Consider the following 42,697-nt stretch of genomic DNA (forward strand, 5'->3'; position numbering starts at 1 on the left):
CCCAGGCCGCGGCCAGTGCCGGGGTCAAGGCCGTGACCGAAGCCGCGGCCGACGCCGCGGCCGAGGCTGCTGCCCAAGCCGCTGCGCAGGCCAAAGCCGAAGCCGAGCAGCAGGCCAAGCAACGTGCCGACGCCGAGAAGCAGGCCGAAGCCGAGCGCGCCCGCGAGCTGGATGAACGCCGCCGCAAGGCCCTGGCCGAAGCCGAGGCCATCCGCGCCATGATGGCCGCCCCGAAGAAGGTGATGGTGGCCAAGAAGCCCGAAGAAACCAAGCCGGCGGCCGATGCCAAGGCGGGGCTCAAGGGCACGCTGCACAAGCCGGCGGGCGCGCCCGCCAAACCGGGTCAGGCCCCTGCGGCCCCTGCCGGCGGCAAGAAAGAGGTCAAGTCCGAAGCCCTCTCGTCCACCTGGAAAGACGACGCCGCCAAGAAGAAAGAACTCAAGACCCGCGGCGACACCGGCGGTGCGCGTCCCGGCGGCAACAACTGGCGCGCAGGCCCCAAAGGCGGCGGCCGCCGCGGTGGGCGCGACGACCGCAACCAGGGCGCTTCGTCGTTTGCCCCGGCGGTGGAAGCCAAGGTCATCGAGGTGCACGTGCCCGAGACCATCACCGTGGCCGAGCTGGCGCACAAGATGTCGCTCAAGTCGTCCGAGGTGATCAAGCAGCTGATGAAATTGGGCCAGATGGCGACCATCAACCAGCCGCTGGACCAGGACACCGCCATGATCGTGGTGGAAGAGCTGGGCCACAAGGCCGTGGTGGCCGCGCTGGACGACCCGGAAGCCTTCGCCGACGAAGAAGTGGCGAGCCAGGCCGAGGCGCTGCCGCGCGCTCCGGTGGTGACGGTGATGGGCCACGTGGACCACGGCAAGACCTCGCTGCTGGACTACATCCGTCGCTCCAAGGTGGCCGCTGGCGAAGCCGGTGGCATCACCCAGCACATCGGTGCTTACCACGTGGACACGCCGCGCGGCATGGTGTCTTTCCTCGACACCCCGGGTCACGAGGCGTTCACCGCCATGCGGGCCCGTGGCGCCCAGGCGACCGACATCGTGATTCTGGTGTGTGCCGCCGACGACGGCGTGATGCCGCAGACCAAGGAGGCCATCAAGCACGCGAAAGCGGCCGGTGTGCCCATGGTCGTGGCTCTGACCAAGATCGACAAACCCGGCATCAACCTGGAGCGCGTGCGTTCCGAGCTGGTGGCCGAAGAAGTGGTGCCCGAAGAGTTCGGCGGTGACGTGCCCTTCGTGGGCGTGTCGGCCAAGACCGGTGAGGGCGTGGATTCGCTGCTGGAACAGGTGCTGCTGCAGGCCGAAATCCTGGAACTGAAGGCGCCGGTGGAAGCCAACGCCAAGGGCCTGGTGATCGAAGCCCGCCTGGACAAGGGCAAGGGCGCGGTCGCGACCGTGCTGGTGCAGTCTGGCACGCTGAAAGTGGGCGACGTGGTGCTGGCGGGCCAGACCTCGGGCCGCGTGCGCGCCATGCTGGACGAAAACGGCAAACCTGCCAAGGAAGCCGGTCCCTCCATTCCGGTGGAAATCCAGGGTCTGGCCGAGGTGCCGCAGGCCGGCGACGACTTCATGGTCATGCTCGACGAGCGCCGTGCCCGTGAAATCGCCACCTACCGCGCCGGCAAGTTCCGCAACACCAAGCTGGCCCGGCAACAGGCCGCCAAGATGGAGAACATCTTCTCCGACATGGCCGCCGGCGAGGTGCAGACCCTGCCCATCATCATCAAGTCGGATGTGCAGGGTTCGCAGGAAGCGCTGGCCGCATCGCTGCTCAAGCTGTCCACCGACGAGATCCGTGTGCAACTGGTGTACGCCGGTGTGGGCGGCATCAGCGAATCGGACATCAACCTGGCGATTGCGTCCAAGGCGATGGTGATCGGCTTCAACGTGCGCGCCGACGTGGGCGCGCGCAAGCTGGCCGAAGGCAACGACGTCCAGATCCACTACTACAACATCATTTACGACGCGGTGGACGAGCTCAAGGCCGCCATGTCGGGCATGTTGGCACCGGAGAAGCGCGAAGAAGTCATCGGTACCGCCGAGATCCGCAACGTCATCGTGGCGACCAAGATCGGCACCATCGCGGGCTGTATGGTCACGCACGGCCAGGTCACCCGCACGGCGCATTTCCGCCTGCTGCGCGACAACGTGGTGGTCTACACCGGCGAACTGGAGTCGTTGAAGCGCATGAAGGACGATGTCAAGGAAGTCAAAGAAGGCTTCGAGTGCGGCATCAAGCTCAAGAACTACAACGACATCAAGGAAGGCGATATCCTCGAATTGTTCGAGATCAAGGAAATCGCCCGGACGCTGTAAGCCATGCCCGCGAAAAAGTCTTCTGCGGCCAACCGCAGTTTCAAAGTGGCCGATCAGATCCAACGCGATCTGACCGAACTGATCGCGCGCGAGTTGAAAGACCCGCGCGTGGGCATGGTCACCTTGCAAGCGGTGGAGGTCACGCCCGACTACGCGCACGCCAAGGTGTTTTTCAGCGTGCTGATCGGGGACCCGCAGGAAACCCAGGATGCGCTGAACCAGGCCGCCGGTTTCCTGCGCAACGGCCTGTTCAAGCGCCTGCACATCCACACCGTGCCGACGCTGCATTTCGTCTTCGACCGCACCACCGAACGTGCCGCCGACATGAACGCCCTGATCGCCAAGGCGGTGGCGTCGCGCGCCCAGGACGACTGAGCATGAACGCGCCACGCACGAGGGTGCAGCGGCGCCCCGTGCATGGGGTGTTGCTGCTCGACAAACCGCTGGGGCTGTCCAGCAACCAGGCCTTGCAAAAGGTCAAGTGGTTGCTGCGCGCCGAAAAAGCCGGCCACACCGGCACGCTCGATCCACTGGCCACCGGCGTGTTGCCGCTGTGCTTTGGCGCGGCCACCAAGTTCAGCCAGTTGCACCTGGAAGCGGACAAAACCTACGAAACCACCTTGCGTCTGGGCGTGAGCACCACCACCAGCGACGCCGAAGGCGAGGTGCTGGACACCCGTCCGGTGACTTGCAGCGTCGGACAGGTGGTGGAGGTGTTGGACCGCTTCATGGGCCCGATCAGCCAGATCCCGCCCATGCACAGCGCCTTGAAGAAAGACGGCAAGGCCCTGTACGAATACGCCCGCGCCGGGGTGGCGGTGGAACGCGAGCCGCGCGCCGTCACCATCCACGACCTGGAGCTGCTCGACATGCAGTTGCAGGGGCCAGAGCCGCATCTGCGCCTGCGCGTGCATTGCAGCAAAGGCACTTACATCCGCACCCTGGGCGAAGACATCGGCCAGGCCCTGGGCTGTGGCGCCCACCTGTCGGCCTTGCGCCGGGTGCAGACCGGCGACTTCGACCTGTCGGTCTGCATCACGCTGGAGCAGATCGAGGCCACGCCGGAAAGCCTGCGCCAGGCCCTGCTGCGCCCGGTGGATGTGCTGCTGGGCGGACACGGGCGTGTCACGCTCGACGCCGATCATGCGGCACGCTTTTTGAGCGGCCTGCGCCGCCGTGGCACGTGGCCGGACGCGCCGCGCGTGGCCGTGTACGGCGAATCACCCGCGGCCATGCTGGGCACGGCCCACGTCAAGGCCGGCGAACTCATTCCGGGGCGCTTGTTGAGCCCCATCGAAATTCAACAAATCCTGGAAAGCCAACCATGAGCACTCCCATTCGCAACATCGCCATCATCGCCCACGTTGACCACGGCAAGACCACCATGGTCGACCAGCTGCTGCGCCAGTCGGGCACCTTCGCCGAACACGAAAAAGTCGTGGACACGGTGATGGACAACAACGCCATCGAACGCGAGCGCGGCATCACCATCCTGGCCAAGAACTGCGCCGTGAGCTGGGAAGGCACCCACATCAACATCGTGGACACCCCGGGCCACGCCGACTTCGGCGGTGAGGTGGAGCGCGCCCTGTCCATGGTGGACGGCGTGTTGCTGCTGATCGACGCCCAGGAAGGCCCGATGCCGCAGACCCGCTTCGTGACCAAGAAGGCGCTGGCCCTGGGCCTCAAGCCCATCGTGGTGGTGAACAAGGTGGACAAGCCCGGCGCCAACTGCGACAAGGTGATCAACGCCGCTTTCGACCTGTTCGACAAACTCGGCGCAACCGACGAGCAGCTCGACTTCCCGGTGGTCTACGCCTCGGGCATCAACGGCTGGTCCAGCCTGGAAGAGGGCGAGCCCGGTGCCCAGTGGGGCCCGGACATGTCGGCCCTGTTCAACACCATCCTGAAGCACGTGCCCGCCAACGAAGGCGATGCCAACGCGCCCTTGCAATTGCAAATTTCCGCGCTGGACTATTCCTCGTTTGTGGGCCGCATCGGCGTCGGTCGCGTGAGCCAGGGCACCATCAAGCCCAACATGGACGTGCTGGTGTGCGAAGGCCCGGACGGCAAGCGCATCAAGGGCCGCATCAACCAGGTGCTGACCTTCCAGGGCCTGGACCGCATGCAGACCACGGCCGCCGGCCCCGGCCACATCGTGCTGATCAACGGCATCGAAGACCTGGGCATCGGCGTGACCGTGACCAGCGTGGACGCGCCCGCACCCCTGCCCATGCTGAAGGTGGACGAGCCCACCCTGGTCATGAACTTCTGCGTGAACACCAGCCCGTTGGCCGGCCGCGAAGGCAAGTTCGTGACCAGCCGCCAGATTTGGGACCGCCTGCAGAAGGAACTGCAGCACAACGTGGCCCTGCGCGTGAAGGAAACCGACGAAGACGGCATTTTTGAAGTGGCCGGCCGTGGAGAACTGCACCTGACCATCCTGCTGGAAAACATGCGCCGCGAAGGCTACGAGCTGGCCGTGTCCAAGCCGCGCGTGGTGTTCCAGGACATCAACGGCGAGAAGCACGAGCCGATGGAGCTGGTGACCGCCGACGTGGAAGAAGAGCACCAGGGTGGCGTGATGCAGGCGCTGGGTCTGCGCAAGGGTGAAATGGTCAACATGGAGCCGGACGGCAAGGGCCGTGTGCGCCTGGAATACCGCATCCCGGCGCGTGGCCTGATCGGTTTCAGCAACGAATTCCTGAACCTGACCCGTGGCTCGGGCCTGATCGCCTCCATCTTTGACGGCTACGAGCCGCACAAAGGCGACATCGGTGGCCGCAAGAACGGCGTGTTGATTTCCATGGACGACGGTGAAATCTTCACCTACGCCCTGGGCAAGCTGGACGACCGTGGCCGCATGTTTGTCAAGCCGAACGACCCGGTGTACGAAGGCATGATCGTCGGCATCCACAGCCGCGACAACGACCTGATCGTCAACGCCACCCGCACCAAGCAGCTGACCAACTTCCGCGTCAGCGGCAAGGAAGACGCGATCAAAATCACCCCCCCGATCGAGCTGACGCTGGAATACGGCGTGGACTTCATCGACGACGACGAGCTGGTCGAGATCACGCCCAAGAGCATCCGCCTGCGCAAGCGTCACCTGAAGGAACACGAGCGCAAACGCGCCCAACGCGAAGGCGCATGAGCGTTCGCCACGGTCAGGCCGTGGGCCTGATGGTGCTGGTCACCTTCCTGTGGGGCACCGCGGGGGTGGTGACCCGGCACCTGGAGCAGGCCCAGGCCTTTGAAATCACCTTCTGGCGCAGCTTCTTCACCCTGCTGTCGCTGTTGGTGATCTTGCCGCTGTGGCAGGGCCGCGGCGTGTGGCGCCGCATGCGCCAGGAGGGCTGGGTGCTTTGGGCCTCCGGGGCCTGCTGGGCGGTGATGTTCACCGCTTTCATGCTCGGGCTGGCGCTGACCTCGGTGGCCAATGTGCTGATCACGCTGGCGGCCGGCCCGCTGTTCACCGCCCTGGTGTCGCGCCTGCTGTTCCGCCAGCACCTGAACCGGCGCACCTGGGGCGCCATCGCGGTGGCGGGCCTGGGCATCGCGTGGATGTTCGGGCAGCAGCTGGACGGCGGCCAGTGGCTGGGCAGCCTGGTGGCCTTGGGGGCGCCCATCGGCGGTGCCATCAACTGGAACCTGGTGCAGCGCAGCCAGCGCGCGGGCCAGCACGTGGACCTGGTGCCGGCGGTGCTCATCGGCGCCTTGCTGTCGGCCCTGTGCGCCTTGCCCATGGCTTGGCCTTTGAACGCCAGTGTCCACGATGTGACCCTGCTCGCGGGCCTGGGGCTGGGACAATTGGCCATCCCCTGCGTGCTGGCCGTGGTGTGTGCCCGTTCGCTCAGCCCGACCGAAATGTCGCTGCTGGCCTTGCTGGAGGTGCTGTTCGGCATTGCCCTGGCCTGGCTGGGGGCGGACGAGGTGCCCCAGTCACATGTGCTGCAAGGCGGGGCCTTGGTGCTGGGCGCACTGGTGGTCAACGAATGGCTGGGCCGGCGCGAGCGCGAGGGGCACTACCGCATCCAAACCCTGGAAGTTGAAGACATTGGAGACACGCATGCATTGGAACACCCCGGAGGTCGGCGCTGAAGTCAGCGCCAACGGCGTCGGTCTGCTGACCCTGAACCGTCCCAAGGCGCTCAACGCCTTGAGTCTGCCCATGGTGCGCGCCCTGGCCGCGGTGCTCACCGCCTGGCGCGACGACCCGGCGGTGCAGGCGGTGGCCATCCGTGGCACGGGCAAACAGGGGCCGTTCGGGGCCTTCTGTGCGGGGGGCGACATCCGCTTCTTCCACCAGGCGGCCTTGCAGGGCGACCCGGCGCTGGAGGATTTCTTCACCGAGGAATACGCCCTCAACCACCTGATCTTCAGCTACCCCAAACCCTACATCGCCTTCATGGACGGCATCGTCATGGGCGGGGGCATGGGCATCAGCCAGGGCGCGTCGGTGCGGGTAGTGACCGAACACACCAAGATGGCCATGCCCGAAACCCACATCGGCCTGTTCCCGGATGTGGGCGGCGGTTACTTCCTGAGCCGCTGCCCGGGGCATGTGGGCGAATACCTGGCGCTGACCGGTCACGTCATCGGCGCGGCCGAGGCGGTGGCCTACGGCCTGGCCGACGTGGTGGCGCCGGCCGAGGCCCTGCCCCAGGCCTGGACCGCCTTGCAGCAGATCGAGGCGCCCAACCCGCAGGCGTTTGCCGCCGCCTGGCAGCGCTGGATGGACGGCGCGGACTGGAACCGCGTGGTGTCGGCCGAGGCCTGCCTGCTGACCGCCGAGGTGGAGGCCGCCTTTGGCCAGCCCACCGTGCCGGCGATCGTGGCCGCCCTGGAGCACACCCCCACCGAAGGGGCTGCCAAGACCCTGGAGGTGCTGCGCACCCGCAGCCCCCTGATGCTGCACGTGGTGCTGGAACAGATCCGCCGGGCGCGCCGCATGAACCTGGCCGACGACCTGCGCATGGAGCGCGACCTGGTGCGCCACTGCTTCCAGACCGGCCACCTGCAGCGCAGCGGCGCCGACAGCGAAACGGTGGAAGGCATCCGCGCCCTGGCCGTGGACAAGGACCACAGCCCGCGCTGGAACCCGCCGCGCATCGAAGACGTGACGCCCGAGATGGTGGCGCCGTTTTTTGCCAGCCCTTGGCCGGCCCATTCACACCCTTTGCGGGCCCTGGCCTGAATCGCAGCTCGGGGCAGCAGCCGGCCCGCTGAGCGGCCCTGGCGGCCGGTTCAGCGCTGGCGCTGCTTCATGGCGCGTTCCACCTCGCGCTTGCCTTCGCGTTCCTTGATGGTGTCGCGCTTGTCGTGCTCGCCCTTGCCCTTGGCCAGGGCGATCTCGCACTTCACCCGGCCGTTCTTCCAGTGCAGGTTCAGCGGCACCAGGGTGTAGCCCTTTTGCTCCACCTTGCCGATCAGGCGGCGGATTTCCTCGCGGTGCATCAGCAGCTTGCGCGTGCGTGCGCTGTCGGCGCTGACGTGGGTGGAGGCGGTCCGCAGCGGGTTGATCAGGCAGCCGATCAGGAACAGCTCGCCCTCGCGGATGACCACATAGCCCTCGGTCAGCTGCACCTTGCCGGCGCGCAGGGCCTTGACTTCCCAGCCCTCCAGCACCAGGCCGCACTCATGGCGTTCCTCAAAGGAGTAGTTGAAGGCGGCCTTCTTGTTCTCGGCGATGCGCCCGTCGCGGTCCGCGGTTTTGGTTTTGGGTTTGACTGACATGGTGTGGATATGGGGTGCCCCGCGACCTCTACAATCCAGGCACGGCCGATGATTGTATGAAAAGCGTTCACAAGACAGTGTTGATCTGGCACAGCGCCCACGAAATGTTTGCGCTGGTGACCGATGTGGCCCGTTATCCGGAGTTTCTGCCCTGGTGCAGTTCCGGCCAGGTGCTGGAATCCACCCCGCAGGGCATGGTGGCTTCGATCGGCATGTCCATTGGCGGCCTGAAAAAAAGCTTCACCACCCGCAACACCCACGAAGCCGACCGCCGCATCCACCTCGAACTGGTGGACGGGCCGTTTTCTCACATGGAGGGCACCTGGGAATTCCGGCCCGTGGGCGACGGCACCCAGAAGGCCTGCAAGATCGAATTCACCATGAGCTACGGTTTTTCCAGCAGCACCCTGGCGGCCCTGGTGGGCCCTGTTTTCGACAAGATCGCGGGCAATCTGGTCGATGCCTTCGTCAAGCGCGCCGACCAGGTGTACGGCGCCTGAGCCGCATGGTCACCATGCAGATCACCGTGGTGTTCGCGGCCGGCCCGCAAGACGTGCGCGAACGCGTGCTGGACCTGCCAGACGGCAACTGCGTGGCGCAGGCCCTGGATGCGACGGGCTGGGCGGTGCAGCAGCGCCTGGGGGCCGCCGGCGCAGAGGGGCTGGCCTTGGGCATCTGGGGCCGCAAGGCCACCCTCGACACCGTCTTGCGCGACCGCGACCGGGTCGAACTCTACCGCCCTTTGCAGGTGGACCCGAAACGGGCGCGGCGCGAACGCTTCCAGCGCCAGGGGGCGAAAAAATCGGGCTTGTTCTCGGCCCGGCGCCCTGGGGCCAAACCCGGTTATTGAAGGCGCCGCAGCCCAGCGGCGGGCCCTCCCTCAGCGGCAGTTGTCCGCGATGATCTGGTCCAGCCGGGCCTGTTCGGCGTTGCGCATGGCCTCGTCCATGAGCACGCGTTGCCCGTTCTCGTCCACCGTGGCCAGGCGCCCACCGCCTTGCAGGGTGGCGCGCGAGGCCTGGGCCCGCTTGCAGTTGTCGGCGCGGATCTCGGCGTTGCGCCGTTCGGTGGCACGCTGGGCTTCGTCGGCCTTGCGTTTGTCCTCGGCCTGGCGGGTGGCTGGTACCGGGTCGCTGCTGGCATCCGGGGCCGCGGTTTTGGCGGCAGCGTTGGCGGGGCGGGGCGTTTCCGGTGCGGTCCTGGCGGGCTGGGCGGGCGCCTCGGGCAGGGACAGGGCGCCGTTGCGCGGCTGTTGGGCGATGCGCGAATTCGGCACACTGGCGGGTGGCGGCAGGTCGCTGAACACCTTGCGGCCGCTGTCGTCCTGCCACACCCACAGGCCGGCGGCCTGGGCGGGCACGCTGGCACCGGTCCAGGCGGCCAGCCCAAGGGCAACCAGCAGGCGCGCGGTGGAGCCCCAGGTTCGAGCGCTCAGGGGGTGTACAGGGGCAGAGGCGGTGGTCATACGGGTTCGTTCCGGTGTGCGACAGGCCATGTACCGCATGGTACGGGGTTTGGCCCCAGTACAATAGTGTTTTTGGAGCTTCTCACATGCGCCTACTCGGAAAAGCGCTCACCTTCGACGATGTGTTGCTGGTGCCCGCGTACTCCCAGGTCCTGCCCAAGGACACCTCCCTCGCGACGAAATTCACGCGCGACATCACCCTGAACCTGCCGCTGGTGTCCGCCGCCATGGACACCGTGACCGAAGCGCGCCTGGCCATCGCCATCGCGCAGGAGGGGGGCATCGGCATCGTGCACAAGAACCTGACGGCGCAGGAACAGGCCGCGCACGTGGCCAAGGTCAAGCGCTACGAATCCGGCGTGCTGCGCGATCCGGTGGTCATCACACCCGACACCACGGTGTACCAGGTGCACCAGCTGTCCGAAGAACTCGGCATTTCCGGCTTCCCGGTGATCGAGGGCGGCAAGGTGGTCGGTATCGTCACCGGCCGCGACCTGCGTTTCGAGACCCGGGTGGACCTGCCGGCCCGCGAGATCATGACGCCGCGCGAGCGCCTGATCACCGTGCCCGAAGGCACCACCCCAGCCGAGGCCAAGGCGCTGCTCAACAAGCACAAGCTGGAGCGCCTGCTGGTGGTCAACGACGCCTTTGAACTCAAGGGCCTGATCACCGTCAAGGACATCACCAAGCAGCTGACCTTCCCCAATGCCGCGCGCGACGACGCCGGCCGCCTGCGCGTGGGCGCGGCGGTGGGCGTGGGCGCCGGCACCGAGGAACGGGTGGAGCTGCTGGTCAAGGCCGGTGTGGACGCCATCGTGGTGGACACCGCCCACGGCCACAGCAAGGGTGTGATCGACCGCGTGCGCTGGGTCAAGCAAAACTACCCGCAGGTGCAGGTCATCGGCGGCAACATCGCCACCGGCGCGGCCGCCCTGGCGCTGGTCGAAGCCGGCGCCGACGGCGTCAAGGTCGGCATCGGCCCCGGCTCCATCTGCACCACCCGCATCGTCGCTGGCGTAGGCGTCCCCCAGATCACCGCCATCGACAACGTGGCCACGGCCCTGCAGGGCACCGGCGTGCCGCTGATCGCCGACGGCGGCATCCGTTACAGCGGTGACATCGCCAAGGCCATCGCCGCCGGTGCCAGCACCGTGATGATGGGCGGCATGTTCGCCGGCACCGAAGAGGCGCCGGGCGAGGTCATCCTCTACCAGGGCCGCAGCTACAAGAGCTACCGCGGCATGGGCTCCATCGGAGCCATGCAGCAGGGCAGCGCCGACCGCTATTTCCAGGAAAGCAGCACCGGCAACCCCAACGCCGACAAGCTGGTGCCCGAGGGCATCGAAGGCCGCGTGCCTTACAAGGGCTCGATGGTCTCCATCGTCTTCCAGATGGCCGGTGGCATCCGCGCTTCCATGGGTTACTGCGGTTGCGGCACCATCGAAGAGATGCGCAGCACCGCCGAGTTCGTTCAGATCACGGCCGCCGGCATCCGCGAAAGCCATGTGCACGACGTGCAGATCACCAAGGAAGCGCCGAACTACCGCGCCGACTGACCGGGCCTGACCCTGGGCCCACAAGGGCCGTCCCCCGTGGACGGCCTTTCGCATTTCTAGCCGCGCTGCCCGCGCCCCACCCCGAGACGCCATGCAACACCAGAAAATCCTCATCCTCGACTTCGGTTCCCAGGTCACCCAGCTCATCGCCCGCCGTGTGCGCGAAGCCCATGTGTACTGCGAGGTGCACCCCTGCGACGTGTCCAGCGACTGGGTGCGCGCGTACGCGGCCGATGGCCAGCTCAAGGGCGTGATCCTGTCGGGCAGCCACGCCAGCGTCTACGAAGTGGACGACAAGGCGCCGGACGCGGTGTTCGAACTGGGCGTGCCGGTGCTGGGCATTTGCTACGGCATGCAGACCATGGCGCAGCAATTGGGCGGCAAGGTCGAGGCCGGCCACACCCGCGAATTCGGTTATGCCGAGGTGCGCGCGCGCGGCCACACGAACCTGTTGAAAGACATCGTGGACTTCACCACCCCCGAAGGCCACGGCATGCTCAAGGTCTGGATGAGCCACGGCGACAAGGTGACCGAGCTGCCGCCGGGCTTCAAGCTCATGGCCAGCACGGATTCTTGCCCGATCGCCGGCATGGCCGATGAGGCGCGCCGCTTCTACGCGGTGCAGTTTCATCCCGAAGTCACGCACACCGTGCAGGGCCGGGCGATGCTGGAGCGCTTCGTGCTGGACATCTGCGGCACCCGGGCCGACTGGGTCATGCGCGACCACATCGAAGAAGCGGTGCAAAAAATCCGCGAGCAGGTGGGTGACGAAGAGGTGATCCTGGGCCTGTCCGGCGGCGTCGATTCGTCGGTGGCGGCCGCGCTGATCCACCGTGCGATTGGCGACCAGTTGACCTGCGTGTTCGTGGACCACGGCCTGCTGCGTCTGCACGAAGGCGACATGGTGATGGACATGTTCGAAGGCAAGCTGCACGCGAAGGTGATTCGCGTGGACGCGAGCGAGCTGTTCCTGGGCCAGCTGGCCGGCGTGAGCGACCCGGAAAAGAAGCGCAAGATCATTGGCGGCCTGTTCGTGGATGTGTTCAAGGCCGAGGCGGCCAAACTCAAGGGCGACGGTGCCAAGGGCGCCAAATGGCTGGCGCAAGGCACCATCTACCCGGACGTGATCGAGTCCGGTGGCGCCAAGAGCAAAAAGGCCGTGACCATCAAGAGCCATCACAACGTGGGCGGCCTGCCCGAGCAGTTGGGCCTGAAGCTGTTGGAGCCGCTGCGCGACCTGTTCAAGGACGAGGTGCGCGAACTGGGCGTGGCGCTGGGCCTGCCACACGACATGGTGTACCGCCACCCCTTCCCGGGGCCGGGCCTGGGCGTGCGCATTCTGGGCGAGGTGAAGAAGGAATACGCCGACCTGCTGCGTCGGGCGGACGCCATCTTCATCGAAGAGCTGCGTTCCACCATCGACCCCATCAGCGGCAAGAGCTGGTACGACCTCACCAGCCAGGCTTTCACCGTGTTTCTGCCGGTGAAGAGCGTGGGCGTGATGGGCGATGGCCGCACCTACGACTACGTGGTGGCACTGCGCGCGGTGCAGACCAGCGACTTCATGACCGCCGATTGGGCGGAGCTGCCTTACAGCCTGCTCAAACGCGTGTCGGGCCGCATCATCAACGAGGTGCGTGGCATCAACCGCGTGACCTACGACGTCAGCTCCAAGCCGCCAGCCACGATCGAGTGGGAGTGACTTTTGACATGTAAGTCGTTGATTTTAAAAGATATTTAACTTACACAAAAGTTTCACGCAGCCAGCTAGGTCATTGATTTAGCTGGCTGTTTGACTTTATAGTTGCACAAAAACCTGCACAATTTTGTGGTCACTCAAAATCGTAGTCACTCAAGCAACTATGGCTCTTAAAAAACAAACGTTCAAAGACGGCGAAATAGCAATATACGACGAAGCTGTGATTTACAAGCGCGGCGAGTATTGGCAGATGCGTATGTGGTTACAGAAGGAAGGTAAGTACGCACGCTTCAGCTTACGCACGCGCAGCGAAAGCACAGCTATAGACAAGGCAAAGCAGCACTATCACGAAATAAAAGCGATGGAGCTTGCAGGAAAAACGTACCACTCTAAAACTACTAAGCAAGGTGCAGAAGAATATCTTAAGCAGCGGTGGAAGGATCACGAAGCTGGCTTAATAGTGATAAATCGCTACAGGACGGTTGCAACACATTTGAACCACTGGCTTAACTTCATAAACAGAGATACAAAGCTCAAAGAACTGGAGCGTACTGACTGCGAAAATTATTATCACGAACGTACTAAACGCAAGATCAGTCAAAAGACAATTGAAAATGAGCAGAGCACGATCAATGCAATGATGAATTGGCTGTACAAGGCCAAGGAAACGTACATTGATGGGTTTGACTTTAAAAAACTACCGCGGCTTGATACAAGAGCTGAAGATAAAGGGCGGTACTGCTTTAGTGATGACGAAAGCAAGCGTATAAGAACATTGCTTGAAGAGTATGCAAAAAGTGCAGCATCACAGCTTGATGAAGGAAAATCCATAGAGAAGTTCGTAACAGCCTACTATCTACTCATTTCTATGATAACTGGCCTAAGAAGAGGAGAGCAGCAACAGCTACGCTGGCAAGACATGAAATGGTATGAGCACGATTTAAAGAATGAATCTGGTGATAGCTACAGCTTGGTGGAAATTTTAGTTCGCGGCGAAACTTCAAAAACAGGAAAAACACGTAGGTTTATGATTAAAGATTGGGAATATTTTGAATCATTCTTCAAAGTAATGAACCCAAGGTACCGCAAAGCAAACAAAGGAAAAACTGACGCAAAGAACTTTGGAGAGACGTTGATTTTTAGTGTGGATGGAAACAAGGAGCTAACTCCAAGAGCGATTTATTATCACTTTAACAAAATAATGGAGTTGGCAGAGATTGGCGATACTGGAGGCAAAGAGCTTGTTCCATACTGCTTTAGACATACATTTATTACGCAGCGAGTAAATGCTGGCCTTTCGCCAACAGAGGTTTCTGAAATTGCAGGTAACTCAGCAACGGAAATTGAAAAAACTTATTATCATACGACACGCGATAAGATGATTAGCAATGCACTTGCAACATATACTCGCAAAGATGGTATGTTGATTCCAAAGTAAAATCACTCGTTAAGCTTTTTAGCAATCTCTGTCACTGTTTGGCCAATCTGTTTGTATAGCTCAAGTATCTCCAAGGTTTTGCCCATTTTTGAGTCGTATTCTTGAAAATATGGATCGTGCTCTGCGGCTTGCTTAGCTGCAAGCAGCTTGAGAATGAGCACCTGTTCTCTTGGTGTTAAAAATTCTGAATCACGCATTGACTGCTCCTTTCGTGTATTTATGAGAGCAGTGCGTGACGTATTACGAAGCTGATGACGCTTCGCTAGTTAGCTAGGACAGGATAGCTAACAAGATTACCCTGACCATATAAAGCGAGCAATAGAGTATGGGCATGGTGTGCGCTGTCAGCTTGAACGCATGTCATGACTAACGACAAGCATCCAAACTGATTGCGTAGTTTTACAGTGGCTTGGTATGTTTGCATAGCAGGCGCTTGTTACGCTGCTTTGTCTTTAGCTGCTTTGCTGGCGTTTTCCAGTGCAGCGTCAAATTCTCCATCATGCACAGCTTTGGTGATCGTCTCAAGCAACTTGATAACATCACCATCAGCGCATTCAATCGCGTTTGCACCTTTGTTGTTCAAGGTCAGGACACGCGATCCATAACGGACGTTCATTTGCAGCTTTCCGTTATCGCCAGTCCACCACCAGCACTTAACACGCTTGGGGACAGTCAGCGTGACTTGTTCACCAGTCTCTGAATCTTTGGATTTCCTCTGCTTGGTTGGTGCATAGGGCTGGCCGCTTTCCATCGCGCTAGCAAGTTCAATCTGTTCAAAGATAGCTTTAAGCAGCTTGTTACGACGCTGTGCTACGGGCGATAAGGCGGTGTTGCGTTGTGCAGTAACGAGCTTCAATGATGCAAGGTGTGTCATGTAATTTCCAATAAAATTTAAACAGTGACTTAACTTTAAATTCAGCCTGTACACATGAGCAACCGGAAAAATTATCTCCTTTCCTTTGGTTCTGCTAAATACTCACATGAGTACAGCAGAACTAAACTACCAATACGAGAAATTTTCATCTGAGCTTGCAAGATTTGGCACGCATGGACTGACCTTGCAGACCAAGCTTTATACATGCAACAGTTCAGGTTCTGGAATGGAACGTAAGGTTGATAACGCGAAGCAGGCATTCAGAGAGTTTAGGCCAAAGCTAAACCGTCTATTGACTGGCAACGGTTGGGTACGTTCAGCACAGAAATTGCCACTTGTACTCGTGTCACTTGAAGGCTCAAAAGATAACTACGACAGGAACAAGTCGTTACATTTCCATCTCACGCTTGGCAACTTTGACGTTAAGCGGCTAGATGTGGATTTTCTGGAAAAGCTGGTCAAGCATTGGTGTGACACAGGTATTGGTACAGACGACATAAAACTTACATCTCTCTATGATGCAAGCGGCTTTGGTGGCTATTGCAGCAAGGAAGTATGGAAGTCAAACAACGAATGTATAGACCTAATGCTGTCACAGATACCTGCACATTTAACTGGCATCTGACGTAGCGTCGTTGTCTTAAGGTGGTGTGCATGTGCTAGCGGGAGGCTAGTTGTATAAACACGTCTATACAAAACAGCTCAAGCTAGAATGGTATAAAGAACACAGACACACAGATACAAAATCACCAGTACCAGAGAAAAATACCCAGGTGTTAAATTTTTCGTGACGCAGAAAAATTAGAGAGCAGGACGAAATTTACAGCGTGCTAACGCTGCACAAACGTCGCGTAGTGCGTTTTCGATAGCGTCTTAACGCTAGGGTAGCTGGGCTGGATTTTGTAAGCACACAGGGCTAAATACGTCACACAAAGAATCAAAGCTAATACGCAAAAGCTTTGATTCTTCCTGTGATGTCGCGTAAGTCGTTGTGCTATATGAAGAAATTTATCTGTCTGCTTGCTGCGTCTTTCAGGTAGGAAAACAGAAGCAAAGAAAACACAATTATCCATGTGTATTTATTTGATTTGGAGGAACACATGGCACAAGCAAAGACACTGACTGCGACGGAGTTACGTCGCGTACTGGATTACATCGCGACACGACCACATGCAGCACGCAATCGTGCAATGTTGCTGGTCACGCACTACGCAGGACTACGCGTTGGCGAGACGGCCAGCTTGCGTTACAAGGATGTGCTGGATGAAGCAGGGCAGGTACGCAGCGAGATCCGTTTGGACGCTGAGCAGACCAAAGGACGTTATGGGCGTGTGGTATTCGTAGCGGAAAAGCTACGGAAGGAACTACAGCGTTACGTCGCAACAACCCCAGAGCAAGGCCCCGCTGCTAAGCTCTTTCAAACTCAGAAGCGCGGCGCGGATGGATTTACTGCAAACACTCTTGCACAGCATTTTCATCATTTGTACAAGGGCGCAGGGATTGATGGAGCAAGCTCGCACTCAGGGCGTCGCAGCTTCATAACGAACTTGGCTGCAAAGGGCGTACCTGTTCGCGTGCTGATGAGTTTATCTGGCCACCGTTCCCTGTCTTCAGTTCAGGTCTACATTGATGTGCACGACGACATGAAGCGCAAAGCAGTAGAACTGATCTAAGCTCAGGCGGCGGCTCGTGCAGCGGCCATTTCCGCTTTTGTACGGCGCTTGCGCTTGACCTTGGTATCACTCAGTTCGTCAGTGGTGAACTGGAATCTGGCAATGGTGCGCTTGACCTCTTCCAGTGCTTGCTTGCGTTCAGCGGCCAGAAGTTGCTCACGTTCAGCTTGGAGTTTGGCAATCTGATCGTCCAGTTCGTCAATACGTTTCATGTTTAAGCTTCCTGCATATAGTCCCTGCTTACTATAGCTGCTATAGTGGCACCATACAAGACAAACAAATACTTCACGAGTAGGAAGGATGACTAGCTGTGGCTACTGAGAGCAAAAACAGCAGTTTTGCGAAGGCAAGGGATGCTAAGCAAGACGAGTTCTACACTCAACTTACGGACATTGAAAAGGAACTCAAGCACTACAAGAAGCACTTTAAGGGAAAGGTTGTTTATTGCAACTGTGATGATCCACGTGTAAGTGGATTCTTTCACTATTTCTCTTATAACTTTGAGAAGCTTGGACTTAAGAAACTAATTACAACTTGTTATAAAAACTCAAGCAGAGACTTATTCAGCGAAAACGATGCTGAAGAAGCTGTCATGCTCGTGTACGAAGGTGACAAGGATGGTAATAATGTTCCTGGTGTTGATGAGATAGGAGTGGTTAAGCTAAAGGGTGATGGCGACTTTAGAAGTGACGAAAGTATAGAGCTACTGAAACAAGCTGATATCGTAGTTACCAATCCGCCATTTTCCTTGTTTCGCGAATACATCAATCAACTTGTTTCACACGACAAGAAATTTCTGATTGTTGGCAATCAGAATGCGATTACATATAAAGATGTTTTTCCGTACATCCAAGAAAATAAGATTTGGCTTGGTTACAACAACGGAGATATGTCCTTTAAAGTCCCCAGTCACTATGAAAGTAGGGCTACAAGATTTTGGATTGACGAAACTGGTCAGAAGTGGCGTAGCTTGGGTAACGCTTGCTGGTTCACAAACTTGGATATATCTAAGAGGCATGAAGACTTGGTTTTGTACAAAACATACAATGAAAAAGACTATCCTGAGTATGTCAACTACGATGCGATAGAGGTTGGGACTACCAAAGATATACCTTGCGACTACAACGGCAAGATGGGTGTCCCAATAACGTTTTTAGATAAGTACAATCCAGATCAGTTTGAGATCTTGGGGTCTAGTAGAAATCTAAGTAATCCCATGTCTGGTTACGCAGAAAAAGGCAGTTACGCTCAAGGTGGGCCTCGTTTTTATTTGAATAATGGTGACGGCACATATCGCCGTATGTATGATCGCATTGTCATAAGAAGGCGGCAGTGATGGACATTCAACTTAAACAAGTCACTGTAAGAGAACTTGTAGATGACTATGAAGACAATAGCGAAGGTGGCGTTAAAGGCTACGGTGGTAAGCTGAACATTCGCCCACCATATCAACGCGAGTTCATCTACAAGGATAAGCAAAGAGATGCTGTTATCAATACTTTAACGAGAGATTTCCCGTTAAATGTTATGTATTGGGCGGTATGTGACGATGGTACATATGAAGTGATAGATGGTCAGCAACGCACTATCTCAATCAGTCAGTACGTTGAAGGTGACTTTGCTTTTAACGAACGATATTTTCACAACTTACAGAAGGATGAACAAGAGCAGATACTTGACTACAAGCTCATGATATATCTTTGCAGTGGCACTGATAGTCAAAAGCTAGAATGGTTCAGGACTATTAACATCGCTGGAGAAAAGCTCACTGAGCAAGAGCTGCGAAATGCTGTTTACGCTGGTACGTGGCTTTCAGATGCTAAGCGCTATTTTAGCAAAACAGACTGTCCTGCTTACAATATTGGTAGTGATTATTTATTGGGTACACCAATTCGTCAAGACTATCTTGAGACTGTCATAAGCTGGATTAGTGGTGGGCAGATTGAAGCTTACATGGCTAAGCAGCAACATAAGCCTAATGCAAACGAGCTATGGCTTTACTTTCAGTCTGTTATAAGCTGGGTTAAGACGACCTTTATCAAGTATCGTAAAGAGATGAAGGGTGTGGATTGGGGCTCGCTCTATGCTGAATTTAAGGGCGGTGAGTTTGACTCTGCTAAGCTTGAGGCAGAGATTGCTAAGCTTATGGAAGATGAAGATGTCACTAAGAAGAAGGGCATCTATCATTTCGTTCTTACGCGAAAAGAAAAGCATCTCAGCATCAGAGCATTTAGCGACAATCAAAAACGTGAAGCTTATGAGCGTCAAAAAGGCGTATGTACAGTTTGCAACGATCACTTTGAGCTTAACGAGATGGAAGCAGACCACATAACACCATGGCATGATGGTGGTAAGACTATTGCATCTAACTGTCAAATGCTATGCAAGGAAGACAACAGAAGAAAATCAGGCATCTGACGTTATGTTTTAAACTTGCAGACAGTTTCGTGACTTTGGGTGAAGTAGCAGGCTGTGGTAAAAATGCACCCTGAAGCTTGTCGTGTGTATCTGCACTCTGTGCAACAAGCTTTCCAGCAGATCGTTGACTTTGAAGAGAATTTTCGCGGCGCTACTGGGTGCTGATAGTTACCTGGAAGTTGCACAAAAGTTACACTTAGGAATTTACATGATGCAAGCTGTTGATTTTGAACGAGTATTTTTCAACGTCACTACTGAGTGGGAATGACGCGCCCGCGCTGACCCAGCCGCGCCATGGCCACCGACCGCGACGCCCATTACATGGGGCTGGCCCTGGCCCAGGCCCGGCTGGCGGCCCGTCGCGGGGAGGTGCCGGTGGGGGCGGTGCTGGTGCGTTCGGGGCCCGGCGGTGACGAAGTGCTCGCCGAGGCCCACAACCAGCCCATCGCCCGTTGCGACCCGACCGCCCATGCCGAAATGCTGGCCCTGCGCCAGGCGGCCGAACGCCTGGGCAACTACCGACTGGACGGCTGCGAACTGTACGTGACCCTGGAGCCCTGCGCCATGTGCGCGCAGGCCCTGCTGCACGCCCGTGTGGCCCGGGTCGTGTACGGAGCGGCCGAGCCCAAGACCGGGGCCGCAGGCTCGGTGCTGGACCTGTTCGCCATGCCGCAACTCAACCACCAGACGGCGGTGCAAGCGGGGGTGATGGCCGAGGCCGCCACCGAGGTGCTGCAAGCATTTTTTGCGCAGCGCCGGGCCGCCGCCAAAGCCGCGGCCACCCCGGTGCGGCAGGACGCCTTGCGCACACCGGACCCGGCCTTTGCCCCTTTGTGGCAGGCGCTGCCCCACCTGCAGCCGCACAGCCAGCGTTGGCAGGCCTGGCCCCACTTGGAGGGCTTGCAACTGCACGCGCTCGACCTGCCTGCCTCAGCGCCACAGCGGGGCGTGGTGCTGGCCCTGCACAGCCCCACGGCCTGGTGCGCGCAGTGGGCGGCCTGGGCCATTGACGGCGCCGCCCGCGGTGAGCGCGTCTTTGTGCCCGATCTGATCGGCTTCGGTCTCAGCGACAAACCCAAAAGGGCGGCCTGGCACACCTTGGACCGGCACGCCCGCTGCCTGATCGACACCCTGACTGCGCTGGGGGTGCCGGCTTGGCGTGTGGTGGCGACACCCGACCAGGTCCGGCTGGCCGAGCGCCTGCAAGCCCTGGCACCGCAAGCGGTGCAGGGCCTGAGCTACTTGGACCCCATCGCGCCGGATTTGCCCGCGGACTGGTGCGACTGGCCTTACCCCGATGCCGGCCACCGCGCCGGCCCACGGGCCTGGCCCCGCTTGTCCGATTGAGGCGAGTGCTGCTGGGCATAATCCCCCCATGGCCCACATCTACCTCTATTCGCCCAGCGGCGCCGTTCGCAACAAAACCGGTTTCAAGCGCGCGCTGCGGCGCTTGCAGGCCCAGGGGCATGAGGTGGAGGTGGACCCGGCGGCCCTGCTCAGCCACCAGCGCTTTGCCGGTGACGACGCCACCCGCCTGGCCGCCATCGGGCGTGCCGCGGCCAGTGGCGCCGACGTGGTCCTGACCACCCGCGGCGGCTATGGCCTGACCCGTTTGCTGCCGCAACTGCCTTACGCCGACATCCAGCGCTCGGTGGAGCGGGGCAGCGCCTGGGTCGGCCTGAGCGATTTCACCGCCCTGCAACTGGCCGCCCTGGCCCAGGCCCAGACCCCGACCTGGGCCGGCCCCGCCTTGCTCGAAGACTGGGCCAGCGAAGACGAGCCCGACGACATCATGCAAGCCTGTTTCGACGACCTCGTCAGCGGCGTGGGGGAGGGGGCCGGCTGGCGCCTGCCCGCGGCCGACTTCAAGGCCCATGCGGCCTTGTCGGCCCCCGAGGACTGGGGGCTGGAGCAAGCCACCTTGTGGGGCGGCAACCTCACCGTGTTGTGTGCCTTGCTGGGCACGCCCTTCTTCCCGCAGGTGGAGCAGGGCGTGCTGTTTCTGGAGGACGTGGGCGAACACCCCTACCGCATCGAACGCATGCTGACGCAACTGTTGCACGCCGGAGTGCTGGCCCGCCAGCAGGCGGTGGTGCTGGGCGCGTTCAACCGTTACGAGCTGACCCCGCACGACAAAGGCTTCAAGCTGGCCACGGTGGTGGACTGGCTGCGTGCACAACTGCGCGTGCCGGTGCTGACCGGCCTGCCTTTTGGCCACGTGCCGACCAAGGTGGTGCTGCCGGTGGGCCGGCAGGTCGAGATGGTGGTGCAGGGCCGCGAAGCCCTGCTGTTCTGGGACTGATCAGCCCGGGGTGACTTGGCTGGCCGCCACCCGCTGGGCGATGTGGTCCAGCGCCTCCTGCACCTGGTCGATGAGGATCAGACACAGATCGCCGGGTTGCAGGCCCTCCAGGGCGGCGTCGATGGCGTTGAACTCGCCCCGGATCTCGCTGACGCGCTGCGTCTGTGGCGCCCCCACCAGGCCTTCGCGCAGCAGGCCCAGCACTTCGCCGTCGGCGCGGCCGCGCTGGCAGGCGTCCTGGTACAGAATCACCTCGTCGAACACCCGGCCGAGGATGCGGGTCTGCTCGCGAATGTCTTCGTCGCGCCGGTCGCCGGCCCCGCTGATGACCACCGAACGCTGCCGCGCCGGCATCTGCTGCACCGCCGTGCTCAAGGCCTGGATCGCGTCCGGGTTGTGGCCGTAGTCGGCGATGACGGTCGCGCCCTTGTAGTCGAACAGGTTGAAGCGGCCCGGCACAGCGTGGGCGTCGCTCACGAAGGTGAAAACCCCTTGCAGGATGGTGTTCCAGGGCACGTTCAAGGCCCAGGCGGCCCCGATGGCGGCCATGGCGTTGTCCACCTGGAAACCGATGGCGCCGTTGCGGGTGATCGGGATCTGGGCCAGGGGAATGCGCACCTGGCTGCTGCCTTCGACCGCGACGATGTGCCCGTCGGCCACGAACAGCACGCGCTGGCCCAGGGCCCGGTGCGTGGCGATGACCGGGTGGTTCTCGTCCGGTCCAAAGAAGGTGACGCGGCCCGGGCAATGCTCGGCCATGCGCACCACCTGCGGGTCGGCGGCGTTGAGCACGGCCATGCCTTGCGGTTCCACGTTCAGCACGATGACGCGCTTGAGCACGCTCAGGTCTTCCACCGTGGTGATGTAGTTCAGGCCCAGGTGATCGCCACTGCCGATGTTGGTGACCACCGCCACGCGGCAGCGGTCGTAGGCCAGGCCTTCGCGCAGCAGGCCGCCGCGCGCGGTCTCGAACACGGCCGCGTCCACGTCCGGGTGGGCCAGCACGTTGCGCGCGCTGCGCGGGCCGCTGCAGTCGCCGCTGTCGGTCTGGCGGCCGTTGACGTAGACGCCATCGGTGTTGGTCATGCCCACGCGCAGGCCGTGGCCGCGCAGCAGGTGGCTGGTCAGGCGCACGGTGGTGGTCTTGCCGTTGGTGCCGGTCACCGCGACGATGGGGATGCGCCCGTCCTCGCCGTTGGGGAACATGTGCTGGATGACGGCCTCGCCGACCGGGCGCCCCTTGCCGAAAGACGGGCTGACGTGCATGCGCAGGCCCGGTGCGGCGTTGACTTCGACGATGCCGCCGTGCTGCTGCTCCAGCGGCTCGATGACGTTCTCGCAGACCACGTCCACACCGCAGATGTCCAGCCCCACGGTCAGGGCCGCGGCCACGGCCCTGGCCGCCACCTGGGGGTGGACCTCTTCGGTCACGTCGGTGGCGGTGCCGCCGGTGGACAGGTTGGCGTTGTTGCGCAAGACCACGCGGCGGCCGCGCGCGGGCACCGCATCGGGCGTCAGGCCCTGTTCGTTCAGCCGGTCCACGGCGATCTCGTCCAGGCGGATCTTGGTCAGCGGGGTGGCATGGCCGTCGCCGCGCCGCGGGTCGCTGTTGACCACGTCCACCAGTTGGCGCACGGTGTGCTCGCCGTCGCCGATGACCAGCGGCGGGTCGCGGCGGGCGGCGGCGACCAGCTGCTTGCCAACCACCAGCAGGCGGTAGTCGATGCCCGGCAGGTAGCGCTCGACCATCACGTCGTCGCGGAACTGCACGGCGTTCAGGTAGGCGGCTTCCACCTGCTCGCGGGTGCTGATGTTGACCGTCACACCCTTGCCCTGGTTGCCGTCGCGGGGTTTGATGACGACGGCACCGCCCAGGGCCTGGGCTGCGGCCCAGGCGTCTTCGGGGCTGTGCACCGGGCGCCCCAGCGGTACCGGCACGCCGGCGGCGTGCAGCAGTTTTTTGGTGAGTTCCTTGTCCTGCGCGATGCCTTCGGCGATGGCGCTGGTGGTGTCGCATTCCGCGGCCTGGATGCGGCGCTGCTGGCTGCCCCAGCCGAACTGCACCAGGCTGCCTTGGGTCAGGCGCCGGTAGGGGATGCCGCGGGCCACGGCCGCGTCCACGATGGCGCCGGTGGACGGACCCAGGCGCACGTCTTCGTCCAGTTCTTTCAGGCGGGCGATGGCGGCGGCCGTGTCGTAGGGGGTGTCCTGTGCGGCGGAGGCGATCAACTCAATCGCCAGGTCCATGGCCAGGCGGCCCACTTCTTCCTCTGAATACTGCACCACCACCTGGAACACGCCGGCTTCGGGTGCCTGTGCCGTGCGGCTGAAGCTGACCGGGCAGCCGGCCTGGGCCTGCAGCGCCAGGGTGGTCAGCTCCAGGGCGTGGGCCAGCGACACCAGGCCTTGCGAGGTGGGCTGGGGCAGTGCGCCGATTTCGGGAAAACGCTGGCGCAAGCGGGCCTTGAAGTCGACCCACTTGAGCAAATCGGTTTCTTCGGGCGTGCAGCGCACGATGGCTTCGATGGCCGTGGCACGGGTCCACAGGTTGGGGCCCCGCAGGGCACGGATGCGAGAGACGTCCACGCGACGGTTCCTTCAAACAGATCAAGCGCTGGCAAACAGGGGCTCGGCGGTTTCGACGCCGGCGCGCACCAGGGCGGGGGACATGTCCAGGGCCAGGGCCGCGGCCACAGCCGCCAGCAAGGCCGGCAGCGGCAGGTGCCGGGTCAGCAGGCGGGCCACCACCGGCTGGGTCAGGTCGAGCAGGGGGGTAGCGGTCTGGTTGCGCCACAGCACCACCTGACCGTTCTGCACCAGCAGGAAACGCCGGCCTGCCTCGCAATGGGCGGCTTGCAGGGCGTGTTCGCTGGCCTGGCTGTAATAGACCACGTCGCCGTCGGACAGCTCGCCCAAGCCGGCGCAAACCTCGTCGTCGGCGTTGAGCACCGCACACCCCTGGGGCAGCACCACGTCAACCTGTGTGCGCAGCACGGTGCGCATCTGCTCGCGCGTGAGGATGTGGTGGTCCTGCAGGCCGGTGGGTTCGGGCACCCCGGTGACGACCCCCACATGGCAGCGGTCGTAGGACAGGCCTTCGTCCAGGATGCTGCGCGGCGAGTTTTCCAGCACGGCGGCGTCGACGCAGCGGTTCATCAGGATGCGCTGGCCGGCCTCCCAGTCGGACGGGTGGCTGGAGTCGATCCGCTGCATCTGTACGAACATGCCTTCGCTGCAGGCCACGCCGGTGGCGTGGCCTGCGCGGTGCATCAGCCAGCCCAGCAACAGGGCAATCGGGGTGGTGTGTTCGGTGCCGGTGATGCCGACCACCGGCACCCGTCCGTCGTCGCGCGGGCCGAACAGGTGTTCCACGATGGCTTCGCCCACCGGACGCGGCTGGCCGACGGCGGGCTTGAGGTGCATCAGCAGCCCGGGCCCGGCGTTGACCTCGACGATGGCGCCCCCCTGGGCCTGCAGCGGCTGGGAGATGTCGCTGGCCACCAGGTCGATGCCGGCGATGTCCAGACCCACCACGCGCGCGGCCAGCGCGGCCATTTCGGCCACCTCGGGGTGGACCTCGTCGGTGATGTCGTGGGTCATCACCCCGGTGCGCTGCACCAGCACCACTTGGCCGGCGGCGGGCACGCTCTCGGGCGTCAGGCCCTGGCGGCTCAGTTCCAGCATGACCAGGGAGTTTTCCGGCAGGCGGATGGTGTCGAGCGGGAATTCTTCTTCCTCGCCCCGGCGCGGGTCGGTGTTGATCTGGCTGTCGATCAGCGCCATCACCGTGCTCTGGCCGTCGCCGGTGATGCAGGACTGCTCGCCCCGGGCAGCGGCCACCATGCGGTTGCCCACCACCAGCACCCGGTGCTCCTGGCCGCGGATGAAGCGCTCGACGATCACATCCGAACCTTCGGCGTCGGCCAGGGTGTAGGCAGCTTCGACCGCGGTTTGGGTGTTCAGGTCGAGCGAGACGCCGCGGCCGTGGTTGGCGTCGCTGGGTTTGACCACCACCGGCAGCCCGATGTCCTTCGCCACCTCCCAGGCCTCGGCCGGGCTGCCCACCACCTGGCCATCGGGAATCGGCACGCCGCAGGCGGCCAGCAGGCGCTTGGTCAGGTCCTTGTCGCGCGAAATGGTTTCGGCGATGGCACTGGTCTTGTCGGTTTCGGCGGTCCAGATGCGGCGCTGCTTGCTGCCGTAGCCCAATTGCACCAGGTTGCCCGTGGTCAATCGGATGGAGGGAATCTTGCGCTGCGTGGCCGCGTCCACGATGCTGGCCGTGCTCGGGCCCAGGGCATGGCGGTCTATCAGGGCCTTGAGGCCGCGCACGCTGGCGGCCACGTCAAAGACGGTGTCGTCGATCGCGGCCATCACCAGGTCGCGGGCGTCGAGCAGGGCCTGGCGTCCCACTTCTTCCTGGCGCGTGCGGATCACCACCTTGTAGACGCCGCGCACCTCGGTGGACCGGGCCTTGCCAAAGCCGGTCTGCATGCCGGCCAGGTTTTGCAGCTCCAGGGCCACGTGTTCCATGATGTGACCGGGCCAGGTGCCTTCGCGCAGACGCAGCAGGAAGCCTCCGCGTTCACCGATGCCGCAGTGGTGCTCCACCAGACCCGGCAGCCAGGCGGTGAGCCGCTCATAAAAACCGGGCAGGGTGTTGGACGGGCAGTCTTCCAGGTCTCCGATGTCGATCAGCGCTTCAATCGCTGGGCGGTAGGTCCAGAGGTTGGGCCCGCGCAGATAGCTCATCCGCAACAGCTTGATGGTCTTGTGGTTCATGGTGGGGGGAGGGTGCACCGCAGACGGGCCCGGCACCGGTGTGGCTGGCGGGCGCGAGGGGCGGTGACGATGTCGGTTCTGCGGGCGGGAAGCAGCCTTACAATCTCGTGAATGAGCGACTGGACCAGCGACCCGCAGCGCGAAAAGCTCCATTTCGGTGGCAGTTTTCACACACTTGTCACGTGATTCCATCGAACGTGATTGTGTCTCCAGTTCCGCGCCTTGCGTGTTCTCCAACCCAAAAATATTTGCAACATGCCGTTACCTATTGAGCCAGCGGGATTGCCCGAGGGGTTTCCCGCGGCGTGGCGCGCGCCCGCGCTGCAGGCCTGGGCGGGGGCGGTGACCGAGCCGCGGGCTTGGCTGGAGCTGGACCTGGACGACACTTTGCGCTTCCGACCCAGCCTGCTCGCGGTGGACGGCCAGCAGCTCTGGTGGCTGGACACGCAAGGCGGGCAGGCGGTGTTGCAGCGCTGGGCACTGAACGCCGACCTGCGCCTGCTGCAAAGCGACCACAACGGCGTCGGCACCCTGGAATTGGTGCGGGGTGCCGAGCGTCTGGCGGTCTGGCGTTACACCCTGGGGCGGCATTTGTCGGCCACCCGCTTGGTCGAGCAGTTCGAGGCGCAGCAGGCCGAGCAGGCCGAGGGCAAGCCCTTGCAACTGGCCCGGCTGGAACTGTGCCCGCGCTGCCAGTCGCCCCTGGACCCGGAGGCCGACGAATGCGAGGTGTGCGCGCAGGTGGTGCACACCCCGCCGTCCACCTGGACGCTGTTGCGCCTGTGGCGTTTTGCCCACCCGTACCGCTGGCAGTTGCTGGCTGGCTTTCTGCTGACGCTGGCCTCCACCGCCGCCACCCTGGTGCCGCCCTACCTCACCATCCCCCTGATGGACGATGTGCTGATTCCTTACCAGAGCGGGCAGGACATCGACACCGGCCTCGTCGCCTGGCTGCTGGGCGGCTTGTTTGGCTCTGCGCTGCTGGCCTGGAGCCTGGGCTGGGCCAAGACCTACATCCTGGCGCTGGTGTCCGAGCGCATCGGGGCCGACCTGCGCACCTCCACCTACGAGCACCTGCTGAACCTGTCGCTGGAGTATTTTGGCGGGCGCCGCACCGGTGACCTGATGGCCCGCATCGGCTCCGAAACCGACCGCATCAACGTCTTCCTGTCGCTGCACCTGCTCGACTTCGCCACCGACGTCATCATGATCCTGATGACCGCGGCGATCCTGTTTTCCATCAACCCCTCGCTGGCACTGGCCACGCTGGTACCGCTGCCCTTCATCGCCTGGCTGATCCACGTGGTGCGCGACCGGCTGCGCACCGGCTTCGAAAAGATCGACCGCGTCTGGTCCGAAGTCACCAGCGTGCTGGCCGACACCATTCCCGGCATCCGCGTGGTCAAGGCCTTTGCCCAAGAGACCCGCGAGGCGCAACGCTTCCGCGACGCCAACCGCCACAACCTGGAGGTGAACGACCGCCTGAACCGGCTCTGGTCGCTGTTCTCGCCCACCGTGTCGCTGCTGACCGAAATCGGCCTGCTCGTGGTCTGGGGCTTTGGCATCTGGCTGGTGGCCGAAGGCGACATCACCGTCGGCGTGCTGTCGGCTTTCCTGGCCTACATCGGGCGCTTCTACATCCGCCTGGACTCGATGAGCCGCATCGTCTCGGTGACGCAGAAGGCCGCCTCGGGTGCCAAGCGCATTTTCGACATCCTCGACCACGTCTCCAGCGTGCCCGAGCCGGTCAACCCACGCACCCTGGAGCGGGTGGCGGGCCAACTGGAGATGCGCGACGTCGGCTTCCGCTACGGCAACCGCGCCGTCATCCGCGGCCTGAACCTGACCGTGCGGCCCGGCGAAATGGTCGGGCTGGTCGGCCACAGCGGTTCCGGCAAGAGCACCCTGGTCAACCTGATCTGCCGTTTTTACGACGTGGCCGACGGCGCCATCCTGGTGGACGGCGTGGACCTGCGTGCCCTGCGCGTGGCCGACTACCGGCGCCACATCGGCCTGGTGTTGCAGGAGCCCTTCCTGTTTTTCGGCACCATCGCCGAGAACATCGCCTACGGCCGCCCCGACGCCTCGCGCGAGGACATCGTGGCCGCCGCCCGCGCCGCGCACGCGCACGATTTCATCCTGCGCCTGCCGCAGGGCTACGATTCCCTGGTGGGCGAACGCGGCCAGGGCCTGTCCGGCGGGGAGCGCCAGCGCATCTCCATCGCGCGGGCGCTGCTGATCGATCCGCGCATCCTCATCCTCGACGAGGCCACCTCCAGCGTGGACACCGAGACAGAGAAGGAAATCCAGAAGGCCCTGGACAACCTGGTGCGCGGCCGCACCACCATCGCCATTGCCCACCGCCTGTCCACCCTGCGCAAGGCCGACCGGCTGGTGGTGATGGACAAGGGCCGCAAGGTGGAGGAGGGCAGCCACGAGGAACTGATGGCCCACGAGGGCGCTTACTGGCGCCTGTATCAGGCACAACAGCGGCAGGCCGAGGCCGACCGCGAGCGGATCGGAGACTGAGATGCGCCTGCAACGCAACCCCTTGGGCAAGCTGGTGCTGACCACCGCCGACGGCCAGGTCCACGAGAACGTGGTGCCGGTGCGCGCCTTTCCGATCCAGGCGCCCCAGGGCCAGGTGTCTCTGGTCGGCGTGGACGGTCACGAGGTCGCCTGGATCGAGCACCTGGACGATCTGGCGGACGACAGCCGCGCCCTGGTGCAGGAGGAGTTGGCCCTGCGCGAGTTCACGCCGGTGATCCAGCGCCTGCGCGAGGTCAGCGCCTTCGCCACGCCCAGCACCTGGACCGTGGACACCGACCGCGGCCCGACCAGTTTCGTGCTGAAGGGCGAGGAGGACATCCGCCGCCTGGGCCGCGACGTGCTGCTGGTGCTCGACAGCCACGGCGTGCAGTTCCTGATCCGCCAGCCCCAGAGCCTGGACCGGCACAGCCGCAAATTGCTGGACCGCTTCCTTTAAATCACTTCAGGCTGCCCGAGAGGAACTGAGCCAAGCGTTCGCTCTTGGGCTGGGCCAGCACCTGGCGCGGCGGGCCTTCTTCCTCGATGCGCCCCTGGTGCAGGAAGATCAGGTGGTTGGATACCTCGCGCGCAAAGCCCATCTCGTGCGTCACCACCACCATGGTGCGGTGTTCCTCGGCCAGTTGCTGCATCACCCGCAGCACCTCGGTCACCAGCTCGGGGTCGAGTGCGCTGGTGGGTTCGTCGAACAGCATCACCTCGGGTTCCACCGCCAGGGCGCGCGCAATGGCCACGCGCTGCTGCTGGCCGCCGCTCATGTGGGCCGGGTAGCGGTCCTCCACGCCTTTGAGGCCGACGCGCTCCAGGTACTTGCGCGCCGTGGCCACAGCCTGCTCCTTGGGCACCTTGAGCACGTGCACCGGCGCTTCGATGATGTTCTCCAGCACCGTCATGTGGGCCCAGAGGTTGAAGTTCTGGAACACCATGGCCAGCTTGGTGCGCAGGCGCTGCAACTGGGCCTGGCGCACCGGCTCCAGTTCGCCATCGCGCCCCGGTTTCAGTTCCAGCGCCTCACCGGCCACCACGATGCGGCCCTGGTGCGGCTTTTCCAGCAGGTTGATGCAGCGCAGGAAGGTGCTCTTGCCCGAGCCGGAACTGCCGATGATGCTGATCACGTCGCCGGCGCGCGCGCGCAGGGACACGCCTTTGAGCACCTCGTGCTGGCCGTAGCGCTTGTGCAGGTCGTCCACCTGCAGTTTGTAGTCGGGTGAGGTCATGGCGGGGTCAGTGGCGGCGGGGCGCCAGGTAGGCCAGGTAGCGTTTTTCCAGCAGCTTGAAGGTGCCCACCAGCGTGAAGGTGATGCACAGGTAGATCGCTGCGGCGAACAGGTAGGCCTCGAAGGGCAGGTAGAAGTCGGAGTAGATCCGGCTGGCCGCGGCGGTCAGGTCCAGCATGGCCGGCACGGTGCTGGCCAGGCTGGTGCTGTGCAGCATCATCACCACCTCGTTGCTGTAGGCCGGCAGGGTGCGGCGCAGCGCGCTGGGCAGGATGATGCGGCGCAGGCGCTGCCAGCGGCCCATGCCCATGGCCTGGGCGGCCTCGATCTCGCCAGGGCTGGTCTCGCGAATGGCGCCTGCCAGCATCTCGGCGGTGTAGCCGGCGTTGTTCATGGCAAAGGCCAGCAGGGCGCAGAAGAAAGCGTCCTTGAACAGGGTCCAAGGCCAGAGATCGTCCCAGCGTGCCTGGATCCATTCCAACTGCGCCAGACCATAGTAGATCAGGTAGACCTGGATCAGCAAAGGGGTGCCGCGGATGCAGTAGGTGTAGGCACCGGCGAGCCAGCGCAGCACCGCGACCTGGCTGGTGAGTGCCAGGGCCAGGCCCAGGGCCAGCACCGCCCCCACCAGCAGAGAACTGACCAGCAGCCACAGGGTGGTCAGCAGGCCTTCGCCGTACAGGGCCAGCGTGGCCGGGTCGGTCAACACCTCCCAGTTCACAGCTGCACCTTTTTCGTGCCCAGGCTGTAGCGGGCATTCACCTTGCGCAACACCCACAGCGACACGCTGGTGTAGGCCAGGAACAGGGCTGCGGCGAACAGCAGATACACAAACGGCTCGCGCGTGGCGGCACTGGCCTGCTTGGCGCGGTAAGTCATTTCGTGCAAGCCGATGAGGCTGACCAGCGCGGTCGTCTTGATCAGCACCAGCCAGTTGTTGGTGAAGCCGGGCAGGGCGTAGCGCACCATTTGCGGCAGGACGATGCGCCAGAAGGTGCGCACCGGACCCATGCCAAAGGCGCGGGCGGCCTCGGTCTGGCCCTTGGGAATGGACAGGATGGCCCCGCGGAAGGTTTCGGCCATGTATGCCCCATAGATGAAGCCGATGGTCAGCACCCCCGCGGTGAAGGGGTCGATGTCCACGTTCGGGTCCAGCCCCAGGGTTTCGAGCAGGTGGATCAGGCCGATGGTCCCGCCGTAAAACACGAGCAGCATCAGCACCAGTTCGGGCACGCCCCGGATCAGGGTGGTGTAGACCGTGGCGCCGCCGACCAGCAACGGTCGGCCCGACAACTTGGCGGCCGCGCCCAGCAGGCCGAGCGCGACCGACACCACGAGCGACGCGAGCGACACCCCGACGGTGAGCGCCGCGCCCTCAAGGATGGAGAGGTAGTAGCCGCTCAATCAGTTACCGTAAACGTCAAAGTCGAAGTACTTCTTCGCGATCTTGTCGTAGGTGCCATTGGTGCGGATGGCCTTGATGGCGCCGTTCAGCTGCGTCTTCAACTCGCCCTGGCCCTTGCGCAGCGCGATGCCGATGCCGTCGCCGAAGTATTTCTTGTCGCGCAGGTCCGGGCCGACGAAAGCGTAGCCCTTGCCTTCGTCCTTTCGCAGGAAGCCGCCGTTGACCTCGACCTTGTCGGCCACGGTGCCGTCCAGGCGGCCGGCGCGGATGTCCAGGTAGACCTGGTCCTGGGCCTCGTAGGGCACCACGGTCACGCCGGCAGGCTTGAGTTCGCCCATGGCGTATTTTTCCTGGGTGCTGCCTTTGAGCACGCCGATTTTCTTGCCCTTGAGCGAGGCCGGGCTGGTGTAGGCCGTGCCGGCCTTGACGACGACGCTGCTGGGGGTGCTGTAGTACTTGTCGGTGAAATCAACCACGCGCTTGCGCTCGTCGGTCATCGACATGGAGCTGATGATCACGTCGTACTTGCGGGCCTGCAGGCCAGGGATCATGCTGTCCCACACCTGTTCCACGTAGACGCATTTGCGCTTGATCTGGGCGCACAGGGCTTCGGCGATGTCCACGTCAAAACCGGTGGGTTTGCCATCGGCGGTTTTGAAGGTGAAGGGTTCGTAAGTGGGGTCGATGGCCACTTTGAGTTCGGCCTGCGCCCAGCTCAGGCTGGAGACGGCGGCCAGGGCGATCACGGAAACGAGCTTCTTCATGGGAAAGGCTTTCAGTGAGTTGAGGGAGAAGGTGAGCGGATTGTAGGCGCAGGCCGCGGGGCGATCGCGGTCTTTTTCGGGTGGGCCTCTCATGGTTTGTCCGAGTGGATCTCTGCTTCCTGTACCGAATTGCACGGACCGTGCCAGGGGGGAGCTGGGCGGGGGCGGCACGCACCATGGTGTCGAGGTGCGCCGTCCAGCCCATGGCCTTGGCGCATTCGGCGGCCATCACGCCGACCCGTTTGCCGTGGGCCGCGTCGTCAACGCAAACCAGGCCCAGGGTATCGGACAGATGCGTACGCGAATTGTCGAAGGTCCGCGGTGAGGGCCATGGCGTCATGGTGGCGCAGCGGGTGCCGACCATCTTGGCCGGCACGGGATTCGAGTGCAAGCCCCAGAGGACGCGCAAGCGCGCGCCACCTGATGGGTCACAATCCCCGCATGCGTGTGACTACCCCTTACCTTGGCGAAACCGAGGCCCCGTCGCGAGCCGAGGTGGACGCCTTGCCTGGCTTGACGCTGCTGGAGTTCGGGACCAGCTGGTGTGGACATTGCCGTGCCGCGCAACCCGCACTGGGCGAGGCGCTGGAGAAAGATGTCCGCTGGCGTCACATTCGGCTGGAAGACGGACCCGGAAGGGCGCTGGGCCGCAGCTTCCGCATCAAGCTCTGGCCGACCCTGGTGCTGCTGCGCGATGGACACGAAGTTGCGAGGCTGGTCCGGCCCATGCAGGCCCAGGACATTCTGGCCGCCTTGAACGCATGATCAGGCGGCTTGTACCAGCCCGACCTTGGCGGTAGCCACCACGGCACGGGTCAGTTCGTCCAACAATGTGAAGGCCATTCTGGTCTGCTGCCAGTACAGGGGAACGTCCAAGGCGGTACCGGGTTTGAGTTCCACCAGTTGGCCACTGGCCAGGTGTTCGCGGACCAATGCCTCAGGGTGCATGGCCCACCCCATGCCGCCCACGGCGGCCAGCACAAAGGCTTGGGCCGACGGAACCGTGTGCCGAGGCATCTCGATCCGGTGGCCACACTGTCGTTCCACCCACCGCTGTTGCAACCCGTCTTTGGTGTTGAACATCAAACTGGGCGCCTCTGCAAGGCTGGCGGCGTCAACACCGTGCTTGAAATGTCGCGCAATGAACGCCGGGCTCGCTGCGGCCACGTAGCGCATGGCGCCCAATGACAGGCTGTTGCACCCCGCCGCGGGCTGCTCGCTGGCGGTGACGGCCCCCAACACCTGTCCGCTGCGCAACCATTGTGCGGTGTGTCCTTCGTCATCGACCGCGATCTGCAGCAGCGCCGGAGTCTGTCCTGAAAACTCGACCATTGCAGGCACCCACCAGGTCGCCAGGCTGTCCGCGTTCACCGCCACGGGCACATGGGCCCTGGCAGGCCCCTCCTGCGCCACGGCGGGCATGGCTTGCTGAAGTTCGTGCTCCAGCAGGCGCACACGGTCACCGTGTTGGCACAACAGACGTCCCGCTTCCGTGGCTTGACACGGTTGACCACGGGTCACCAAAGCACATCCCACGCGCTCTTCCAGCAAGCGGATGCGTTGAGACACCGCCGACGGCGTGACATGCAAGGCCCTGGCGGCGCGCTCGAAACTGCCTTCGCGCACCACAGCGACCAACGCGAACAAAGATGGGTAGTCCAACACGATTTAGAGGTTCTAACCTGGGTGAAGTAAATGTAGTTTGTCTAATTCACTTCGGACTGGCAAGCTCGGGGGTATGAATACCATCGGACCGCCCCCCACTTTGATTTGGCCCGTCTTCGCCCAAGGACTGGCCCTGGGCCTGGGTCTGATCGTGGCCATCGGCGCGCAAAACGCTTTCGTTCTGCGGCAAGGGCTTCGACGCGAACACATTGGCAGTGTGGTGCTCTTCTGCGCGGCCGCCGATGCGGTGTTGATCATGGCAGGTGTGTTTGGCATGGCGCAGGCGTTGGGGGAGCGGCCCCAACTGGCGCGTGCCATGGCGCTGGCCGGTGCTGCATTCCTGGCTTGGTACGGGTGGAAGGCGTTGTGGCGCGTGCGCCAGGGTGAGACCTTGCAGGTGGCTCGTGGCGCCGAGGGCTTGAGCTTGGGCTCGGCCGTCGCGCAAGCCGCGGCCTTCACGCTGCTCAATCCACATGTTTACCTGGACACCGTGCTTCTGGTGGGCAGCATGGGCGCCCAACAACCGGCACCTTTACAGGGTTGGTTCGTGGCGGGTGCCAGCACGGCCAGTGCGCTGTGGTTCAGCTTGCTGGGGTTTGGTGCGCGCTGGCTGGCCCCCTGGTTTGCGCACCCGCGGGCGTGGCAGGTGTTGGATGGGCTCATCGGCATGACGATGTGGCTGCTCTCGGCACTGATGGTCCGCCATGCCTGGGCCGGCTTCTAGGGGCGTCACATGTACATACCAAAATACCATGCGATGCCCGACAGGGCGGCGCTGCACATGCACATCGAGCAGCACCCCTTGGGCTCGTGGGTTTGTACCGCAGACGACCGTTTGGTCGCCAACCACATTCCGTTTGTGCTGGACCGGGAACAGGGCGCCCATGGCCGTTTGCTGGGGCACGTCTCCCGTGCCAACCCCGTCTGGCGTGCCTTGGCCCAGGGCGTTCCCTCGGTGGTCATGTTCATGGGGCCGAACGCCTACATCACCCCCGCGTGGTACCCCGGCAAACAGACCCACGGTCAGGTGGTGCCCACGTGGAATTACGTGACGGTTCATGCCCATGGAATGGCTCGCGCCATCGAAGAGCCGGCCTGGATTCTGAACATGCTCGAACGCCTGACCCAAGCGCAGGAGAGCGCTCGCAGCAATCCTTGGCAAGTGTCTGACGCCCCGGCTCACTACATCGAAAAAATGTTGCGCGCCATCGTGGGAATCGAACTCACCATCGACCATCTGGAGGGGCGAAACAAGATCAGTCAGGACGAAGACCGCGACGATCGGCTCGGAACGGTGGAGGGGTTGATGCAGACCTTCGACGCACCGGCCCAGGTGCTGGCGGGCATGGTGCTTCGGGAGTTGAAAATTGAAGAACATGACCGTGAGGGCCACTGACCACCGACACGCGCTACAGTTTGAGGCATGCCAACCCCCCACACCTGTCCCGATCACTTCACCCCCGTGCCCCTGGAGAAGTGCTACCGCCTGATGAACCATGGCCCCACGGTGTTGGTGTCAGCCCGCCGGGCGGGCGTGGACGGTGTGATGGCGGCCGCCTGGGCCTGTGTGCTCGACTTCGGCGAAGCGCCCAAAGTGACCGTGGTGCTGGACAAGGCCACCCGCACCCGCGAGCTGATCGAAGCCAGCGGCCTTTTCGCCCTTCAACTGCCCTGTGTCGGCCAAGCTGGCCTGACGGTGGCCGTGGGCACCCACAGCGCCAAGGACCTACCCGACAAGCTGGAGCGTTTCAACGTGCCGATGTTCACCGCCCCAGGCCATGACCTGCCGTTGGTGCAAGGCTGCGTCGGCTGGCTCGTCTGCCGCCTGTTGCCCGAGCCGCACAACCAGCACACCTACGATCTGTTCATTGGCCAGGTCGAGGCGGCCTGGGCGGACGAGCGGGTCTTCAGCCACGGTCGTTGGCACTTCGACACGGCCCCCGACGATCTGCGCACCCTCCACCATGTGGCCGGTGGCCAATTCATCGTGGCGGGCGCGACGGTACAGGGAAGTCTGGGCTGAACGGATAAACACAGGAGTTTCTGCATGCACTCCTCACCGATCCGGCTGCGCAGCGCCGTCTGCGCCGGGCTGCTTTCCATCGTCTTGTCGGGGTGCGGCGTCGAAGCCGTGGGCAGCGCTGCGACCGCCGCAGCGGTCAAAAAGCAGGAAGTCGAGCAGGGCCAGGCACAAAGCGAGGCGATCCAGCAGCAACTGCAACAGGCTCAGCAACTGCAACAGGCTCAGCAACAAGGCCAGCAGCGTCAGCAGGCGCTCGACGACGCGAGCAAGTGAAGAGCCCGCTGTCGGTTTGTCGCCAACCCCGACGACCCATCAACAAAGCCATAGCGGTGCACCCATCCGGTGTACCTGTCGGGATGGCTGTGCGTCTGGCCATAACAAAAAACCCCTGATTCCGTGAAGAATCAAGGGCTTGCTGTTTTACTGGCGGAGAGGGCGGGATTCGAACCCGCGGTGGGGATTAGCCCACACACGCTTTCCAGGCGTGCGACTTAAACCGCTCATCCACCTCTCCGCGTAGCCTTGAATTCTATACTGAAATTGCTCCATTTTTGGTGGCGCCTGATTTCAGGCGCCGGCTTTGGCCGTTTTGACCATTTGCATGGCCGATCCGATGAGGCTGCTGACCTCGGTCATGTTGCCCGGCACGATCAGCGTGGTGGTCGCGTCGGCGGCCACGCGGGCATAGGCTTCCACCGCCTTCTCTGCCACTTTGAGTTGCACCGCCTGCTCGCCGCCTTCGGTGCGGATGGCGCGGGCGATGCGTTCGATGGCCTGGGCCGAGGCTTCAGCCACCGACAGGATGGCGGCGGCCTCGCCCTCGGCCTGGTTGATGGCGGCCTGCTTGTCGCCTTCGGACCGGGCGATGGAGGCTTCGCGTTCGCCGGTGGCGATGTTGATCTGTTCCTGCTTGCGGCCTTCGGAGGCGGCGATCAGGGCGCGCTTTTCGCGTTCGGCGGTGATCTGCGCCTGCATCGAACGCAGGATTTCGGCCGGTGGCGTCAGGTCCTTGATCTCGTAGCGCAGCACCTTCACGCCCCAGTTCAGCGCGGCCTCGTCGATGGCGTTGACCACCTGCGCGTTGATCATGTCACGCTCCTCGAAGGTCTTGTCCAGTTCCAGGCGGCCGATCACGCTGCGCAGCGTGGTCTGGGCCAGCTGCGTCACCGCCATGATGTAGTTGGACGAGCCGTAGCTGGCGCGCATCGGGTCGGTCACCTGGAAGTACAGGATGCCGTCCACCTGCAACTGGGTGTTGTCCTTGGTGATGCAGACCTGGCTGGGCACGTCCAGCGGAATTTCCTTCAGGCTGTGTTTGTAGGCCACCTTGTCGATGAAGGGCACCAGGAAGTTGAGGCCGGGCGTGAGCGTGCCGGCGTATTTGCCCAGGCGCTCCTTGACCCAGGCATTTTGCTGGGGCACCACCTTGATCGATTTGACGATGAAGATGCCGGCGATCACGAGCAACAGAAAAGCGAGTTCCATAGAGGGCTTTCGAGGAAGGGAAAATTCAGGCGGGCGACACGAGCAGGCGGTTGCCCTGGACCGCGACGACGCGGTAGGCACCTGGGGTGGGGTCTGGCTGTGGGCTGTGCAGGGCCACCGTCCATTCGGCCCCCCGGTACTTGACGCGGGCGCTGCCATCGGGTTGCCAGTCGCTCACGTGCACGGTTTCGCCGATGTCCAGGTTCACGTCGCGGTTTTCGCTGGCCCGGGGTGCGCGCGGGTGCTGCCTGCGCCAGCGTTGCCAGAGCACCACCGCGCCGCCGCCGACCAGCGCGGCCGCCACCAGTTGCAAGCGCAGATCGGCGCCAGCGTGGGCGGCCAGGGCCCCGGCGCTCAGGCCCAGGGCCAGCATCAACAGAAAGAAAGTGCCGGTCACCAACTCCAGGGCCACCGCGGCCCCGGCCAGCAACCACCAAATGGTCGATTCGTCCATACCCCAGCTTTCCCGCGGTTTCTGGGCCCGGAAACCGGCCGCCCGCCACGCTTGTGGCCCATTGTGGGGCAAAAACCCCCACAAACGGATGACATGACACATTAAGTCCGTACACTCGGGCGTCATGAAATTCCGCTTCCCCATCGTCATCATCGACGAAGACTTCCGCTCCGAAAACATTTCGGGCTCCGGCATCCGTGCCTTGGCCGAAGCCATCGAAAAAGAAGGCTTTGAAGTGGTGGGTGCCACCAGTTACGGCGACTTGAGCCAGTTCGCCCAGCAGCAGAGCCGGGCCAGTGCCTTCATCCTGTCGATCGACGACGAGGAATTCACGGCCGGACCCGACCTGGACCCGGCCGTGTTGGGGCTGCGCAACTTCATACAGGAGGTGCGCCGCAAGAACGCCGACGTGCCCATTTACGTGTACGGCGAAACCAAGACCAGCCGGCACCTGCCCAACGACATCCTGCGCGAGCTGCACGGCTTCATCCACATGTTCGAGGACACGCCCGAGTTCGTGGCGCGTCACATCATCCGCGAGGCCAAAAGCTACCTCGAAGGCATCCAGCCGCCGTTCTTCAAGGCGCTGCTGGACTATGCGGAAGATGGTTCGTATTCTTGGCACTGCCCCGGCCACTCGGGTGGTGTGGCCTTCCTGAAAACGCCGGTGGGCCAGATGTTTCACCAGTTCTTCGGCGAGAACATGCTGCGCGCCGACGTCTGCAACGCGGTGGAAGAACTGGGCCAGCTGCTGGACCACAACGGCGCCATCGGCGAGAGCGAGCGCAACGCCGCGCGCATCTTCAACGCCGACCACTGCTTCTTCGTCACCAACGGCACCAGCACCAGCAACAAGATGGTGTGGCACCACACCGTGGCGCCGGGCGACGTGGTGATCGTGGACCGCAACTGCCACAAATCCAACCTGCACGCCATCATCATGACCGGGGCCATCCCCGTGTTCCTCAAGCCCACGCGCAACCACTGGGGCATCATCGGCCCGATCCCGCAGAGCGAGTTCGAGCCCGACGCCATCCGCGCCAAGATCGCCGCCCACCCGCTGTTGCAAGGGGTGGATGCCGCCAGCGTCAAGCCGCGCATCCTGACCTTGACGCAGTCCACCTACGACGGCGTGCTGTACAACACCGAAACCATCAAGGGCCTGCTGGACGGTTACGTCGACAACCTGCATTTCGACGAAGCCTGGCTGCCACACGCGGCGTTCCACCCCTTCTACGGGGCCTTCCACGCCATGGGCCGCAAGCGCGGTCGGCCGCAGCATTCGGTGGTGTACTCCACCCAGTCCATCCACAAGCTGCTGGCGGGCATCAGCCAGGCCAGCCACGTGCTGGTGCAGGACTCGCAGAACGCCAAGCTGGACCGCCACCTGTTCAACGAAGCCTACTTGATGCACACCAGCACCAGCCCGCAGTACAGCATCATCGCCAGCTGCGACGTGGCCGCCGCCATGATGGAGCCGCCCGGCGGCACCGCGCTGGTGGAAGAAAGCATTGCCGAGGCGCTGGACTTCCGCCGCGCCATGCGCAAGGTGGACGCCGAATTCGGTGCCGAAGAGTGGTGGTTCCAGGTCTGGGGCCCGGAGGAACTGGCGGAGGAGGGCATTGGCCGCGCCAGCGACTGGGTGCTCAAGCGCACCGACGCCGACGGCGTGCAGACCACCGACGGCGAGGAGTCCTGGCACGGCTTTGGCGACATGGCCCCGGGTTTCAACATGCTGGACCCGATCAAGGCCACCATCGTCACCCCTGGCCTCAACATGAACGGCGACTTCGCCGCCAGCGGCATCCCGGCCAGCATCGTCACCAAGTTCCTGGCCGAGCACGGCGTGGTGGTGGAAAAAACCGGCCTGTACAGCTTCTTCATCATGTTCACCATCGGCATCACCAAAGGCCGCTGGAACACCTTGCTGACCGCGCTGCAGCAGTTCAAGGACGATTACGACAGGAACCAGCCGATGTGGCGCGTGATGCCGGAGTTCTGCCAGAAGCACCGCCGCTACGAGCGCATGGGGCTGCGCGACCTGTGCCAGTTCGTGCACGAGATGTACGCCAAGTACGACATCGCCCGCCTGACCACCGAGATGTACCTGAGCGACCTGACCCCGGCGATGAAGCCCACCGACGCTTTCTCGCAGATCGCTCACCGCAACACCGAGCGGGTGTCCATCGACGATCTGGAAGGGCGCATCACCACGGCGCTGATCACCCCTTACCCGCCAGGCATTCCGCTGCTCATTCCGGGCGAGGTGTTCAACAAGAAAATCGTGGATTACCTCAAGTTCTCGCGCGAATTTGCGCTGGCCTGCCCCGGTTTCGAGACCGACATCCACGGTCTGGTGGTGGAAGAGGGGCTGGATGGCCGCCGCAGCTACTTTGCCGATTGCGTAAAGCTTGCTTAAGGTCAAAGCCTTGGCCCCTGGCCTGCGCTACAGTGGCCGCGAAGCTGGTGCACAGGGGTGCACCAGCCCCCACAACCCAGAGGAGTGAAGATGTTTCCTGAATACCGCGACCTGATCACCAAACTCAAAGGCCAAGACCACCATTTCACGCGCCTGTTCGATCAGCACAACGACCTCGACCAACAGATCAAGAACATGGAAGGGCGCATCGTTTCGGGCACCCCCGAGCAGATCGAGACACTGAAGAAAGAAAAACTGCAACTCAAGGACGAGCTGTACGCCATCCTGAAAAAGGCCGAAATGGCCTGATACCGCGGGGCGCAGCCCGGTGCTCAGCGGCCCAGCAAAGCCGACGCACCCGCGGCCAGCGCCTCGACCCGGCGGGCACCGGTGAAGCGTGCCCGCCAATACGCTTCCTTCATGTTTTCCAGGCGCACCTGGGCTCCGCTGCGGGGCGAATGGATGAAGCGATCCCCTCCCACGTAAATGCCCACATGGCTGAAGGCTTGGCCCAAGGTGTTGAAGAACACCAGGTCGCCCGGCACCAGGTCGGTGTGGTCGATGGTCTGCGTCGCCTCGGCCTGTTCTGCGGCCCGGCGCGGCAGGGCCACGCCCAGCGTCTGGCGGTAGGCGGTTTGTACAAAGCCGCTGCAGTCAAAGCCGGACTCGACGTGGCTGCCACCCAGGCGGTAGGGGGTGCCGACAAAGCCGATGGCGTGGACCACCAGGTCGGACATGGGCGGGCGGCTCGTGGTAGGCTCGGTGCGCATTGCGCCATCGACCAGGCCCCGGGTGAACAAAAAGTCGCCCACCGGATCGACGGGGCCGGCCCAGGCGGCCACGGTCGCGCACAGACAGGCGGCCCAGCCGCCAGCGGCGGCCCAGCGTCGGGCGGAACAGAACATCGGCATGGGCTGCAGATTAGGCGAAAAATCCAATCTGGTCAATGGCTTGTCCAACACAGTTAAAGCGCACACTGACGCACGGAGTATCCACATGCTGCTAGACATCGACGACTGCCACCTGGTGCTGGTGGATTACCAGGCACGGCTGATGCCGGTGATCCAGGGAGGGCGGGAAGCGACCGATCGCGCGGTGTTCCTGGGCCGTGTGGCGCAAGCCCTGGGCGTGCCCGTCTGGGGCACGGAACAAAACCCCACGCGTCTGGGCGAAAACGACCCGGCGGTGCGTGCCCTGTGCCAGAAAACCTTTGCCAAGATGGATTTCGATGCGAGTGGTTCGGATTTGCTGAACGCCCTGCGTCCGCCCGCCCGCAGCAGCGGCAGCAATGCGCGCAGCCTGCCCAAGCACCTGCAAAAGCCGGCCAACCCCACGCCCACCCGCAACACCGTGGTGCTGGCCGGCTGCGAGGCCCATGTCTGCCTGCTGCAAACCGCCCTGGGCCTGCTGGAACAGGAGTTTGACGTGTGGGTGGTGACCGACGCCTGTGCCTCGCGCCGCGAGCGCGACCGCGATGCGGCCTTCGACCGCCTGGCCGGCAACGGCGTGGAACTGGTGACCAGCGAAATGGTGGCCTTCGAGTGGTTGCGCGGTTGCGAGCACCCGCAATTCAAGGAGGTGCTGGAATTGATCAAATAACCCCATCGGCTCCCCGCATTCAGGGGCTGCCGAACCCGTTTCTGAGTCTTCTTGTAGACTTGAAATTCAAATTTCAGCATATAAGCATTTGGTGTTTTTACCGATGCGCTGAATGTCCATGTGCCTTACGCTGGACCTGTGTCATTCCACCCACAGGTGTGGCGTGACTTTGTTCACCAGGAGCCTACATCCATGAATACCCACACGAGTCGCCGCACCGTCCTCAAGAGCACGGGGGCGATGGCCACCCTGCTGTCGCTGGGCATCGTCACGGCCGAACAGGCCTGGGCCGCCGGCCGCGCCGGCTTTGACGCCAAGACCCTGGAAGAAGCCCTCAAGGCCCTGGGCGGAGCGCCCGCGGCCAACGGCCAGGTCAGCATCGTCTCGCCCGACATCGCCGAAAACGGCGCCGTCGTGCCCGTGGGCGCCATCAGCAAGCTGCCCAACACCACCGAGATCTACCTGCTGGTCGAGAAGAACCCCAACCCGCTGGCCGCCGGTTTCACCATTCCGGCAGGCACCGAAGCCGACGTGCAGACCCGCCTGAAGATGGGGCAAAGCACCAACGTGCTGGCCGTGGTCAAGGCCGACGGCAAGCTGTACTCGGCCACCAAGGAAACCAAAGTCACCCTGGGTGGCTGCGGCGGCTGAACGAACCCACACCGACACACAGGAGTAAAGAACATGGCAGATCCGATGCGCATCCGAGCAGCCGAAGCCGGTGGCCTGACCACCGTGCGGGTGCTGATGTCCCACCCGATGGAATCGGGCATCCGCAAAGACGCGGCGGGCAACACCGTGCCGGCGCACCACATCACGGTGGTCGAAGCCACGCACAACGGCAAG

Annotated in this window: 44 protein-coding genes and 1 tRNA gene; 29 read left to right on the forward strand and 16 right to left on the reverse strand. The window is 62.8% G+C overall.

Annotation, left to right across the window (positions count from 1 at the left end; genetic code table 11):
- The 6 genes from infB to CON77_RS05510 all read left to right on the forward strand — a co-directional run.
- Window positions 1-2,330: translation initiation factor IF-2 (gene infB, locus CON77_RS05485; RefSeq protein ID WP_101048134.1), on the forward strand; the 2,330-nt coding region annotated here is incomplete at its 5' end.
- A 3-nt stretch (window positions 2,331-2,333) separates the two neighbouring features.
- Entirely contained in the window at window positions 2,334-2,705 is a 372-nt protein-coding gene (gene rbfA, locus CON77_RS05490) for a 30S ribosome-binding factor RbfA (protein WP_101048135.1), read from the forward strand.
- Between the two features lie 2 nt (window positions 2,706-2,707).
- Complete coding sequence (gene truB, locus CON77_RS05495; protein ID WP_101048136.1) at window positions 2,708-3,658, forward strand: tRNA pseudouridine(55) synthase TruB; 951 nt, start codon at window positions 2,708-2,710, stop codon at window positions 3,656-3,658.
- Window positions 3,655-5,484: a translational GTPase TypA gene (typA, locus tag CON77_RS05500; RefSeq protein WP_101048137.1), complete on the forward strand. Its 1,830-nt coding sequence runs from the start codon at window positions 3,655-3,657 to the stop codon at window positions 5,482-5,484. The genes truB and typA overlap by 4 nt, the downstream gene beginning before the upstream one ends.
- Window positions 5,481-6,431: a DMT family transporter gene (locus CON77_RS05505; protein WP_101048138.1), complete on the forward strand. Its 951-nt coding sequence runs from the start codon at window positions 5,481-5,483 to the stop codon at window positions 6,429-6,431. The genes typA and CON77_RS05505 overlap by 4 nt, the downstream gene beginning before the upstream one ends.
- Entirely contained in the window at window positions 6,400-7,527 is a 1,128-nt protein-coding gene (locus CON77_RS05510) for an enoyl-CoA hydratase/isomerase family protein (RefSeq protein WP_101048139.1), read from the forward strand. Before CON77_RS05505 ends, CON77_RS05510 begins: the two co-directional genes overlap by 32 nt.
- 50 nt (window positions 7,528-7,577) lie before the next feature.
- Here the strand turns inward: CON77_RS05510 and smpB are convergent, their stop codons facing one another.
- Complete coding sequence (gene smpB / locus CON77_RS05515; RefSeq protein ID WP_101048140.1) at window positions 7,578-8,066, reverse strand: SsrA-binding protein SmpB; 489 nt, start codon at window positions 8,064-8,066, stop codon at window positions 7,578-7,580.
- A 56-nt stretch (window positions 8,067-8,122) separates the two neighbouring features.
- Here smpB and CON77_RS05520 point away from each other — a divergent pair, with 56 nt between their 5' ends.
- Complete coding sequence (locus CON77_RS05520; RefSeq protein WP_101048141.1) at window positions 8,123-8,566, forward strand: type II toxin-antitoxin system RatA family toxin; 444 nt, start codon at window positions 8,123-8,125, stop codon at window positions 8,564-8,566.
- 14 nt (window positions 8,567-8,580) lie between these two features.
- Window positions 8,581-8,916, forward strand: a complete 336-nt coding sequence (locus CON77_RS05525) for an RnfH family protein (protein ID WP_232788417.1) — start codon at window positions 8,581-8,583, stop codon at window positions 8,914-8,916.
- A gap of 30 nt (window positions 8,917-8,946) precedes the next feature.
- Here CON77_RS05525 and CON77_RS05530 read toward each other — a convergent pair whose 3' ends face one another.
- Complete coding sequence (locus CON77_RS05530) at window positions 8,947-9,531, reverse strand: DUF4124 domain-containing protein (RefSeq protein WP_101048143.1); 585 nt, start codon at window positions 9,529-9,531, stop codon at window positions 8,947-8,949.
- 86 nt (window positions 9,532-9,617) lie between these two features.
- Here CON77_RS05530 and guaB point away from each other — a divergent pair, with 86 nt between their 5' ends.
- From guaB to CON77_RS05545, 3 genes are all read left to right on the forward strand, one after another.
- Complete coding sequence (gene guaB / locus CON77_RS05535; RefSeq protein WP_101048144.1) at window positions 9,618-11,087, forward strand: IMP dehydrogenase; 1,470 nt, start codon at window positions 9,618-9,620, stop codon at window positions 11,085-11,087.
- A 91-nt stretch (window positions 11,088-11,178) separates the two neighbouring features.
- The gene (gene guaA, locus CON77_RS05540; RefSeq protein ID WP_101048145.1) at window positions 11,179-12,789 is read left to right on the forward strand and encodes a glutamine-hydrolyzing GMP synthase; all 1,611 of its coding nucleotides are present in this window, start codon (window positions 11,179-11,181) and stop codon (window positions 12,787-12,789) included.
- 124 nt (window positions 12,790-12,913) lie between these two features.
- Window positions 12,914-14,224, forward strand: coding sequence for a tyrosine-type recombinase/integrase (locus tag CON77_RS05545; RefSeq protein WP_232788418.1), 1,311 nt, complete (start codon window positions 12,914-12,916; stop codon window positions 14,222-14,224).
- Between the two features lie 2 nt (window positions 14,225-14,226).
- Here the strand turns inward: CON77_RS05545 and CON77_RS15095 are convergent, their stop codons facing one another.
- The gene (locus CON77_RS15095; protein ID WP_157826848.1) at window positions 14,227-14,421 is read right to left on the reverse strand and encodes a hypothetical protein; all 195 of its coding nucleotides are present in this window, start codon (window positions 14,419-14,421) and stop codon (window positions 14,227-14,229) included.
- Window positions 14,422-14,660: 239 nt separating this feature from the next.
- Complete coding sequence (locus CON77_RS05550; protein ID WP_101048147.1) at window positions 14,661-15,098, reverse strand: DUF6641 family protein; 438 nt, start codon at window positions 15,096-15,098, stop codon at window positions 14,661-14,663.
- A gap of 106 nt (window positions 15,099-15,204) precedes the next feature.
- Here CON77_RS05550 and CON77_RS15100 point away from each other — a divergent pair, with 106 nt between their 5' ends.
- Window positions 15,205-15,723, forward strand: coding sequence for a hypothetical protein (locus tag CON77_RS15100; protein WP_157826849.1), 519 nt, complete (start codon window positions 15,205-15,207; stop codon window positions 15,721-15,723).
- A gap of 475 nt (window positions 15,724-16,198) precedes the next feature.
- On the forward strand, window positions 16,199-16,771 hold the full coding sequence (locus CON77_RS05555; RefSeq protein ID WP_101048148.1) for a tyrosine-type recombinase/integrase: 573 nt from the start codon (window positions 16,199-16,201) through the stop codon (window positions 16,769-16,771).
- A gap of 2 nt (window positions 16,772-16,773) precedes the next feature.
- Here the strand turns inward: CON77_RS05555 and CON77_RS05560 are convergent, their stop codons facing one another.
- Window positions 16,774-16,983 carry an H-NS family nucleoid-associated regulatory protein gene (locus CON77_RS05560; protein ID WP_101048149.1) on the reverse strand — a complete coding sequence of 70 codons (210 nt, stop codon included), beginning with the start codon at window positions 16,981-16,983 and terminating at the stop codon, window positions 16,774-16,776.
- Between the two features lie 98 nt (window positions 16,984-17,081).
- Between CON77_RS05560 and CON77_RS05565 the strand changes: the two genes are divergently transcribed.
- The 4 genes from CON77_RS05565 (at window position 17,082) to CON77_RS05580 (ending at window position 21,491) form a co-directional block, all read left to right on the forward strand.
- Window positions 17,082-18,107, forward strand: coding sequence for an adenine-specific methyltransferase EcoRI family protein (locus CON77_RS05565; RefSeq protein ID WP_101048150.1), 1,026 nt, complete (start codon window positions 17,082-17,084; stop codon window positions 18,105-18,107).
- Complete coding sequence (locus CON77_RS05570) at window positions 18,107-19,189, forward strand: GmrSD restriction endonuclease domain-containing protein (protein ID WP_101048151.1); 1,083 nt, start codon at window positions 18,107-18,109, stop codon at window positions 19,187-19,189. The genes CON77_RS05565 and CON77_RS05570 overlap by 1 nt, the downstream gene beginning before the upstream one ends.
- Window positions 19,190-19,483: 294 nt before the next feature.
- Window positions 19,484-20,536 carry a tRNA adenosine(34) deaminase TadA gene (gene tadA, locus CON77_RS05575; RefSeq protein ID WP_101048152.1) on the forward strand — a complete coding sequence of 351 codons (1,053 nt, stop codon included), beginning with the start codon at window positions 19,484-19,486 and terminating at the stop codon, window positions 20,534-20,536.
- A gap of 28 nt (window positions 20,537-20,564) precedes the next feature.
- A complete protein-coding gene (locus CON77_RS05580) occupies window positions 20,565-21,491 on the forward strand; it encodes an LD-carboxypeptidase (protein WP_101048153.1) in 927 nt (308 codons plus the stop codon).
- On the opposite strand, the gene cphA is transcribed toward CON77_RS05580, so the two are convergent.
- Both cphA and CON77_RS05590 read right to left on the reverse strand, forming a co-directional pair.
- Window positions 21,492-24,077: a cyanophycin synthetase gene (gene cphA / locus CON77_RS05585; RefSeq protein ID WP_101048154.1), complete on the reverse strand. Its 2,586-nt coding sequence runs from the start codon at window positions 24,075-24,077 to the stop codon at window positions 21,492-21,494. It lies immediately after the preceding gene.
- Window positions 24,078-24,098: 21 nt separating this feature from the next.
- Complete coding sequence (locus CON77_RS05590) at window positions 24,099-26,273, reverse strand: cyanophycin synthetase (RefSeq protein ID WP_101048155.1); 2,175 nt, start codon at window positions 26,271-26,273, stop codon at window positions 24,099-24,101.
- Between the two features lie 255 nt (window positions 26,274-26,528).
- Between CON77_RS05590 and CON77_RS05595 the strand changes: the two genes are divergently transcribed.
- Both CON77_RS05595 and CON77_RS05600 read left to right on the forward strand, forming a co-directional pair.
- A complete protein-coding gene (locus CON77_RS05595; protein WP_101048156.1) occupies window positions 26,529-28,802 on the forward strand; it encodes a cyanophycin metabolism-associated ABC transporter in 2,274 nt (757 codons plus the stop codon).
- Between the two features lies 1 nt (window position 28,803).
- A complete protein-coding gene (locus CON77_RS05600; RefSeq protein ID WP_101048157.1) occupies window positions 28,804-29,259 on the forward strand; it encodes a cyanophycin metabolism-associated DUF1854 family protein in 456 nt (151 codons plus the stop codon).
- A gap of 1 nt (window position 29,260) precedes the next feature.
- On the opposite strand, the gene CON77_RS05605 is transcribed toward CON77_RS05600, so the two are convergent.
- Genes CON77_RS05605 through CON77_RS05620 form a run of 4 tightly spaced genes read right to left on the reverse strand, consistent with a single transcriptional unit; the run spans window position 29,261 to window position 32,206 of the window.
- Window positions 29,261-30,037 (reverse strand): ABC transporter ATP-binding protein, encoded by a 777-nt coding sequence (locus tag CON77_RS05605; RefSeq protein WP_101048158.1) that lies wholly within the window; start codon window positions 30,035-30,037, stop codon window positions 29,261-29,263.
- A gap of 7 nt (window positions 30,038-30,044) precedes the next feature.
- Complete coding sequence (locus tag CON77_RS05610) at window positions 30,045-30,758, reverse strand: ABC transporter permease (protein WP_101048159.1); 714 nt, start codon at window positions 30,756-30,758, stop codon at window positions 30,045-30,047.
- On the reverse strand, window positions 30,755-31,441 hold the full coding sequence (locus tag CON77_RS05615) for an ABC transporter permease (protein WP_101048160.1): 687 nt from the start codon (window positions 31,439-31,441) through the stop codon (window positions 30,755-30,757). The genes CON77_RS05610 and CON77_RS05615 overlap by 4 nt, the downstream gene beginning before the upstream one ends.
- Window positions 31,442-32,206 (reverse strand): ABC transporter substrate-binding protein, encoded by a 765-nt coding sequence (locus tag CON77_RS05620; RefSeq protein WP_101048161.1) that lies wholly within the window; start codon window positions 32,204-32,206, stop codon window positions 31,442-31,444.
- A gap of 441 nt (window positions 32,207-32,647) precedes the next feature.
- Between CON77_RS05620 and CON77_RS05625 the strand changes: the two genes are divergently transcribed.
- Complete coding sequence (locus CON77_RS05625; RefSeq protein WP_101048162.1) at window positions 32,648-32,971, forward strand: thioredoxin family protein; 324 nt, start codon at window positions 32,648-32,650, stop codon at window positions 32,969-32,971.
- On the opposite strand, the gene CON77_RS05630 is transcribed toward CON77_RS05625, so the two are convergent.
- Window positions 32,972-33,871 (reverse strand): LysR family transcriptional regulator ArgP, encoded by a 900-nt coding sequence (locus CON77_RS05630; protein WP_101048163.1) that lies wholly within the window; start codon window positions 33,869-33,871, stop codon window positions 32,972-32,974.
- A 73-nt stretch (window positions 33,872-33,944) separates the two neighbouring features.
- Here CON77_RS05630 and CON77_RS05635 point away from each other — a divergent pair, with 73 nt between their 5' ends.
- From CON77_RS05635 to CON77_RS05650, 4 genes are read left to right on the forward strand one after another with little or no spacing between them, the layout of a single operon-like run.
- The gene (locus CON77_RS05635; RefSeq protein ID WP_101048164.1) at window positions 33,945-34,595 is read left to right on the forward strand and encodes a LysE/ArgO family amino acid transporter; all 651 of its coding nucleotides are present in this window, start codon (window positions 33,945-33,947) and stop codon (window positions 34,593-34,595) included.
- 9 nt (window positions 34,596-34,604) lie between these two features.
- Window positions 34,605-35,267, forward strand: a complete 663-nt coding sequence (locus tag CON77_RS05640; RefSeq protein ID WP_101048165.1) for an FMN-binding negative transcriptional regulator — start codon at window positions 34,605-34,607, stop codon at window positions 35,265-35,267.
- A gap of 27 nt (window positions 35,268-35,294) precedes the next feature.
- Window positions 35,295-35,894 (forward strand): flavin reductase family protein, encoded by a 600-nt coding sequence (locus CON77_RS05645; protein ID WP_101048166.1) that lies wholly within the window; start codon window positions 35,295-35,297, stop codon window positions 35,892-35,894.
- A 24-nt stretch (window positions 35,895-35,918) separates the two neighbouring features.
- The gene (locus tag CON77_RS05650) at window positions 35,919-36,167 is read left to right on the forward strand and encodes a hypothetical protein (RefSeq protein ID WP_101048167.1); all 249 of its coding nucleotides are present in this window, start codon (window positions 35,919-35,921) and stop codon (window positions 36,165-36,167) included.
- 151 nt (window positions 36,168-36,318) lie between these two features.
- On the opposite strand, the gene CON77_RS05655 is transcribed toward CON77_RS05650, so the two are convergent.
- From CON77_RS05655 to CON77_RS05665, 3 genes are all read right to left on the reverse strand, one after another.
- Window positions 36,319-36,408 (reverse strand) — tRNA-Ser (locus CON77_RS05655).
- Between the two features lie 53 nt (window positions 36,409-36,461).
- Window positions 36,462-37,379 carry an SPFH domain-containing protein gene (locus CON77_RS05660; RefSeq protein WP_101048168.1) on the reverse strand — a complete coding sequence of 306 codons (918 nt, stop codon included), beginning with the start codon at window positions 37,377-37,379 and terminating at the stop codon, window positions 36,462-36,464.
- A gap of 25 nt (window positions 37,380-37,404) precedes the next feature.
- Window positions 37,405-37,833, reverse strand: a complete 429-nt coding sequence (locus CON77_RS05665) for an NfeD family protein (RefSeq protein ID WP_101048169.1) — start codon at window positions 37,831-37,833, stop codon at window positions 37,405-37,407.
- 124 nt (window positions 37,834-37,957) lie between these two features.
- Here CON77_RS05665 and CON77_RS05670 point away from each other — a divergent pair, with 124 nt between their 5' ends.
- Entirely contained in the window at window positions 37,958-40,252 is a 2,295-nt protein-coding gene (locus CON77_RS05670) for an arginine/lysine/ornithine decarboxylase (protein ID WP_101048170.1), read from the forward strand.
- A 90-nt stretch (window positions 40,253-40,342) separates the two neighbouring features.
- Window positions 40,343-40,561, forward strand: a complete 219-nt coding sequence (locus CON77_RS05675) for an HP1242/YdcH family protein (RefSeq protein ID WP_101048173.1) — start codon at window positions 40,343-40,345, stop codon at window positions 40,559-40,561.
- A 23-nt stretch (window positions 40,562-40,584) separates the two neighbouring features.
- Here the strand turns inward: CON77_RS05675 and CON77_RS05680 are convergent, their stop codons facing one another.
- Entirely contained in the window at window positions 40,585-41,157 is a 573-nt protein-coding gene (locus CON77_RS05680) for a C40 family peptidase (RefSeq protein WP_439650528.1), read from the reverse strand.
- Between the two features lie 91 nt (window positions 41,158-41,248).
- On the opposite strand from CON77_RS05680, the gene CON77_RS05685 reads away from it, so the two are divergent.
- From CON77_RS05685 to CON77_RS05695, 3 genes are all read left to right on the forward strand, one after another.
- Entirely contained in the window at window positions 41,249-41,851 is a 603-nt protein-coding gene (locus CON77_RS05685; protein WP_101048171.1) for an isochorismatase family protein, read from the forward strand.
- 192 nt (window positions 41,852-42,043) lie between these two features.
- A complete protein-coding gene (soxY, locus tag CON77_RS05690) occupies window positions 42,044-42,502 on the forward strand; it encodes a thiosulfate oxidation carrier protein SoxY (protein ID WP_101048172.1) in 459 nt (152 codons plus the stop codon).
- A gap of 33 nt (window positions 42,503-42,535) precedes the next feature.
- Window positions 42,536-42,697: thiosulfate oxidation carrier complex protein SoxZ (locus tag CON77_RS05695; RefSeq protein WP_198552278.1), on the forward strand; the 162-nt coding region annotated here is incomplete at its 3' end.

This window comes from Macromonas nakdongensis (assembly GCF_002837145.1).
Lineage (GTDB): Bacteria > Pseudomonadota > Gammaproteobacteria > Burkholderiales > Burkholderiaceae_C > Macromonas_B > Macromonas_B nakdongensis.

Bases quoted from the DNA above. Each gene is read 5' to 3' on its own strand.
- rbfA (WP_101048135.1), top strand. From the start codon at position 2,334: ATGCCCGCGAAAAAGTCTTCTGCGGCCAACCGCAGTTTCAAAGTGGCC.
- truB (WP_101048136.1), top strand. From the start codon at position 2,708: ATGAACGCGCCACGCACGAGGGTGCAGCGGCGCCCCGTGCATGGGGTG.
- typA (WP_101048137.1), top strand. From the start codon at position 3,655: ATGAGCACTCCCATTCGCAACATCGCCATCATCGCCCACGTTGACCAC.
- CON77_RS05505 (WP_101048138.1), top strand. From the start codon at position 5,481: ATGAGCGTTCGCCACGGTCAGGCCGTGGGCCTGATGGTGCTGGTCACC.
- CON77_RS05510 (WP_101048139.1), top strand. From the start codon at position 6,400: ATGCATTGGAACACCCCGGAGGTCGGCGCTGAAGTCAGCGCCAACGGC.
- smpB (WP_101048140.1), bottom strand. From the start codon at position 8,066: ATGTCAGTCAAACCCAAAACCAAAACCGCGGACCGCGACGGGCGCATC.
- CON77_RS05520 (WP_101048141.1), top strand. From the start codon at position 8,123: ATGAAAAGCGTTCACAAGACAGTGTTGATCTGGCACAGCGCCCACGAA.
- CON77_RS05525 (WP_232788417.1), top strand. From the start codon at position 8,581: ATGCAGATCACCGTGGTGTTCGCGGCCGGCCCGCAAGACGTGCGCGAA.
- CON77_RS05530 (WP_101048143.1), bottom strand. From the start codon at position 9,531: ATGACCACCGCCTCTGCCCCTGTACACCCCCTGAGCGCTCGAACCTGG.
- guaB (WP_101048144.1), top strand. From the start codon at position 9,618: ATGCGCCTACTCGGAAAAGCGCTCACCTTCGACGATGTGTTGCTGGTG.
- guaA (WP_101048145.1), top strand. From the start codon at position 11,179: ATGCAACACCAGAAAATCCTCATCCTCGACTTCGGTTCCCAGGTCACC.
- CON77_RS15095 (WP_157826848.1), bottom strand. From the start codon at position 14,421: ATGCGTGATTCAGAATTTTTAACACCAAGAGAACAGGTGCTCATTCTC.
- CON77_RS05550 (WP_101048147.1), bottom strand. From the start codon at position 15,098: ATGACACACCTTGCATCATTGAAGCTCGTTACTGCACAACGCAACACC.
- CON77_RS15100 (WP_157826849.1), top strand. From the start codon at position 15,205: ATGAGTACAGCAGAACTAAACTACCAATACGAGAAATTTTCATCTGAG.
- CON77_RS05555 (WP_101048148.1), top strand. From the start codon at position 16,199: ATGGCACAAGCAAAGACACTGACTGCGACGGAGTTACGTCGCGTACTG.
- CON77_RS05560 (WP_101048149.1), bottom strand. From the start codon at position 16,983: ATGAAACGTATTGACGAACTGGACGATCAGATTGCCAAACTCCAAGCT.
- CON77_RS05570 (WP_101048151.1), top strand. From the start codon at position 18,107: ATGGACATTCAACTTAAACAAGTCACTGTAAGAGAACTTGTAGATGAC.
- tadA (WP_101048152.1), top strand. From the start codon at position 19,484: ATGGCCACCGACCGCGACGCCCATTACATGGGGCTGGCCCTGGCCCAG.
- CON77_RS05580 (WP_101048153.1), top strand. From the start codon at position 20,565: ATGGCCCACATCTACCTCTATTCGCCCAGCGGCGCCGTTCGCAACAAA.
- CON77_RS05590 (WP_101048155.1), bottom strand. From the start codon at position 26,273: ATGAACCACAAGACCATCAAGCTGTTGCGGATGAGCTATCTGCGCGGG.
- CON77_RS05595 (WP_101048156.1), top strand. From the start codon at position 26,529: ATGCCGTTACCTATTGAGCCAGCGGGATTGCCCGAGGGGTTTCCCGCG.
- CON77_RS05600 (WP_101048157.1), top strand. From the start codon at position 28,804: ATGCGCCTGCAACGCAACCCCTTGGGCAAGCTGGTGCTGACCACCGCC.
- CON77_RS05605 (WP_101048158.1), bottom strand. From the start codon at position 30,037: ATGACCTCACCCGACTACAAACTGCAGGTGGACGACCTGCACAAGCGC.
- CON77_RS05620 (WP_101048161.1), bottom strand. From the start codon at position 32,206: ATGAAGAAGCTCGTTTCCGTGATCGCCCTGGCCGCCGTCTCCAGCCTG.
- CON77_RS05625 (WP_101048162.1), top strand. From the start codon at position 32,648: ATGCGTGTGACTACCCCTTACCTTGGCGAAACCGAGGCCCCGTCGCGA.
- CON77_RS05635 (WP_101048164.1), top strand. From the start codon at position 33,945: ATGAATACCATCGGACCGCCCCCCACTTTGATTTGGCCCGTCTTCGCC.
- CON77_RS05640 (WP_101048165.1), top strand. From the start codon at position 34,605: ATGTACATACCAAAATACCATGCGATGCCCGACAGGGCGGCGCTGCAC.
- CON77_RS05645 (WP_101048166.1), top strand. From the start codon at position 35,295: ATGCCAACCCCCCACACCTGTCCCGATCACTTCACCCCCGTGCCCCTG.
- CON77_RS05650 (WP_101048167.1), top strand. From the start codon at position 35,919: ATGCACTCCTCACCGATCCGGCTGCGCAGCGCCGTCTGCGCCGGGCTG.
- CON77_RS05660 (WP_101048168.1), bottom strand. From the start codon at position 37,379: ATGGAACTCGCTTTTCTGTTGCTCGTGATCGCCGGCATCTTCATCGTC.
- CON77_RS05665 (WP_101048169.1), bottom strand. From the start codon at position 37,833: ATGGACGAATCGACCATTTGGTGGTTGCTGGCCGGGGCCGCGGTGGCC.
- CON77_RS05670 (WP_101048170.1), top strand. From the start codon at position 37,958: ATGAAATTCCGCTTCCCCATCGTCATCATCGACGAAGACTTCCGCTCC.
- CON77_RS05675 (WP_101048173.1), top strand. From the start codon at position 40,343: ATGTTTCCTGAATACCGCGACCTGATCACCAAACTCAAAGGCCAAGAC.
- CON77_RS05680 (WP_439650528.1), bottom strand. From the start codon at position 41,157: ATGTTCTGTTCCGCCCGACGCTGGGCCGCCGCTGGCGGCTGGGCCGCC.
- CON77_RS05685 (WP_101048171.1), top strand. From the start codon at position 41,249: ATGCTGCTAGACATCGACGACTGCCACCTGGTGCTGGTGGATTACCAG.
- soxY (WP_101048172.1), top strand. From the start codon at position 42,044: ATGAATACCCACACGAGTCGCCGCACCGTCCTCAAGAGCACGGGGGCG.